Annotated in this window: 39 protein-coding genes (2 of these 39 only partly in view); 25 read left to right on the plus strand and 14 right to left on the minus strand. The window is 52.2% G+C overall.

All coding sequences use genetic code 11. The annotated features are described in order from the left end of the window. The 3 genes in view from H7F31_RS16230 to H7F31_RS16240 are tightly spaced (at most 30 nt apart) and all read left to right on the plus strand, a layout consistent with a single transcriptional unit that may run on beyond the window. Positions 1-611, plus strand: partial view of a sugar phosphate isomerase/epimerase family protein gene (locus H7F31_RS16230; protein WP_187105042.1) — the 3' portion only. The gene continues 385 nt to the left of window position 1, outside the view; only the last 611 of its 996 coding nucleotides appear in the window; its start codon lies off the left edge, out of view; the stop codon is at positions 609-611. A 19-nt stretch (positions 612-630) separates the two neighbouring features. After that, positions 631-3,828: an alpha-L-rhamnosidase gene (locus H7F31_RS16235; RefSeq protein ID WP_187105043.1), complete on the plus strand. Its 3,198-nt coding sequence runs from the start codon at positions 631-633 to the stop codon at positions 3,826-3,828. Positions 3,829-3,858: 30 nt separating this feature from the next. Continuing rightward, the gene (locus H7F31_RS16240; protein WP_187105044.1) at positions 3,859-5,937 is read left to right on the plus strand and encodes an alpha-L-rhamnosidase-related protein; all 2,079 of its coding nucleotides are present in this window, start codon (positions 3,859-3,861) and stop codon (positions 5,935-5,937) included. 105 nt (positions 5,938-6,042) lie between these two features. Here H7F31_RS16240 and H7F31_RS16245 read toward each other — a convergent pair whose 3' ends face one another. Continuing rightward, entirely contained in the window at positions 6,043-6,900 is an 858-nt protein-coding gene (locus H7F31_RS16245; RefSeq protein WP_261800445.1) for a helix-turn-helix domain-containing protein, read from the minus strand. Between the two features lie 167 nt (positions 6,901-7,067). On the opposite strand from H7F31_RS16245, the gene H7F31_RS16250 reads away from it, so the two are divergent. Further along, positions 7,068-8,819 carry a glycoside hydrolase family 35 protein gene (locus tag H7F31_RS16250; RefSeq protein ID WP_187105046.1) on the plus strand — a complete coding sequence of 584 codons (1,752 nt, stop codon included), beginning with the start codon at positions 7,068-7,070 and terminating at the stop codon, positions 8,817-8,819. A gap of 95 nt (positions 8,820-8,914) precedes the next feature. On the opposite strand, the gene H7F31_RS16255 is transcribed toward H7F31_RS16250, so the two are convergent. Together H7F31_RS16255 and H7F31_RS16260 are read right to left on the minus strand one after the other, a co-directional pair. Further along, a complete protein-coding gene (locus H7F31_RS16255) occupies positions 8,915-10,681 on the minus strand; it encodes a sensor histidine kinase (RefSeq protein WP_187105047.1) in 1,767 nt (588 codons plus the stop codon). Continuing rightward, on the minus strand, positions 10,678-12,105 hold the full coding sequence (locus H7F31_RS16260) for a response regulator transcription factor (protein WP_187105048.1): 1,428 nt from the start codon (positions 12,103-12,105) through the stop codon (positions 10,678-10,680). The genes H7F31_RS16255 and H7F31_RS16260 overlap by 4 nt, the downstream gene beginning before the upstream one ends. 278 nt (positions 12,106-12,383) lie before the next feature. Here H7F31_RS16260 and H7F31_RS16265 point away from each other — a divergent pair, with 278 nt between their 5' ends. The 4 genes from H7F31_RS16265 to H7F31_RS16280 all read left to right on the plus strand — a co-directional run bounded on the left by H7F31_RS16265 (position 12,384) and on the right by H7F31_RS16280 (position 17,599). Beyond that, positions 12,384-13,775, plus strand: a complete 1,392-nt coding sequence (locus tag H7F31_RS16265; protein WP_187105049.1) for a sulfatase family protein — start codon at positions 12,384-12,386, stop codon at positions 13,773-13,775. Between the two features lie 231 nt (positions 13,776-14,006). Further along, positions 14,007-14,948 carry an ABC transporter permease gene (locus H7F31_RS16270; protein ID WP_187105050.1) on the plus strand — a complete coding sequence of 314 codons (942 nt, stop codon included), beginning with the start codon at positions 14,007-14,009 and terminating at the stop codon, positions 14,946-14,948. Between the two features lie 44 nt (positions 14,949-14,992). Next, a complete protein-coding gene (locus H7F31_RS16275; protein WP_222622754.1) occupies positions 14,993-15,895 on the plus strand; it encodes a carbohydrate ABC transporter permease in 903 nt (300 codons plus the stop codon). A gap of 69 nt (positions 15,896-15,964) precedes the next feature. Then, positions 15,965-17,599, plus strand: coding sequence for an extracellular solute-binding protein (locus tag H7F31_RS16280; RefSeq protein ID WP_187105051.1), 1,635 nt, complete (start codon positions 15,965-15,967; stop codon positions 17,597-17,599). A 155-nt stretch (positions 17,600-17,754) separates the two neighbouring features. On the opposite strand, the gene H7F31_RS16285 is transcribed toward H7F31_RS16280, so the two are convergent. The 7 genes from H7F31_RS16285 to H7F31_RS16315 form a co-directional block, all read right to left on the minus strand. After that, the gene (locus H7F31_RS16285) at positions 17,755-19,173 is read right to left on the minus strand and encodes a sulfatase family protein (protein WP_187105052.1); all 1,419 of its coding nucleotides are present in this window, start codon (positions 19,171-19,173) and stop codon (positions 17,755-17,757) included. 13 nt (positions 19,174-19,186) lie between these two features. After that, complete coding sequence (locus H7F31_RS16290; protein ID WP_187105053.1) at positions 19,187-19,909, minus strand: response regulator; 723 nt, start codon at positions 19,907-19,909, stop codon at positions 19,187-19,189. Further along, positions 19,875-21,407, minus strand: a complete 1,533-nt coding sequence (locus H7F31_RS16295) for a sensor histidine kinase (RefSeq protein WP_187105054.1) — start codon at positions 21,405-21,407, stop codon at positions 19,875-19,877. Before H7F31_RS16295 ends, H7F31_RS16290 begins: the two co-directional genes overlap by 35 nt. Positions 21,408-21,479: 72 nt before the next feature. Then, positions 21,480-22,553 (minus strand): ABC transporter substrate-binding protein, encoded by a 1,074-nt coding sequence (locus H7F31_RS16300; RefSeq protein WP_187105055.1) that lies wholly within the window; start codon positions 22,551-22,553, stop codon positions 21,480-21,482. Positions 22,554-22,574: 21 nt separating this feature from the next. Beyond that, positions 22,575-23,399 (minus strand): ABC transporter ATP-binding protein, encoded by an 825-nt coding sequence (locus tag H7F31_RS16305; protein WP_261800446.1) that lies wholly within the window; start codon positions 23,397-23,399, stop codon positions 22,575-22,577. Further along, a complete protein-coding gene (locus H7F31_RS16310; RefSeq protein WP_187105056.1) occupies positions 23,375-24,169 on the minus strand; it encodes an ABC transporter permease in 795 nt (264 codons plus the stop codon). The genes H7F31_RS16305 and H7F31_RS16310 overlap by 25 nt, the downstream gene beginning before the upstream one ends. Positions 24,170-24,438: 269 nt before the next feature. Beyond that, entirely contained in the window at positions 24,439-25,908 is a 1,470-nt protein-coding gene (locus H7F31_RS16315; RefSeq protein ID WP_187105057.1) for an arylsulfatase, read from the minus strand. A 231-nt stretch (positions 25,909-26,139) separates the two neighbouring features. Here H7F31_RS16315 and H7F31_RS16320 point away from each other — a divergent pair, with 231 nt between their 5' ends. The 11 genes from H7F31_RS16320 to H7F31_RS16370 all read left to right on the plus strand — a co-directional run bounded on the left by H7F31_RS16320 (position 26,140) and on the right by H7F31_RS16370 (position 44,203). After that, positions 26,140-26,862, plus strand: coding sequence for a metallophosphoesterase (locus H7F31_RS16320; protein ID WP_187105058.1), 723 nt, complete (start codon positions 26,140-26,142; stop codon positions 26,860-26,862). Positions 26,863-26,874: 12 nt separating this feature from the next. Beyond that, the gene (locus tag H7F31_RS16325; protein ID WP_187105059.1) at positions 26,875-27,456 is read left to right on the plus strand and encodes a P-loop nucleotide/nucleoside kinase family protein; all 582 of its coding nucleotides are present in this window, start codon (positions 26,875-26,877) and stop codon (positions 27,454-27,456) included. Between the two features lie 695 nt (positions 27,457-28,151). Next, positions 28,152-30,422 (plus strand): AraC family transcriptional regulator, encoded by a 2,271-nt coding sequence (locus H7F31_RS16330; RefSeq protein WP_187105060.1) that lies wholly within the window; start codon positions 28,152-28,154, stop codon positions 30,420-30,422. A 253-nt stretch (positions 30,423-30,675) separates the two neighbouring features. Further along, a complete protein-coding gene (locus tag H7F31_RS16335; RefSeq protein ID WP_397374594.1) occupies positions 30,676-31,644 on the plus strand; it encodes an ABC transporter permease in 969 nt (322 codons plus the stop codon). Positions 31,645-31,690: 46 nt separating this feature from the next. Further along, complete coding sequence (locus tag H7F31_RS16340; protein ID WP_187105061.1) at positions 31,691-32,590, plus strand: carbohydrate ABC transporter permease; 900 nt, start codon at positions 31,691-31,693, stop codon at positions 32,588-32,590. Between the two features lie 53 nt (positions 32,591-32,643). Continuing rightward, positions 32,644-34,293, plus strand: a complete 1,650-nt coding sequence (locus H7F31_RS16345) for an extracellular solute-binding protein (protein WP_187105062.1) — start codon at positions 32,644-32,646, stop codon at positions 34,291-34,293. Between the two features lie 195 nt (positions 34,294-34,488). After that, positions 34,489-40,455 (plus strand): rhamnogalacturonan lyase family protein, encoded by a 5,967-nt coding sequence (locus H7F31_RS16350; protein WP_187105063.1) that lies wholly within the window; start codon positions 34,489-34,491, stop codon positions 40,453-40,455. A gap of 70 nt (positions 40,456-40,525) precedes the next feature. Beyond that, positions 40,526-41,524 (plus strand): S-layer homology domain-containing protein, encoded by a 999-nt coding sequence (locus tag H7F31_RS16355; protein ID WP_187105064.1) that lies wholly within the window; start codon positions 40,526-40,528, stop codon positions 41,522-41,524. A gap of 163 nt (positions 41,525-41,687) precedes the next feature. Next, on the plus strand, positions 41,688-41,834 hold the full coding sequence (locus H7F31_RS16360) for a hypothetical protein (protein WP_187105065.1): 147 nt from the start codon (positions 41,688-41,690) through the stop codon (positions 41,832-41,834). A gap of 399 nt (positions 41,835-42,233) precedes the next feature. Beyond that, on the plus strand, positions 42,234-43,646 hold the full coding sequence (gene melA, locus H7F31_RS16365; RefSeq protein ID WP_187105066.1) for an alpha-galactosidase: 1,413 nt from the start codon (positions 42,234-42,236) through the stop codon (positions 43,644-43,646). A 155-nt stretch (positions 43,647-43,801) separates the two neighbouring features. Beyond that, positions 43,802-44,203: a ribbon-helix-helix protein, CopG family gene (locus H7F31_RS16370; RefSeq protein WP_187105067.1), complete on the plus strand. Its 402-nt coding sequence runs from the start codon at positions 43,802-43,804 to the stop codon at positions 44,201-44,203. A gap of 135 nt (positions 44,204-44,338) precedes the next feature. Here the strand turns inward: H7F31_RS16370 and H7F31_RS16375 are convergent, their stop codons facing one another. Then, on the minus strand, positions 44,339-45,277 hold the full coding sequence (locus H7F31_RS16375; protein ID WP_187105068.1) for an ArsR/SmtB family transcription factor: 939 nt from the start codon (positions 45,275-45,277) through the stop codon (positions 44,339-44,341). A 187-nt stretch (positions 45,278-45,464) separates the two neighbouring features. On the opposite strand from H7F31_RS16375, the gene H7F31_RS16380 reads away from it, so the two are divergent. Continuing rightward, the gene (locus H7F31_RS16380; RefSeq protein WP_397374598.1) at positions 45,465-48,233 is read left to right on the plus strand and encodes a glycoside hydrolase family 2 protein; all 2,769 of its coding nucleotides are present in this window, start codon (positions 45,465-45,467) and stop codon (positions 48,231-48,233) included. Positions 48,234-49,268: 1,035 nt separating this feature from the next. Here the strand turns inward: H7F31_RS16380 and H7F31_RS16385 are convergent. Together H7F31_RS16385 and H7F31_RS16390 are read right to left on the minus strand one after the other, a co-directional pair. Then, entirely contained in the window at positions 49,269-49,892 is a 624-nt protein-coding gene (locus tag H7F31_RS16385) for a hypothetical protein (RefSeq protein ID WP_187105069.1), read from the minus strand. 190 nt (positions 49,893-50,082) lie between these two features. Further along, entirely contained in the window at positions 50,083-50,922 is an 840-nt protein-coding gene (locus H7F31_RS16390; RefSeq protein WP_187105070.1) for an AraC family transcriptional regulator, read from the minus strand. Positions 50,923-51,041: 119 nt separating this feature from the next. Between H7F31_RS16390 and H7F31_RS16395 the strand changes: the two genes are divergently transcribed. The 5 genes from H7F31_RS16395 to H7F31_RS16415 all read left to right on the plus strand — a co-directional run bounded on the left by H7F31_RS16395 (position 51,042) and on the right by H7F31_RS16415 (position 56,754). After that, positions 51,042-53,093, plus strand: a complete 2,052-nt coding sequence (locus H7F31_RS16395) for a beta-galactosidase (protein WP_187105071.1) — start codon at positions 51,042-51,044, stop codon at positions 53,091-53,093. Positions 53,094-53,137: 44 nt separating this feature from the next. Further along, entirely contained in the window at positions 53,138-54,181 is a 1,044-nt protein-coding gene (locus H7F31_RS16400; RefSeq protein ID WP_187105072.1) for a glycoside hydrolase family 88/105 protein, read from the plus strand. A 671-nt stretch (positions 54,182-54,852) separates the two neighbouring features. Beyond that, on the plus strand, positions 54,853-55,320 hold the full coding sequence (locus tag H7F31_RS16405; protein WP_187105073.1) for a coagulation factor 5/8 type-like protein: 468 nt from the start codon (positions 54,853-54,855) through the stop codon (positions 55,318-55,320). Between the two features lie 74 nt (positions 55,321-55,394). Next, positions 55,395-55,901, plus strand: a complete 507-nt coding sequence (locus tag H7F31_RS16410; RefSeq protein ID WP_261800448.1) for a UPF0158 family protein — start codon at positions 55,395-55,397, stop codon at positions 55,899-55,901. Positions 55,902-56,157: 256 nt separating this feature from the next. Then, on the plus strand, positions 56,158-56,754 hold the full coding sequence (locus tag H7F31_RS16415) for a hypothetical protein (protein WP_187105074.1): 597 nt from the start codon (positions 56,158-56,160) through the stop codon (positions 56,752-56,754). A gap of 107 nt (positions 56,755-56,861) precedes the next feature. Here the strand turns inward: H7F31_RS16415 and H7F31_RS16420 are convergent, their stop codons facing one another. Beyond that, positions 56,862-57,671, minus strand: partial view of a Gfo/Idh/MocA family protein gene (locus tag H7F31_RS16420; protein ID WP_187105075.1) — the 3' portion only. The gene runs 183 nt beyond the window's last position; 810 of the gene's 993 nt are visible here — the last part of the coding sequence; its start codon lies beyond the right edge, outside the window; the stop codon is at positions 56,862-56,864.

A 57,671-nucleotide genomic window follows, 5' to 3' on the forward strand; every position in this document is an offset into this window, starting at 1 on the left:
GCTACGATTATTTGTTTCAAGCGGATTACATGCAAGAGCGCGACTGGTTCGCCGAAGGATTGCGTGAAGTGTGCCGCTATCGCCCGGATGTAAGGATTAGTCTGGAATACAAGCCGAAGGAGCCTCGAACGCACAGCTACCTGAGCACGGCGGCCATGTCCGTCTTAATGGCCCAGGAGACCGGTACGGACAATATCGGAGTGACGATCGACTTCGGACACGCGCTTAACGCTTACGAGACGCCGGCCGAATCGGTAGCCTTGCTCAAGAGATACGGAAACAGGTTGTTTCATGTGCATATGAACGATAATTTCCGCCACTGGGACGACGATATGATCGTTGGCAGCGTGCATACGATCGAAACGCTGGAATTTTTCTACTGGCTTAAGCGGACGGGATATAACGGCTGGTTGTCCATCGATCAATACCCTTACCGGGAGGATGGGCTTGCGGCGGTGCGGGAAGGGGTTAACGCGATGGAGACTTTCGCCGCCCTTGTCGATTCCATGGACCAAGCCGAAGTCGAAGCGTTGATCAGGAACGGCCGTTCGCCGGAAATTACGGCTTATCTTCGCCGATTGCTGTTATCCGTTCCGAATGCGGCTCGATAAGGAGGAAGATTAACAGCGCATGCTTACAATTGAGGGATTAACAGTAGATTACGCCGACCGGCCGCTCGGGACGGATAACTTGCGTCCCGCGTTCGGCTGGCGGCTCGCAGCCGCTCGGCTTGAGGATGGCTCGGATGCGGAACGCGGAATCGAACAATCCGCTTACAGGCTCATCGTTGCGGAAGATTCGGAAGCGCTGGATCGCGTCGATGGTTTGATCTGGGACACGGGCACGGTGGAGAGCGGCTTGTCGCAGCATATTACGTACGGCGGTCCGCCGCTGCAAGCCCGTCGAATTTATTATTGGAAAGTCAAAGTATGGAACAAGTCGGAAGAGGACTGCGGGTGGAGCGGGGCAAGCCTGTTCGAGACGGGATATCTGTCCCAAGAAGAATGGACGGCGGACTGGATCGCCGATCCGGAGCGGGTTGCGCCCGAGCCCGAGCCGGATCGTCTGCGCGGCGCCGCAGTGCTGTGGGATCCAGTGGACCAAACGAATCAGGCAGATCAGGCGGATCGGGTAATGCCTGAGGAGTCGGCGAAACGATACTTTCGTCTCAGCGTGACGCTGCCGGAGGAAAAGCCTTTGTCGGCGAAGCTGGAAGTATTTGCGGCGGACGCGCTGCACATCTATGTGGAGGGCCAAGACGAAGGACTGTATTACCCTTACATGCAGTCGGTCACGTTGGACATCACGGCCTTGCTGGGTCCGGGCCGCCGGCTAATAGCCGGCTGCTCGGACGGGGAGCGGAAGGGATTCGTCGCCGTGCTCGTCGTATTGTATGCGGACGGACGAACCCTAACGTTTGGAACGGACGCGGGATGGAGGACGACGGACCGCGAAGAATCGAACTGGATGCTGCCCGAATACAACGACAGCGCGTGGAGGCCCGCATGTCCGATCGGCGTATTCGGGGAAGGCGACTGGGAGGTCTATAAGCGAATTTTGTACCCGGTAAACGCGGGATACGGACTTTGCCCGCAATTCGGCAGGACCTTCCATGTGGCTAAGCAGGTGAAACAAGCTCGCCTCTATGCGTCCGCATTGGGTGTGTACCGCGCGACATTAAACGATCGTCCGGTATCAACGGATGCGTTGGCTCCCGGCTGGACGGATTACCGTATCCGCATACCGTATCAAACGTACGATGTCACTTCATTATTGCAAGCAGGAGACAACCGGATCGAAGCCATCGTCGGCCCGGGCTGGTATGCCGGGCATCTCGGCATTTGCGGTCCGTATCATTACGGCCATTCCGTGGCGTTCCGCGCGGAGCTTCATGTTCTATTCGCCGACGGCACGACGGAAATTGTCCGAACGGACCCGAATTGGCGAGTAACGGACAGTCCTGTCGTGTCCTCGGATTTCTATATGGGAGAAACTTGCGATGCGCGTAACGGACTGCTGGAGTCTCCGTGGAGAAAAGCCGTCCGATCCGACCATGTGCCAAGCGGCCGCATGGCCGCGAGCGAAGGACCGCCCATACGTCCCATGCTTGAGATCAAGCCGCAATCGGTCAGGCGCGCGGACGAGTCGACCTTTCTCATCGACATGGGCCAAAATATAACCGGATGGATACGCCTGCGGTTAAAAGGAACGGAAGGCGCCCGCATTCGCATTCGCTACGCGGAACGTCTTGGAACGGATGGACGTTTGTACCGGGCTAACCTGAGAACGGCCAAACAAACGGATGTCTATATTTCCAGGGGGGACAGAGAAGAAAGCTATGAACCGTTGTTCACCTATCACGGATTTCAATATATCGAGATCGAAGGGTATCCGGGCGAGCTGGAGTTGTCCGCGATTACAGGCATCGTTGTTCACTCCGAGCTTCGCGACGCGGGCGAACTGACGACATCGCATCCGCTTGTTAATCGATTGATGGACAACATTCGCTGGAGTCAAAGAGGCAACTTCATCGGCATTCCGCTGGATTGTCCGCAGCGGGATGAGCGGCTTGGCTGGATGGGAGACGCTCATATGTTTGCGAGAACGGCGACATTTAACATGAACAGCGCGGCTTTTTACCGCAAGTGGCTGACGGATATTCGGGACGCGCAAGGAGCGGATGGCGCGTTCCCCGATGTCGCCCCGTTCGTAGAGCATTTCGGCAGAGGACATGTGTTTTTTGCCGACGGAGGCGTTATTCTTCCTTGGACAATGTACAAAGTATACGGCGATCGAAGATTTATCGAAGACAATTACGAGGCGATGCAGCGTTATATTGATTATCTGGTGCAAGACAGCGACGAGCGGCTCGTCAGACGGACGGAAAGCTTCGGCGACCATCTGGCTTACGGAGCGGAGACGCCGAGACCGTTAATGAATGTATTGTTGTTCGCATACAGCGTCTCCCTGATGGCCGACATGGCGCGAGTAGTCGGGGACGAGACGGGGGAAGCGCGATATAGGGCGTTGTTCGCCAGACTGCGAATGACATTCGAGACATTGCATGTGGATGCGGATGGGCGCATAGAGGGTGAATCTCAGACGGCTTATGTACTTGCATTGAAGATCGGCCTGCTGACAAACGAGGGCAGACAAGCCGCCATGCGCCACTTGCTCCGGGATATCGAAGAGCGCGGATGGCATTTGACGACCGGTTTCATGGGAGCCAGCTATGTATTGCCGGTACTGTCCGACAATGGCGAGCATGACGCGGCTTCTCGTTTGCTGCTTCAAGAATCGTTCCCCTCTTGGCTATATCCGGTATTGCAAGGAGCGACGACGATCTGGGAGCGATGGGACGGCTGGACGGAGGAAAAGGGATTTCAGGATCCGGAGATGAATTCGTTCAATCATTTCGCGCTTGGTTCCGTCGGCGAGTGGCTGTATCGCTATCTTGCGGGCATCCAGATTCCCGAAGGCGGATACGGGAGTCAAAGATTGATAATCAGCCCGCTCCCGACTCCCGGATTTCAATGGCTGCGGTGCAAACACGATACGTTGTACGGGATGATCGGAATTGAATGGGAAGCGGACGAACGCGGTTTAATGCTAGCCGCGACCATCCCTGCTAATACGACAGCGGAAATTGCGGTTCCTGCATCGCCCGGCATGACGATCCGGTTGGATGGCGAACATGTCGGCGAAGACGCGTTAAAAAGGGATGGAGACGGATGGAGCTTTGTTAGTCGGGACGAACAGACTGCCCGCTTTACGGCAGGCTCGGGCCGCTACGTCTTCCGTGTAAGCGGGCAAGCGGCGACAACATGATGGTTTAGCAATATTGAGGGGGAATTCGCAATGACCGAACATTCGCAATGGATATGGTATCCGGGCGATTATGAGATATGGCTTCATCAAAAGGCGTCCGTATTAAGGCAATATCGCGGGTATATTTGTCCGCCTTCGTGGCGATTGGATGCTGCCTATACGAGCGTGAAATTCCGCAGAAAGTACGAGCTGGCCGAACCCGCCGAGCTGATCTTGTCCGCTCAAGGGGAATTCGTGGCGTTGCTGGACGGCGATATGACGCCGATTCCGTATAAGCGCAACCCGATAACGTCGATCCGGTTGCCGGCGGGCGAGCATACTTTGTCTATCAACGTTTACAATGACCGGGAAATTCCTGCATTGTACGCAGCCGGTGCTGGCATCGACTCTGGAGACGGCTGGGAAGTGACGGCTCTTAACGGCTCATGGCTGCCTGCCGCCCATTGGAATTTTGACGAAATCGAACAACCGCCGCAAGCATTCCCGTTTTCATATCAAGAGTGCGATCCGGTGTCCGCCGAGCAACGGGATGGGGGAGAATTGCTCGACTTTGGCCGTGAAACGTTTGGCTATGTGGAATTTCATGACGTCAAGGGGAATGGCGGTATTCAACTGTATTACGGCGAATCGCGGGAAGAAGCGCTTGCCGGGCAGCTTGCGGAGACGTTCGATGTGCTCGATGTGGACGGCAGTGTTGCGCAAGTATGGCGAACGCCTGTTACCAGAGCTTTCCGATATATACACGTAAAAACCAACGATGACGTTGAATGGGGCAGTGTGAAACATCGCTACGAGTTTTTACCCATGGACCAGAGAGGCAGCTTCCGCTCATCCGATGGAAGATTAAACGACATCTGGGAGCTGTCCGCTCACACGTTGCAACTGAATATGCGAGAGTTTCTATACGATGGGATGAAGCGCGACCGATGGGTATGGAGCGGGGATGCCAACCTCGGCTTTCTGATCAACAATTATGTTTTTTTCGAGCAGGACGTAACCAAACGAACGCTTATCGCTTTGCGGGGCAAAAACCCGGTCGACATTCATATCAATACCATCATGGATTACACGTTCTACTGGTTCCTCAGTTGCTACGATTATTATTTGTATACAGGCGACTTGACCTTTATCCGCACCAACTATGCGAACATGCTGAGCTTGATGGAGTTTTGCCTGAATCGCCGCAACGATAAAGGGATGATGGAAGGTTATCCCGAGGATTGGGTATTCGTCGATTGGGCGGCGATGGAGCGTCGCGGAGCCCTAACCGCGGAACAACTGCTGCTTTGCAGAAGCATGGAGACGGTCGCTTATTTTGCCGGGGAGCTGGAAGACGATCGGAATGAACGGAAGTTTGCCGCCCTGGCCGGAGAGTTGAGGGAGCGTATCTTTCAAACGTTCTGGGACGAGGAGCGAGGCGCATTCCTGCATGGTGAATGGAACGAAGAGCTGCAACGGGAAATTCTCAAATATCCGAGCATGTTCGGCGTACGGTTCGGTTATTTGAATGCTGAGCAGCGGGAAACGGTTAAAACGGGTGTCCTGATGAACGAATCCGTTCAGAAGATCATCACGCCGTTTATGCGTTTCTTCGAGCTGGAAGCTTTATGCGAGCTTGGGGAAGAAGAACATGTGTTGAGCGAAATACGCAATTACTGGGGTGGGATGATCGATCTAGGTGCCACATCCTTTTGGGAGGAGTACGACCCGAACCTGCCGCCCGAGCTTCAGTACGACATGTACGGGGATAAGTACCGCAAGAGTCTGGCCCACGCTTGGGGCGCCGCTCCGATCTATTTGATCGGAAAGTACATTCTCGGCGTGCAGCCGGTCGAGGCTGGCTACAGCCAATACAAAGTTGAGCCGAAGCAAGGCGTTCTGGAATGGATGGAAGGAAAGGTGCCTACGCCGAGAGGAGATATTGCCCTCTATATGGATAGCGACCGAATTGTCGTGACGACCTGCTCGTCGGGTGTCGGTACGTTAGTATTCGGAAGTGAAGGGCTGCCCGAAGCTAGCGAAGGCAAGCTGACGCCGCTGGGAGACAACCGATACGAGCTTCTGCTGGAGAAGCCGGATTATACGTACGAAATTAAGCTGAACCATTAAAAGCCGAACCACTATAAGCCGAACAAATAAGCGGATAAAGCCGGCAATCCCTTGGGGATAGCCGGCTTTGTCTTTAACGATGCTAAAGTTCGCTCGAAGTATCCGTTAATGCTTAGGCCTGAACGCAGTTGGAGAAAGGCCGGTCCAGCGCCGGAACTGCCGGGAGAAGTGGCTGGCCGACTGAAATCCGAGCCGCTCGGCGATTTCGGAGATCGGCAAATACGATGCGACAAGCAATTCTTTGGCCAACATCAGTTTGCGTCGGCTAACATATTGCCGAGGCGATAAGCCATATGTTTTAATGAACAGCTTGGTGCATTGGCTGCGGCTCATGTTCAGTTCTTTCGCAACGCTTGCGATCGAGAGGTTATCGAAAAGGCCGTGCGAAAGCTTCTCCTCGATCGCATGAGCCGCATCGACGGCGAACGGAGTCACGGAGCCCGCATCTGTCTTGTTCTCTCCCTGTTCGCGAATGAGCGACAGCATCTCACGGATAATGAGCAGGATGTTCGCTTGCAGCAGCAGCTTGTCTTCCAGTTGAGTCCGTGTATTGTCGTCTTTCTCCGAGTCGCCACGCTCCTTCATTTCACGAAGCTCCATGACGTACCTGCTTAGTCTGCCCGATCGTGCGGCTTCATCGGCGGATACAAGACGGTAAGGGGCTGTGCCGAGCAGGCTGCGAATGTCCAGATCATCCAGGTCGAAATGAATATTAAAAAACTCGTAATCCATGGGGGAAACATTCGTCGTTTTGTGTCTCTCCCCGGCTTTAATGAGCAGCCAATCTCCCGGTCGAAGCGTAATCGTTTTTCGATTAATCTCTTGCTTGACCTCACCGCCGAGGCAGCAAAGAAGCTCGAATGAATGATGATGATGCCGGGGGTATTCCCAACCGGAAGGAAAGCTGCCGATTTGGAAGCCGGTTAACTGCAACGTAGAGGTCATGTTTGGAAATTCGATCATGTTTTGCATGGCGCCTCGCTTTTTTCGCTAGAGTGTTGCCATTATAGTATCACATTATGGTTAAGCAGGTTGTTGCAAATGGTATAGAAAATGCACCATTTGGCGATTGAGGATGAAGCCGCTAACTCGGATAATGGAGACAACATGATCTGTTTGGAGGGGTTTTTGTGGCTAAGCTTGAAGTAAAAGGCTCGCAATTTTTGCTGGATGGGGAAACGATCCGGATTTTATCCGGCGCCATTCATTATTTCCGTGTCGTTCCCGAGTATTGGGAGGATCGACTGTTAAAGCTTAAGGCTTGCGGTTTCAATACAGTGGAAACGTACATTCCGTGGAATTTGCACGAACCAATGGAAGGTGTATTCAACTTTGACGGATTGGCCGATGTCGAACGATTTATCGCTCTCGCAGGAGAACTCGGTTTGCATGTTATCGTAAGGCCAAGCCCGTACATTTGCGCGGAATGGGAATTCGGGGGTTTGCCTGCCTGGCTGCTGAGCGATCCGGATATTCGGCTGCGCTGCCTGGACGAACGTTACTTGCGGAAGGTAGACGCTTATTACGACGTCCTTATACCGAAGCTGGCACCGCTGCTTAACACAAACGGCGGACCGATTATTGCCATGCAGATCGAAAATGAATATGGGAGCTACGGCAATGATCAGGACTATTTGCTGTATCTAAAGAACGGACTTCAGGCAAGAGGAATCGATGTTCTGCTCTTTACCTCGGATGGTCCAACGGATCAAATGCTGCAGGGCGGAACGCTGCCTGGCGTTCTGGCCACTGTGAATTTTGGTTCCCGTCCCGAGGAGGAGTTCAAGAAATTCAGGGAATATCGCCCCGAGGAGCCGCTGTTCTGCATGGAATATTGGAATGGTTGGTTTGATCATTGGCTAAAGCCGCATCATACACGTGACGGGGAAGACGTTGCGGATGTGCTAGACCGGATGCTTGCCGCTGGCGCTTCCGTTAACTTCTATATGTTCCATGGCGGAACCAACTTCGGCTTTTATAATGGGGCGAACTATCAGGACAAATATGAGCCTACCGTTACTAGCTACGATTACGATGCGCCGTTGTCGGAATGCGGAGATATTACAGCAAAGTATAAGGCGGTTCGCGAGGTGATGCGCAAGCACGGGGCCGAGGTTCCGGAAGAGCTTCCGGAGCCGTCTCGCAAAAAAAACTACGGAACCGTGGCGATGAAGGAAGCGGCAAGCCTATTTGCCAATCTCGATACGCTGTCTGTCTCTGTACGTCGGCGTTGTCCCGAGCCGATGGAGAAGCTCGGTCAAAACTACGGTTTTATTGTGTACCGCACGCGGATATCGGGTCCCCGCAAGGCGCAGGAGCTCCGCTTGCAGGATGTGCACGACCGAGCGCAAGTATTCCTCGATGGCCGCTGGATCGGCACGGTCGAACGTTGGGCGCCGAAGCCGCTTGTCGTGGATATTCCAGAGCAAGGCGCAACGCTTGAGATTCTCGTCGAAAACATGGGGAGGATTAACTACGGGCCGCGTCTAAAGGATGCCAAGGGCATTACCGAAGGCGTGCGCCTCGACAATCAATTTCTGTTCGATTGGGAAATTTATCCCCTGCCGCTTGCCGATTTGAGCGCCTTGTCGTACGCGCCTTTCCAAACGCAGTCGAAGACTGCTGAGAATCCGATGTTCTTTAGAGGGGAGCTGCTCGTCGACGACATTGCGGATACATTTATACGCCTCGATGGTTGGACGAAAGGAGTCGTCTGGATCAATGGCTTCAATATTGGCCGCTATTGGGAGCAGGGTCCGCAAAAGACGTTGTATGTGCCGGGTCCGCTGCTTCGCCAAGGCGCCAACGAAATCGTTGTTTTGGAGCTGCATGGTACGGACAAGCCGGATATCGAATTGATAGATTTACCAGATCTCGGATAGAGATATACGGCGATATTACTGGCAGCCAGATAGGAGATTTGGCAGCGTGGCAACCCACTACGGCAGCATGGAAGAAGGCCGATGTTAACGGCGGTTCAGGCAGGCGGTAACGGCAGTCGTACTCTGACTACGGTGCCGCTTCCCAGCCAGCTGTTGATCTCGATGCCATAATTGTCCCCGTAATGGAGGCGAATCCGGTCGTTCACGTTTTTAATGCCGATATGTTCATTGGCGTTACGATCTCTGGAACGAAGAGTGCCTCGAAGTTGGGTCAGACGTTCAGGCTCCATGCCAACGCCGTTATCCGTCACGGTTATTTCCATATGATGGTCTTCATGAAGCTCCGCCAGAATAACAACTTTGCCGCCGCTGGCATGAGGCTCCAGGCCGTGAGTCATCGCATTCTCGACAAGAGGCTGGATGATCATCTTCGGTATAAGAACGCCTAGCAACTCATCCGAGGTATATTGCTCGAACTGGATTCTTCCCGGGAATCTTCCCTGATGAATCGTAATGTAGGAGCTGACGATCTTCAGTTCGTCCTCCAGCCTGACTTCATTAGCTCCCTTAATGCTGTAGCGCAGCATCCGGCTTAAGGCAGCGGTCATTTGGTAGATTTCTTGATTGCCCTTCACGATGGCAATGCCCTTGATCGCATCGAGCGTATTGCTGAGAAAATGGGGATTGATCTGACTCTGCAGGAACGACAGCTCCGCGCGCTGCCGCTCGATATCGGCTTGGTAGAGATCGCCTGTCGTCTCCAGCAACTGCTGCGTCAGATCATTAATCCGGTTCAGCATCGTGTTGAACTGCGTCGAGATCACCTCGATTTCGGCGTAGCCTTCCAGCTCTACCTTTGTATGCAATACCTCCAAATTGCCGCTCTTCAGCCGCTTCATGAACGCAATCAACTTTCCGAGCGGCCTTAAAATATTCATCATAAGAACCGAATACGGAATCGTGACGAGCGCGAGCATAACGATCAGCATCAGGTAGCTGGTCCTTTTTAGCCCCTCCAGTTCTTTAATAAGAATGCCGATCGGAACGGCCGATGTAATATCGCCGTTAATTTCCGGCAAGGCGAACGATTGAATCGCATAGGATTTCCCGTCGATCTTCTCGATGACAGCCCTTTCTCCATAATTGGAGTACAGGCCTAATTGTTTCTCGTCCAGATCGGGGGCGAATCCTCCTTCGTTCGTGAAAGCCAGCTCGCCGTTTGTCCTAAGATAGATGCTTGTGCCAGACAGCCTTGGGAACTTCTCGATCTCAGACTGAATGGATTCTGTGTCCAAGACGATCGTAATAAAGCCGATTTTTTCGCCATATCGGTAGGTGTCCCTCGATGCGAACAGATTCATGCCGAAGAGAAACATATCATTGATTAGCAATGGATCGTCATGGATGAATCCGCCGTAATGGACTCTGGCATCCCGTTCGCTAACTTCGTTCACCATCCCTTGCGCCATTCTGATTTTGCCGGTCAGAGAGGTGTGTTTGCCCATGGCGTTCACAATAATAATGTCGATAATATCAGGATTAGTGCTTTTGATAACGCCCATTAAGCTATTTACTTTTTGGGCCAGTTCATACGTTCGCAAATAATCGCTTTCCGCCAGAAATTCCTGCACGGTTGTATCGTAGCCGAGATTGATCATAATGCTCGAAATTTTGGCATAGTTGTCGGATACCCGGTGTTTCAGATTGGATACGAGCTCCATATTGTATTGCGTGTTCTGATTCACAATCACTTCGCTGGAATGCCGGAATGCCATAATGCTGATAAGCGGGATGACGGCAAGAAGAATCGCTCCGATCGCAAGCACCTGGGTCCGAATGGACAACTTATTAAACGCTTTCATCTTGCCTCCCTGTACTGTGTGGGCGTCATGCCGTTAAGTCTTTTGAAGATGCGGGTAAAGTAAAAGTAGTCGTTGAAGCCGCATTGCTCTCCAATTTGACTCACTGTCATATCCGTCTCAGCCAGTAGCTTGCAAGCATACTGGATTCGTTGACGGGACAGGTATTCCACAAAGTTCTCCCCGACCTCTTTCTTGAACAGCTGAGACAAGTAAGTTGGACTTAGATAAAACTTCTCGGACAAGCTTCGAATCGACATTTCCTGATTAAAATGATGGTGGATATAGGTAAGCACTTCCTTGATGCGATTATGACTTACGCCTGCAAGCCGAGAGGACAACTCGTCGGATAGAGACTGAAGCGTATGCTTAACCAGATAGTCAACCATTGCATTGGCATGCCCATAGTCGTAATAAAGCTGGTCATAACCTTCCAGAAATCTGGCGCGTTCCTTCACGCCTTCTCTTGTGAAGAGATACATGACGGTATTATAGATCAAATAGGCGTCCTTGATTGTTAACATATAGTTGTGAAACAACGGCTTGGCCGACTCCATGATGGAGACAAACCGAATCCGGTCCTTCTGTGCGAGTGCGCCAGCCAGCTCGGACAGCAGGTTGTCAATGGTCGAATCGGGGTTCTGGACCGGTCGATAGACGCCGCCATTCCCGGTTGAGAAGCTGCCGTAAGCCGCCACAGATGCCGCTTCAAGCGATGAATCCAGTTCGGTATGACTGGTTGTCGGAAGTCCAATGCCGATACTGTACTCGATCTCGTTGCCCGACAGATCCAATGAGCCGAGGAAACGCTCGGTCAGATGACTGTGGATGAGAATAGCTACCCTCCTCTTGTTCATGCGGAATCGAATATGCGGAATGGTCTCCAGATATCGCTCGGACATATAGCCTTGTATCACGATCGGCGTAATGGGCATGTCAGCGCTTACCGGCATGTCGACGGACAACAGTTTCTCAGCCAGCAAATGTTCGTTCCCCGAGCATATGACCTCGTACAGATCCTGGGCGTCGCTCTCTGGCTCAGGTTCCTTGCGCTGCTTTAGCGTCTCCGAAAGCTTGGCCAGCATACTCTCAATCTCCTCGATCTCGAAAGGCTTCAGACAATAGCCGAAGGTTCCGTAGTTCAGCGCCTTCTGGGCGTAAGCAAATTCCGCGTGCCCGCTCAGTACGGCGAATATGGTGTGCGGGGATATATCCTTGCCCCGCTTGATCAGCTCAAGGCCGTTAACAAGCGGCATCTTAATATCGGTCAGCACGAAGTCTGGCCGCAGCAGCTCGATCAACTCCAGCCCTTCCTTTCCGTTCTCCGCTGTCCCCGTAACTTGAAATCCGAATTTCTCCCAGCGTACGCCGGCTTTAATGCCTTCTACTATCCATCGTTCATCATCGACGATCACCGCTTTGAACACAGCAACGCCCCCTTATCAGCAATCGTACCCGAGCATCCTGGCGAAAGCGTATAGAAAAAAATAAGATAAATATGGACAAAATCAGGAATCGTTAAATCGTAAGCACTTTCATAATAAATAGCAGGTATAATAACGCTTTTATCTATACTGCACGATTCTAAATGTTCATTATAATATGGATGAATACATGATGGAAATATACAATCAGGCATTTCTGGGCTTGCGGGCATCTAACGAACATCCAGCTATTATCCATAAGCGAAGGAGAGCGAAACCATATGAGAATACTTTATCTGGATCTGGATTCACTTCGTCCCGACCATCTAGGCTGCTACGGCTATCATCGTCAAACGTCCCCTAACATTGATCGCATAGCGGAAGAGGGCGTGGTCTTCACTAACTATTATTGCTCCGACGCGCCATGCTTGCCGTCACGAACGGCGCTCATGTCAGGTCGATTCGGCATTCATACCGGCGTCGCAGGCCATGGAGGCACGGCTGCGGACATGCGGCGGGATGGACCGAGCCGAAGCTTCGAGGACCGGCTGAAGCGGGAGAGCCTTCCCTTCGTACTGCGGGAAGCGGGCTACAAGACGGCAACGATCAGCACGTTCGCCGACCGGCATTCCGCATGGACCTTCAATGCCGGCTTCCACGAGGTGCACAATATCGGGGAGAACGGCCTGGAGTCGGCGCATCAGGTGCTGCCGACCGCATTGAAGTGGCTGCAAGATAACGGACAGTCGGATCAATGGTTTCTGCATCTGAATTTCTGGGATCCTCATACGCCTTACCGGGTACCGGATCAATACGGCCATCCCTTCTCGGAGGATGCGCTGCCGGAATGGCTTACGGAGGAGGTGTTCCAGTCCCATCTGCAGAAGGAGGGACAGCATAGTATCGCGAATATGAACGCTCTGGCGAATTCGCATTACAACAAGTGGAGCAGGCATGATCGGCAGATCGAGTCCCATGAAGACATCCGCCAGATTATCGACAATTATGACTGCGCGATTCGTTACATGGATGAGCATATTGGACAAGTATTGTCGCAGCTGGATCAGCTCGGCGTCTTGGAGGAGACGGCGATTCTGATCAGCGCGGACCATGGAGAGAACTTGGGCGAGCTTGGCATCTATTCCGAGCATGGCACGGCCGATCAGGGAACCTGCCGCATCCCGATGATTTTCCGATGGCCTGGCGGTACGCGCGGCGTGAAGAACGAGGGATTGCATTACCATCTGGATCTGGCGCCGACGCTGGCCGATCTCGTTGGCGCGAAACATCCGGAGCGCTGGGATGGCATCAGCTATGCGGACGCCATATCCGGCACATCCCAATCCGGCAGAGACTATCTCGTACTGACGCAATGCGCCCATGTCTGTCAGCGAAGCGTTCGATTTCAAGATTGGCTCTACATTCGGTCCTATCACGACGGTTATCACGGATTTCCGAAGGAAATGCTGTTCCATCTGAAGGACGATCCTTATGAGCAGCGAAATCTGTCAGAGAAGCGGCGTGACGTATGCAAGGATGCCGTCTATTTGCTTAACGAATGGCATGACGACATGATGGCGTCCATGGATTGCGATACCGATCCGTTATGGACGGTCATGAAGGAAGGCGGACCGCTGCATGCCGAGGAATATCGAAGCTGGAAGGACCAATAGCGGAGCGGAAGGTCGGCGCATGAGCGCCGGCTTTTTTTTGTACGAGTATGGATTTATGTATGTCCCCTATGTCGGATTATGTGATTGAAAATGCTTGAAAGCACTTTCATAGCGGAGTCCACATAGAACGTTGGATATGTCCATACCCCGCGTTCACCGTCCCTTCTATACTGAAAAAGCGGAAAGGGTTTACCGGGTTTATAAAACTAGAATAGTAAGGAGTGACTTCTAATGCGCAGCGGGGCGAGCGTTGGAACAACGAAGAAGCAGCTTTGGAAGACGATGCTTCAGCACAAATACTTTTATCTGATGGTTATACCTGTCCTCGCATGGTACGCGCTGTTCGCCTACGCACCGATGTACGGCGTGACGCTGGCGTTTAAGACGTTCGATTACAGCGGCGGCATATTGGGCAGTCCCTGGATCGGCTTCGAGCATTTCCAGAAAATCTGGAGCGACGCTGATTTCCAGACGGCATTCAAAAATACGATCATCATCAGCTTAATGAAGATGCTTATCAACTTCCCGATGCCCATCGTGTTAGCCATTCTATTAAACGAATTTTCGAGGAATACAGCCAAACGATTTTTTCAGACGGTGCTTACGTTTCCTCACTTCATCTCCTGGGTCGTATTGGCGGGCATTATTACGAGCATTCTAAGCCGCGACGGCGTCTTCAACCAGATCATAATGGCTTTCGGATTCGATTCCATCGCTCCCTTGACCGATAAGGAGACCTTCAGGCCTCTCCTATATATCACGCATATGTGGCGGGAAGTCGGCTGGGATTCCATTATTTATTTGGCCGCGCTGGCAGGCATTAACCCCGAGCTGTACGAAGCGGCCGAGATGGACGGAGCGAACCGGTTCAAGCGTCTGCTGCATATCGCATGGCCGGGCATTAAAAGTACGGTCGCGATCCTGCTTATTCTTCATGTAGGCCAGCTGCTCACGCAAGGCGCGAGCTTCGAGCAAATCTTCAATCTGTACAGCTCGCCGGTCTATGAGGTAGCTGATGTCGTCGATACGTATATCTACAGGACATCCTTCCAGATTGGCGGGGATTTCGGCTACATGACGGCGGCAGGTCTTATCAAATCCGTTATCAGCTTGGTGCTTCTAGTCCTGGCCAATACGATTGTCAAGCGCATGGGCGAAGAAGGTCTTTATTAAAGAATTTGAACACGCAATTAAATTACAGCTTGGGGGGGTCGACAGTGAAGCTATCACATACGCATGAGCTGAAGAGGAAGAGGATGAGCCCATTTGACCTTACAGTTTACGTCCTGCTGGGACTGCTGTCTCTCATCACGTTTTTCCCATTCTACAACGTGATTATCATTTCTTTCGCGAAATTTGAGGTCATTAGCCAGCATAATCTTTATTTGCTGCCCTTATCCTTCGATCTAACGGCATACAAGGTCATCATGTCCGATGCGAAGTTCTGGTCCTCGGTGTTCAATACGGTTATCGTAACCGTCGTTGGCGTATTGTTCAGCATGACGATATCGGTTGCGGGCGCTTACGCGCTCTCCAAGAAAGGGATGCCGGGCAGGAACGGGATGCTGACGCTGATCCTGTTTACGATGTTTTTCAACGGAGGGCTCATTCCGTTCTACCTTATTGTCAAGGATCTGGGGCTAGTCAACAATATTCTCGTCATGATCATTCCTGCAGGTCTCAATACGTTTTACTTAATCATTATGAAAAACTACTTTGGCACGATTCCGGAAAGTCTCGAAGAATCAGCGAAGCTCGACGGAGCGAATGACTTGTACATTTTGCTCAAGATCATTCTGCCTATTTCGGCACCGTTCATCGCAACCTTCGGCTTGTTCTACGCGGTGGAGCGGTGGAACGAATGGTGGTATGCGCTTATCTTCATCAGCGCTTCGTCCAAGACGCCGCTGCAGATCTACTTGCGGGAAACGCTCATTACAAGCAACCAGTTGCTGAACACGCTGGCCCAACAAGCGGCAGATAGCAACTCTAGCAAGGTGTACACGCCGGCCTTGCAGATGGCTACGATCGTCATCTCAAGTTTGCCTATTCTCATGGTATATCCTTTCTTGCAGAAACATTTTGCCAAAGGAATACTGGTGGGCTCCATTAAAGGATAAGGGAATTCACATAGATGCTTGTCCTATCCTAAAAAAAGCTTCACAATAACGAAAAGGGAGGATTCAAGAATGAAAGGATTTAAAAAGGTTGGCATCATTCTAGCTTGTATGAGCATGTTCGCAGGAGTTCTCGCGGCTTGTAGCGGCAACGGGAACGAGAAGCCTGCTGCGAGCCAGAAGCCCGCGGCGACGAATGCGGAGACGGCGGGAGAGGATAATCCATACAAGGACCCGATGGAAATTTCCGTAGCTTTCTGGGATGTAGAAGCGGAGATGGCAAAGGTCAAAAATGATCCGATCGTCCAAGAAATTTTGGCAAAGTTCAACATTACCATTAAGCCGGTCAATACGACCTGGGATGACTACGGTCAGAAGATTCAAATGTGGGCAGCGTCTGGACAACTGCCGGATGTATTCGCCATCGACGCGATCGGTACGCAATACCAACGCAAGTGGGTGGATCAAGGCGTCGTCTCTCCACTGCCGGATCTAGCAAAGTTTCCGAATCTGGAGGCGTATTTCCAGACGTCGGACATTGCGGGACTTGCGGTTGACGGCGAGCATTACACGATTCCAAGAAGGATGTTTCCAAGCGTGGACTGGAGCGCGCTCGACCGCGTCGTCTACTATCGTTGGGATTTGGCGCAAGCCGCCGGCATTACGAAAGAGCCGGAAACCTGGGATGAGTTCCAGGCCATGCTGGACGCGATCGTGAAAGCAGATCCGGAAGGCGAGAAAACGACTGGGCTGACGGCGGCTCAAGTGAAGATGCTCGGCGGATTCTTCTGGCTGTACGGCAACCCGGTCGCCACAAGCGACGGCAGCGGCGCGGATTTCAAATGGATCAAGGAAGACGGAAAGTTCATTCCGGCCGTATTCTCCAAAAACGCATTGCCTGCCCTTCAGAACATGAAGGATATGTATGACAATAATCTGATTGACCCCGACATCGCCCTTACAAGTCCGGATATCGCATACGACAAGTTTGCTTCGGGTAAAGCGGCTGCGATGTTGTCCGGCGGCGGATTCATTAACTTGGACTTGAACATCAATACGAAACGTTGGGCTGCCAGCTACCCGGATAAGGATATCTCGGAAGTGGTTAAAGTGTTGAAACCGCTGGAAGGACCTGATGGAGAGCGACATCACGCCATCTTCAAAACGTATTGGTCCGAAAGCTACTTCAGCGGCAAGATTGCTCCGAAGAAGCTGGATCGTATCCTGGCTTTGTATGATTACGTGCTGTCCCCGGAAGGCAAAGCACTCATCACGTATGGCAAAGAGGGCGTAGACTACAAAGTCGAGGGCGACCAGAAGGTTATGTTGACGGATATCCCTCATGTCGAGAAATATCCGGCCACCGGCTTCCTGAGAGACTTGGTTGCATACGAAACATCGGATCGTTATGATATTAGCCATCCGGCTATTGCCGATGAAGGTCTTAGACAAGATGCGGTCGATTACATTGACTGGATTCTGGCCAACACGAAAGTGCCGGACTACGATATTCGCCTGACCTACATGTCAACTCCGACCAAGGACAGCTTTACGGTGTTCGATCATGATGATTTGTTGAATGTCATGTTGGCGAAGGAGCCGGTGGAGCAAGCGTGGCAGAAGATTGTTGATGGCTACAAGTCCAAGGGCCTTGACAAAATGATCGAAGAAGTAAATGCGAAGGCGAAAGAGGAAGGTATCGAATAATTTCAATCAGCAGGCCATTCAAGGAGGGATACCTTCATGAATGGCTTGTATTCAATTAAACTGCTGCTTGACCAGGAAATACTTAGCAATTAGAAATGGCGGTGCTGGAGAGGCTCTCCTGCACCGCCATTGTCGGTTGGTTCCTGATTCAGTCGTTAAATTTCTTCAACGGGTTCATCCTGCACAGCGAGCTGCAGGCTGCGGAGCTCCTGCTTGAGCGCCTTAACGATATCCGCGTATTCTTCGTGACGGTAAACATTATTCAGCTCGTACGGGTCCAGCTCCAGATCGAACAGCTCCCATTCCGGCGGGCGGCTCTCTTCGATCGAACCCGACGTTCCCAGCGCTTCGCCGTAATAATAAATGAGCTTATAGCGATCCGTCCGGATTCCGTAATGCGAATAGACATTATGATGCTCATCCAGATGCATCCAATACCGGTAGTACATCGAAGTACGCCAATTCCCCGGCGTTCCCGCTCCTTCCCAGATGGGGCGGAGGCTGCTGCCTTGCATCTCTTCGGGAACCGCAATGCCGGCGTAATCCAAGAATGTCGCCGGGAAGTCAATGTTGAGCGTCATGGCGTCCGTTCTCGATCCCGCTCGAATCTCGCGCGGATAGCGGACGATAAACGGCATCCGAAGTGATTCCTCATACATAAACCGTTTGTCGTACCAGCCATGATCGCCTAAGAAGAAACCTTGATCGGAGGTATAAATCACGATGGTATCTTCGGCTATGCCGTCCTCTTCCAGATAGTCGAGCAGGCGTCCGACGCTTTCGTCGATGGACGCGATGCAGCGCAAATAGTCCTTGATATACCGTTGGTATCTCCATTGCTTGGCCTCCAGGGGGGAGAGTCCGGCTGGAGGCGATCCCTTAAGATCAATCTTGTCATTCATATGACTGTCAATACGCATTTTTGCCTCGACTGCGGCTCTGGAGCGTGTGGAATAATCATCGTAGAAGGTTTCCGGTTCCGGAATATCCACATCCTCGTATAACGTTGCATATTTTGCCGCAGGTACCCAAGGTCGATGCGGGGCCTTATGATGGCACATGAGTAGAAAAGGGCGATCCTTGTCGCGCTTGTCCATCCAGTCCATGGAGAAGTCCGTAATCAGATCGGTAGCATAACCTTCGAATTGTTTCAGCTCGCCCATCTCGTAGAAGTGGGGATCGTTGTACTCTCCTTGTCCAGGGACGACGCTCCAATAATCGAAGCCTGTAGGGTCGGCATTGCCGCCGTGACCGAGATGCCACTTCCCGATCATCGCAGTCTGATAACCGCCTTCCTGAAGTAGCTTAGGGAACGTCATTTGTCTGCCATCCAGCTCGTCCTCGATGGACCTGACGCCGTTCAGATGATTGTATTTGCCCGTCAGGATGGCAGCCCGGCTGGGGGAGCAGATCGAATTCGTGCAGAAGCAATTGTCGAACAGGATGCCTTCGTTCGCGATCCGGTCGAGCTGGGGCGTCTTATTGATACGACTGCCATAGCAGCTCATGGCGTGTGAAGCGTGATCGTCCGACATAATAAATAGAATGTTTGGTTGACGTTTATTTTTCGTCATAGTCGTTTCACCTCTACTCGAATATAAAAGCGACATTCAATTCATGAATTAAACCTACAATTTCTCTGGTACGTTTCATCCCGAATTTTTTGAGCAGCGTATTGATCTGAGATTTGATCGTAACGGTCTCCACCATTCGAATCCTTGCGATATGCTCTACCTTGTTCTCCGCGAGCAAAAGCTTGATGATTTCCCGTTCGGCCTGCGTAAGCTGGGACAAGATGCCCATGAAGCGGATCAGCTTGCTCTCCGTCTGCTTTAGTCTTGAGAATTCGCTCTTCAGCTTGGAGGACATGGAGGAGGAACCATGCTGCTGCTCGGTATAAGCGGATTCAATGCATCGAATGATTTCGTCGTGTTCGGCCGACTTCACCAAGTAATCCCTTGCATTGCTTAATGTGTAAGCCTTGTAGATCGTTTCCTCGTCTTCGTGCACGGTCAAGAAGATGATCCCGATGTTCGGCCTCAGCAGTGACAATCGATTTGCGGCTTCAATGCCGTCCTGATGGGTCTCCATCTCGATATCCATCAACATAATATCCGGCTCTTGCCGTTGCGCAAGCTCGACAGCCTCGTTGCCGGTAGCGGCGGCGCCTACCCATTCCAGTCCAGGCTGGTTCTCGATCATCTCCGAGAAATCCTGTCTGAGAATATCGTGGTCTTCGGCTACGGCGACCTTAATGGGACGCAAAGGCCCGCGGTTACTCATTGGATCTGTAGATGGGTAAGTAAACATAGAATGTCGTACCCTCCCCGGGTTTGCTGTCGAACCGGACATATCCGAAGTGGACCTTCACTGTTTGCTGAACATATGATAAGCCCAGTCCCCAGTTCGTATCCGAATTTTTGCGGGTGTAGAACGGATCGAATATTTGGTGGCGCTGACTCTTGTCTATGCCGATCCCGTTATCTGTAATCTGCATAATGACATAATTACCGGCCGAATAACTGTTGAAGCTGACATAAGGTTCGCGTCCAACGCTATAATTGTCCTGTACCGCATCAAAGGCATTGGATAACAGATTATAGACAGCCTGCGCGAGGTAAGGGAGGTCGGCCAAAATCAGATGTTTTTTGAACGGTTTGGCATGGAGCAGGGCGCGCTGCTCGGGATCCAGCTTCGGCAGAATATGCTCATAGATCAAATGAATGCCCGTCGGACGGAGCCGTAGCCGATTCGTCTTGAAAGCGCCGTATAACTCGTCCATTCGCTGCAGAATCTGGTCATTGCCGGAAGCCAGCTTCTCTAAAATATCGTTCATCTGAACCAGATGCTGGGATGGAACGCCTTCATGATGATCGGCTTCGGTTGCTTCAGCCATTCGTTTCTTCAGATTGCGAATCAGCACGCGCTGGGCAAGAATTTGATTTTTAATCCCGTGGGTAAAGACGCGTACGCCCATATCGCTCTGGCGAATTTTTTTCTCTACTAGCATCTCCGGTTTGCCGATCTTACCAATCAGCTTATTATATCTCCATAGAGAGAGGGCGCCAAAGATCGTTATGATGAAACTTATGCCGATAAGCAAGTACCACTGAAAGACTGCAAACATGCTGTTGTAATAGAGTGAGCCCATATAAAAATAAGTGGTCGAAATGGCATGGCTGACTTGCAACGGGGAAAACACGCCGAACAGCAAAAAGATGACAGCCAGGTTGACGACAGTGACGAACACGATCATAAATTTGTTCCGAAGCCAGGGCGTCCTCATTCTGCCGAGCTCGCGGACGAGCATGGCCAGCAGCAGCAGCTCGTAAATCAAATACGCGGCCCGCACAATAAATGCCGTTCGACTATGGAAAGCGTCGGTTGCATGCTCCGTTAAACGTGCGTAAATGGCGGGTTCATAAAGCAGGTAGCTGGCAAGCGCGAACAGAAAGGCAACAGCGTAAGCGATCATTGTGCTTCTTGGACGCAAGAAGGAGCTGACGTTGAGGACGAATCCCGCCAAAAAAAATAAAAAGACGGCGCGTCCGATCGAAAGAAGACGACTCATCTCGTCGATTGTAATGGTAGAGTACTGAAAAAAACGATGAATATCCGGATGCAGAAAAAAAATAAATTCCATTCGATAGGGCAGCCCGCCGCTCTTGGCAAAATAATACATAAAGCCGACGATCAGCAAGACGCTGCCCGCGAAGCAACCCGTCAACCAGGTGGAAGAGGATTTCATGTTGGTTGATACAAGGAGTATGCCGGTTACGGTCATAACGGCTAGAATAAACAAAATCATGCAATCCAGCCCCTATAGAGAATAGTAACGACGAAGAGCCGCCGTTACTATTCTATCACAAGTAAAATGGAGTTATTCGACAACCTTAGCCATCAGGTCGAAGGTGACGTAACTTTCGACGGGCGCCCCTTTCTCAAGCTTATCGGTAGACAGGAACAGCTCTTGCTGTTGTTCATACCATTTTTTAGCAGTTCCATCCGCGAACAGCTGGCGGACCTCCGTACCGGTCATCCAAACGCCGCTTTCGACTTCTTCCTGAACCGACTCGATCGGCGTTGCATTTAATTCGGCAACGTACTCGACAACCTCGTCCAGATGCTCGGCGCGATAATCCATCGATTGGTGCAACCCCTTAAGAAAACGTACAACCTTGTCTTCGTTTTTGCTCAGGTAATCAGGAGTGACGATCCAACTGGACGGGAATACGAATTCGTCGCTGAAGCTGGCGCTGTTCGCGAGCACGGTAATGTTGTCTTTGCCGACTGTCTTCTTGATTTCTGTAGAGTAAGGGGCCCAGACAATAGTGGCATCCACCTTATCGGCTATAAACGCGGAGACGGCTCCGGCCATGTCCATATTGATCAGCTTCACGTCGTCGCGGGTCATGCCTTCCTTCTCCAAAGCCAGATCCAGCACGATTTCTCCCGAGGTGCCGAGCTGCGTCGCAATCGTCTTGCCCTTCAGATCCTTAGCCGTCGCGATTCCGGAATCCGTACGGACGATAAGCTCTTCCGCTTTGCTCAGCACATCCAGCGAGATGATCTTCACTTTGCCTTCCACCGCAAGGAAGTGGGCGCCGTGTCCGACATATCCCAGATCAATGTCTCCGGAGAGCATAGCGGCAACCTCTGTTGGTCCGCTCGTAAATTTAACGAGATCGATCTCCAGGTTCTGTTCTTTGAAGAAATCTTTTTTGATCCCGGTAATAATCGCTGAGGAACCGCCCATATTGGGATGATAGGCAATACGAAGCTTATCAGGCTTCGGGGCAGCGGTAGGCTTTGCGCTAGCAGTAGAGGTTCCAGCTTCGCTTGTATTCGGCGAAGCGTTTGAGCCGGCGTTTCCGTTATTGCCATTTGAATTGCCGCAAGCTGCTACAGCGAATGTAAGAACGATGGCCGTTGCAATCGTCAACCATTTTTTCATGTTCGATCCCCTCATTTTCGTTTATTTTTTGGCTTCCAGATATTCTTGGTAGACCAAGCCCCAAATCTCGTTTTTAAGATCGTTAAACTCCTTGGACATGCGAGTTTCCTGCGTTCGAGGATGTGGAAGGTCGATCGGGACAATCGATTTGATCCTCCCGGGTCTGGCGCTCATGACGACGACGCGGCTGGCGAGCAGAACGGCTTCTTCGACATCGTGAGTAATGAAGAAACAGGTTTTCTGCTCTTGCTCCCATGTGTTCAGCAATTCCACCTGCAGTTGTGTTCTGGTCTGCGCATCCAGTGCGCCGAAGGGCTCGTCAAGCAGCAGCAGCTGCGGATTGACGGCATAGGCGCGGGCAATTGCGACACGCTGCTTCATGCCGCCGGACAGTTCCTTCGGGTAAGCGTTCGCAAAATCCTTTAAGCCGACCGATTCGATATACTTTTCTGCAATAGACTGTCGTTCGACTTTCCCGATCCTCTTGAGCTTGAGACCGAATTCTACGTTTTGTCTCACTGTGAGCCATGGAAACAGCGCATACTGCTGGAAGACGACACCTCGTTCGCTGCTGGGACCATGAATAGATTTGCCGTCAATGCGGACTTCGCCGCTGGTAGGTACGTCCAGCCCGGCCAAAATATTCAATAATGTAGTTTTGCCGCAACCGGAAGGACCGACGACGCATATGAATTCGTTGTTAGAGATCGTTAAGCTTGTGTCATTCAGCGCGACGACTTCTCCTCGCGAGGTCGGAAACACTTTCCGGATCGCATCGATCTCAACTTTGGCTGAGCCCGAGCTTGTTTGTTCAGGCATCCTTAGACGCTGCGCACTTCCTGCCATCCCGCCAGCCTCCTCTCCAGGAATAATAAAGCTTTATCAAGTAGAAATCCAATGATTCCAATCATTACAATCCCCATAATCAGAACTTCCATCCGGAAATACAAGCTTGCTTCCTGAATCATCTGGCCGAGTCCGACTTGAGCTCCGGTCAGTTCTGCGGCGATCAGCGTTGTTAGGGAAGCGCTTAATCCAAGTCGTAGCGCGACTAGAATAAACGGGAAGGAGGCCGGAATAATGACGTGGAAGAAGATGTCGCGATCTCTTGCGCCAAGCACGCGCGATGCCTTGATCAATGTTACGTCTACATTCCGTACGCCTTGGTAGATCGAGACGACCATGACAAGAAAGGCGGCAACGAATATAACGGTAATTTTGGCGCCTTCACCAACTCCTTGCGCTACAACGACGAGCGGAATGTAAGCGATAGGGGGAATCGTTCTTAAGAATTGGATCCACGGCTCCACCAGCATCCTGCATGTCCGATACCATCCCATCAGGAAGGCGACCGGTATGGCGATAACCAGCGCCAGCAAGAACCCTCCCAATACGCGGAACAAGCTTGCGTATATATGTTCCAGCAGTCTGCCGCTCGCCGCTTCTTTGATAAAGGCGTCGAACGTATCGGCTGGTCCGGCGAATACGGCGCCAGCCTTCGTCATCGATATCAGCTGCCAGACGAGAATTCCGAGCAGAAGGGAGATGACTAAAAATATTTTTCCATCCAAACGGTTAAGCATCTGTCCGAGTCTAGTTGCGGGTTTGTTGTCCATGCCACTCCACCTTTTGATATGTTGTTGGGTCTTTCTAGCTAAATTGTACGTGAGACATCAAATGTTAATAAAGTATGAACTTTTTTATAACCTAGCAATAACTCTCGTCGAGTGCTATCGTTCACAAAAAAACGCCAATACCGTCGGGGGTATTGGCGTTTCCCTATTATTCATACAGAATCAGCAGCACTATGGTGCTGCCTGGAAACCGGTAACGGGATAAAGCGAAGCCCGTTAACACGGCAACGACGAAGCATTACACGGTTACGTCATTTTAATGCGTGGCTTAGAACATCTCGGGGCGACTGACCGACAAGGAGCCTTTCGCCGTCGGTATAACCTTCCTCGCGACCTGTCAATTCCTCGACAACCCGGTTGCGCCAGACGGCAATTTCATCCGCATATTCGTCTTCCCCAATCAAATTTTGCAGTTCGTTCGGATCTTGCTCCAAATCAAAAAATTGTTCGTCTCCCGATTGGGAGTACCAAATATACTTCCGTTTCCCATCGGTCGTGTAGTGGTAAGACATTGCCCCATGGGCATGCTCGCCGTGTATATATTCACGCCATTGCGCTTCCTGCTTATCTCCGCTTATTTTGCCCAGCGGCAGCACGCTGCTTCCATCCACGCTGTCAGGAATCGCAAGATCGGCAATATCCAGCAAAGTAGGCATAATATCGCGCATCTCGACGACTTGCGTTACTTTCTTGCCGCCTTCGAGTCCCAGCCTTCCGGTAGGATCGCAGAGGATAAACGGCACTTTGGCGCTTCCTTCATAGGCTAACCGCTTCTGGTACAAATTGTGGTCGCCCATCAGATCGCCGTGATCGGACGTGAACATAATGACGGTATTATCGCTGACTCCGAATTCGAACAACGCATTAAGCAGCCTTCCGATTTGATTGTCGATATGGGTAATGAGCGCGTAATAAGCCGCAAGCGCATCTTGGCGCATGCGTTCATGCACAAGGCCTCTTCCGGTCGTCGGATTAAAGCCGGCTCCGTCCGGATCCTTATCTTCTGCCCAATCTCCAATCGGAGGTTTCGGCAATTCCATGTTTTTGTACAGATTCAGATAAGCCTCCGGCGGATCAAGAGGCGAATGCGGACGAACAAAGGAGGTCCACAAGAAAAACGGCTTGCCGGGATCCCTTCTTCGCAAAAAGTCGATCGACCTCGTCACGGCCCAATTGGTCGGATGGTATTTCTCTTCCAGATGCCATGGTCTGGAAACAACGGATGCGTTGCAGTCCAGTCCATGATCCATAATATCCTGATCATAGCCTGCGCGCTCTCGCAGCCAAGGCAAATAGTCGTCGGTATAGTCCCACCATTCCAGGGCGGAGGAACGCGCGCGATTACGATTGTAGTGCATATAGCCGTCATGCAGCTCGATATGATGGAACCCGCACAGATTGCGAGTAGGGTAGACATGCATTTTCCCGATGCATTGCGTATGATATCCCGCCTGGGCCAGCTCGCCAGGAAGGGTGTGCTCGTAATTCCAGACAACCTTGTCCTGATAACCGACCCGCCCATGGCTCCGTTGGCTCATGCCCGTCAGAATAGAGGCTCTGGCGGGAACGCATGACGGTGTCGCGGAGTAAGCGCTCGTAAAGGTAACGCCCCTCTTTGCCAGATGGTCCAGATTCGGAGTCTGAATGACCGGGTGATTCAAATAATGAAGACAATCATATCTCATCTGGTCGACGGTAATCAATAATAGATTCGGTTTCATGGCGTGCTCCTTTTTCCATGTTATTCACATCGTAAAAATTATACCTTTTTGCACAGCCTGATTGCTGCAAATTATTCTGTTTTTTCATTCCAACGTTCATATTGTTCGAAACTTGTTCAGAATAAGCGGGCAGGATTAAACCGATATGTTGTCGAAATGGTTGCGAACGAATTGACTATTTGGGATCTAAGTTGGAACAGCACTACTGGTGAAGGGCAGGGATAAATCGGTATGAGAAGAACCATCGTCATATCTGATATACATGGCTATTATGAGACGTTCCTGGCGCTTCTGAATCAAATTCAGTATAACGCGATTCATGACCGGCTTGTGCTGCTTGGAGACTATGTGGATGGCGGGCCGTCCTCGCTTAAGGTCGTCCAGCACGTCAAGGCGTTGGCCAATCTGAACGGGGTGAAGGTCATTGGCGGCAATCACGACGATATGTTCCTGAATTGGCTGGATAACCAGGATTATATCCTTTCGCCCTATACGACAGCCCGCAACGGCGGCACCCAAACCATACGTTCCTTCTGTCCATGGTATATAGACGAAGACGACGATGAGAAAGCGCGAGTCTTCATAAAGCGGAATTATGCATCGGAGATCCATTTTCTCAGAAATTTGAAATTTTTCTTAGAAGACGAACATCATATCTACGTACACGCGGGCATTAACCCCCAGATCAGGCATTGGCGTCAAACGTCCACGAAGGACTTTCGGTGGATAAGAGGGGTGTTCCATGCTTATGACGGAATTCTGCCTATCTCCAAAAAAATCGTGTTCGGTCATGAAGTGACGGCGAGGCTTCATGGGGAGAAGATGTTCCATCCCTGGTTCGGGAAACAAATGATCGGCATCGACGGCGGCATTAAATTCGGCTACCAGCTTAACGCCCTGATCATTAGCGATGCATTGGACTACACGTACGCAAGCCTAAAAAGCGTGGATTAAGGAGGAGACTGGATGCGCAAGCTTGTTTTTTTCCTGGGCGGGGCGGGAGCGGGCAAGACGACAGTGGCGAAGGAGTTGGCAAAAAGAAGCCGTACCGCGCTGTTCGACATGGATACGTTGCTCCGTCCAGCCGCCGAAGCCATCATGACGTTGTCGGGACTCGACCCGAACGATCGCGATTCCGAGCTCTACAAATCAAGATGCAGGGACCTGGGCTACCGCCTGACGATGGATGCCGCGCTTGAGAACGTGGAGCTTGGCAACGATGCGTTTGTCATCGGACCGTTCACCAAAGAGACGGAGGATCCTGCATGGCTGGCAAACGAGCTGTCGCGGATAGGCGCTACGTTGAACGACGTGGAAGTGAAGGTCATTTTTGTCTGCCTCCCCGACGACAGCCATTATCGGGCACGCATTCTGCAAAGAGGATCCATGCTCGATGCTTGGAAGCTGGACAATTGGGAAGCTTTCAGCAAGTCGCTCGTTCCGCGAGCCGTGCAATGGCCGCTGTCAGAGTCGTCGGTCCTTTATTTCGATAACTCCGAAGAATTGACGGAACAGAAGCTGGCGTTGGCGGAGCGTTTTATCGGTTAGGTCATTTTTATGAAACTGCGCTGCCTCTAGAAGGTGGTTTTTTGTACGATTTTTTCGACATAAACCTAAGCCAACAAGCGGGAAGAGCGCCGAAATTCTTACTAATCATTTACAGGTTTCTTCGCCTTGTCGCAAACAAAGTCGTGTGTGAGGCCGTCGATTCATTGTTTGCAAAACGGGAAATGAAGCTGCAATCCATCATCGCCAATCTGTTAACGGAAATGTGGGCCCTTATATGGACCGTTTGGCGTGATATTAGAATCTTACGGAACTCTGCGACGTTATTCGTAAGAAATTCAGGCAAATCGCAGACTTTTGCCTAACATAAGGGCTGTCAGTTCCATTCGATTTGCGAAGTGCCGCTTTTTGCCGAAATAACGTCTTTCAGTTCCGTTACAGTTGCTCCCGGTTAGAGGTTGGCGTCGGATAACGATCCAGTCTCATGAAGGGTAGTGGAAGGTTATTTTGCATGCCTGTATTCGCAAAAAACAGCGATATTATTATATGATTGGGCACTAATCTTATATTGTCCGAATCAAAGCAAAGGTTGTAAGATAATGGTAGCTGTGAATCGAGGGAGATCGAAAGAGAGTAGGATAGAGAGCGTTCGTTTTTCAAAAGAGAAAGGATTATACGCACAAATGTAAGCGTTTACCTTACCGGGCATTGGCAAAAAATTTCATGGGGGGGTTTATATGAAACGTACACCTATGATGTTGCAGCTCATTGTCATCTTATTTTGCATTATGGCCGTGCCGACGGCGATCTTGACCTGGTACAGCGGGGAACAGATTTTGCGAAATTCCGAGCAGGCCATAGCGGAGTCGACACTGGAGGGGCTGGACGCCAGCCGCAAGCTGAACGAAAACGCGCTGAACAACCTGGCCCAGAACACGGTGCGGCTGACGGCCACCCACATTTTCGATCGCATTCGGCCGTACGAGACGTTCGAGGAACTGAACTCCAGCTTCGATACGGTCACCAACGCGAGAGCCGTGCTGCAGCAATTGCTGAACCTGAACCGGAATGGCGAAGGCGTGCACTCTTCCTTCTTCCACCTGGGGGATGCCGACTACGTCGTCTCGACGGACAAGGGGATCAAGATGTTGGAGTCGTTCGAATCCATCGACTGGCTGGAGGACGCGCTGGAAGGGCAGAGGGGAATCAGCGGCGTGTGGTATCCGCGGAAACTGGATTCGGGCGAATATGTCATCTCGTACGTGCTTCCGCTTAATCGGCTGTCGACGACGACGAGGGGAACGATCGTCGTTAACATGAAGGAGAACCAGATCGACAACGTATTTCGCTCCTCCGGCACCGCTCAGCGCGGTTACATGCTGTTGAACGGGGATGGTACGGTCATCACGCACAGCGACAAGGGCATGCTGCTTCGAAATGTCGGCGAGAATACGGTAGTATCAGGTATTCTCGCGCAGAACGAGAGGGAAGGTTATGTCATCCGAGGAAACGCCGGCGAGCGGATGTTGTATACGTGGTCCAAGTCGAGCCGGTACGGCTGGACCAGCCTGAACATTCACTCCGTCGAAGAATTGATGGTCAGCTCGCATGGGATGCAGCGCAATATTATGCTGCTGACCGGCGTCATCATATTGGCGGGTACCGTATTCAGCGTCTTGCTGGCTACCTGGGTATCCAAGCCGGCGAGAGAGCTGGTCCGTTCAATGCGGTCGCGCGACGACGTCGTGGTCAAGGGGCGGAACGAACTGGCGTTTCTGGATGCCGCTTTCAAGCGGATGAGAGAAGAGGAGGCAGGGCTTAACGAGCTGTTGCAGATGCGAGAGCAGGATGCCCGTAGCATGGCGGTGCAGCGTTTGATCCGGGGAGAGCCGACGCTGCAGGCTGCGGAGTTGTTCCCATCCCCTTATTATCTGGCGGCTGTCGTCTCCATCGACCGGTATCGGGTGTACGTCGGCAAGACGAATCCCGAGACGAGGAGCTACCACCGCTATCTGCTGACAACGCACTGCGACAGCCTGTTCCAGGAAGGCATTCGGGCACGCAGCGTCTATCGGGGAGACGGCTGCTTTGTCATCGTGATCAACTACGGCGAATCGGAGCGAAACAGCGTCAGCGCGGACATCAATGACGCGCTCTCCGCGATCCGCGACAAGGCGGCCGAGCTGCTGGATCATTCCGTCACGATCGGGGTGAGCAGTCCAGCGGAGGAGAGCCGCGAAGTGATGGACCGCGTCGCGGAGGCGTCGGAGGCCATCAAGCAGCGCATGCTTGTCGGAAGCGGAAGCATCCAGTATTGGCAGGAGGAGAGCGGACGCGACAAAAAGTATATTTACCCTTCCAACAGCGAGAGGCGCATGCTCAATTATTTGGACCAGGGAGACCTTGACAGCATCGCGAAGGAATTAAAAGCGATCGGCGACGAGATTCGCTCCGCCGAATACGTCTCCTACGATAATATTCTTTTCGTTTATCATCAATTGACGGGCGTCACGATCAAACATTTGAGAGAGAACAACGTCAGCACGGCCAAAATTTTTGCGGGAAGAGGCAACATTTACGCGGCGCTCGCCTCCATCGACACGCTTGACGAGCTCGAAGAGTACGTCTACGATTTTTGCAGGGAAATCGTGCAGTATCTGGCGCGCACGCCGGGAGAAACCAATCAGCACGGCGAGCGGATCATTAACTATCTCCAGGAACGCTATCGCGAGGATATCGTCTTCCAGGAGATGGCGAAGGAGATCGGCATCAGCTATTCCTATATGCGCAAAATCGTCTACGAGATGACGGGCCAGAGCCTGATCGACTACCTCAATCAGCTCCGCATCGAAAAGGCGAAGGAACTGCTGCTGGATCCCGGGCTTACGATCGCGGGCATCGCCGCCGAGGTCGGTTATTATAACGTGCAGAGCTTCAACCGATTTTTCCGCAAGTTCGAGGGTATGCCGCCGAGCGGCTACAAGGCTTCGAAGTGCCGGACGTCATAAAACCCATCCGAAGCTGCCTCCTTAAGCCGTCTTGGCCAGGGAAGGCAGCTTAACTTTTGCTCATGGCCTATCAGAATTGATCATAAGCCACCCCAAGAAGCGCGCAGAATCAAGGGAAAGATCAAAAGTGAAGGGCGATAATCAAACCTCATGATTTACCGCCGCAAAATGTAAGCGCTATGATTAGAGCAATCCCGAAGCGGACCACAGTCGGAATGCGACCGGATAAGTCGGGTCAAAAGGAGGTGAAACTTTGAAAGCTGGAGGAACTGCGGAGGTGGAACCAACAACCGCTTCCATACGGTATGCAGGCATAAAAAGGGGTCTTTTCTATTATCTTCGCCGGGATTGGCAGCTCTATGCGCTATTGCTGATTCCGCTGTCGTTCGTCCTTCTCTTCAAGTATGCGCCGATGTCGGGACTGATGCTGGCATTTAAAGAGTACAAAATCGCAAAAGGGTTTTGGGGAAGCGAGTGGGTCGGGCTCGAAGTGTTCCAGGAGCTGTTCGCCAAGCCCGAGTTTTTCAAGGCCGTGCGCAACACCCTGCTGCTCAACGTGCTGGATTTGCTCTTTAGCTTCACGATGCCGATCGTGCTTGCGTTATTGCTCAACGAGATTAGGGGCACGCTTTTTAAGCGCGTGAACCAGACGTTGCTCTACTTGCCGCACTTCCTGTCCTGGGTCATTATCGGCGCCATCGCCTACCAGCTGCTCGGAGAAGGCAGCGGCATGATCAATAATCTGATTGAGCAGATGGGCGGGGACCGGATTCCGTTCTTGCAGAAGGATACCAACTGGCTGTTCAGTTATCTGGCGATCGGCGTGTGGTACAGCATGGGCTGGGGCACGATTATTTATCTCGCGGCTATTACCGGCGTCAATCCCGAGCTTTACGAAGCGGCGACGATGGACGGAGCGGGGCGGCTGCGCAAAATGTGGAACGTGACGATTCCATCTATCCGCATGACGATCATCACGCTTCTTATCTTGAGTCTCGGCAACGTCATGGGCGGCTCGTTCGAGAGAATCATCGGTCTGGCGAACAAAGCGACGACCGAGTTCACCACAACGATCCCGGTGTTGGTCTACCGCTGGGGCATCGAAAGCGGCGACTTCAGCCGCGCGACGGCGCTTGGCTTGTTCCAGGCGGTCATCGGACTTATCCTCGTCGTCATCGCCGACCGGATCGCCAAGAAGCTGGGCGAAGACGGACTGTTCTAACAAGAGGTTGTTCTAGAAAGAAGTTGTTCAAGAAAGGAGGATTAGCATGAAAGCAAGGGGGAAACCGCCCGCGGCATCCCGGCGCCATCGCATCGACGTCTGGGAATGGCTGATTCGCCTTTTCGTGCTGATGGCATCGCTGGCTTGCCTGCTGCCGTTCGTTCACGTTGTTGCCAAGTCGCTTAGCGACGATGCCTATGTCATCGCCCAGAAGGTATTTCTCGTTCCGCAAGGCTTTACGCTGGAGGCATACGGCAAAATTTTTGCGGATGCAAGCATTTTGCATTCGCTATATGTAAGCGTTCTCGTGACCGTCTTGTTTACGATACTCGGCATGATCGTCACGATCTGCGCGGCTTACCCGCTGTCCCGTCCTCAGTTGAAGGGACGCGCGGTGCTGACCTTCCTTTGCGTGTTCACCCTGCTGTTCAGCGGGGGCATCATACCCGACTACATGCTGATCAACAGTCTGGGGATGCTGGACACGATATGGTCGCTCGTTCTTCCGCTGTCGTTCAGCGCCTTTAATCTCTTGATTCTAAGGAGCTCCATCGCCAGCAACATTCCCGTCAGCTTGGAGGAATCGGCGAGAATCGACGGCGCGGGACACTTCCGTATTCTGTTTAGCGTCGTGCTGCCGCTCTCCAAGCCGATTTTGGCGACCTTGTCCCTTTTCTACGCGGTGGGACGCTGGAACGCCTATCAGGATGCCTTGTTCTACATCAAGTACAATATCGATCTGCGTCCCTTGCAGCTGAAGCTGTATTATCTCGTTATCCAAGCGAGCGAGAGCTTCCAATTGGAGGCGACGACCGTGCAGCTCAGCAATCCGGAAGTGCTTAAGGCGTCCGTCGTGGTGTTCGCGACGCTGCCGATAGTATGCGTGTATCCGTTTATCCAGAAATATTTTGTGCAAGGCGTCATGCTGGGGTCCGTCAAGGGTTAAAAGGTTAACCTGCCGTGCCTAGTTCGCGAATACGACAATATGGGGGTATAACGATGAGCAAAAGAAGAGTGCTGGCCATGTCCATGGCCGTCATCATGAGCACGGGGCTGCTGGCCGCCTGCTCCAACAATAACAACGGAGGCGGCGCGGCGACGAGCAGTCCGGCTCCGACCGCGACAAGCGGCAGCACGGAGCAGCCAAGCGAAGGTTTCCCGGATTATTCGAAAGGCTTCCCGCAGAAGGTTAATCTGGAAATCCCGGTCTACGAGCGTGCCTTCGAAGGCTGGAACGTTACCGACAATTACTACACGCGCTGGGTTCAGAAGGAATTCGGAGACAAATACAACATTAACGTCAAGTTCGTGCCGATTACGCGCAACAACGAAGTAACGGATTTCGAGCAGCTTCTGGCCGCTCAAAAGGCGCCTGATATCATATTCCATTACGATATGCCGCAGGCGCTTGCGTATTACGGCGAAGACGTTATGCAGGAGCTCGACTGGGAGGAGATCGCCAACTATGCGCCTACTTATTGGGGCAATTTGAGCGAGACCATCCAGCAATACGGCGCTGTAGACGGCAAAAATACATTTTTCTTCGCGGCCCGTCCGGATACGGACAACTACGTCTCCCTTATCCGCAAAGACTGGGTAGAAAAGGTCGGCATGAAGGTGGAGGATCTGACATCGCTGGAGAAATATAACGACATGCTCGCGAAGTGGAAGGAAGCAGGACTCGGCGTGCTTGGCGGCTCGCTCACGCGCAACAACTACAATTATAGCTATGCTTTCCGCGACTGGCCGATTGATCCGAAATACCGCGCTCTCTACTCCGACCTCGCCGCAGCGGACTTGACGACGAAGGATTCCGAGGAATGGCTGCGCAATCTCAACTACCAATTCAACAATGGCCTCATTGACAAGGAATTTTATCTTCGCGATGACGACAACAAGATCAAGTCCGAGTTCGTAGCAGGCAGAACAGGCACGTACGGGCTTTATCTCGCCAGCAATACCGACGTTTTCGAAGCGACGTTAAAAAACAATCCTGGCGCCGAATTCGCCGTCGTGCCGCCGTTCGCGGGCATTCCGGAAGGCGGAGTGCCGCAAGCCCGGGCATACTGGCCGTTCGGTTTCATTATGGGCATCAACTACTTGTCTACGCCGGAGGAGCGGGCGGCGGTCTGGATGTACCTCGAATGGATGAGCCAACCGGAGAATCTGTTCTTGTTCCAAAACGGCGTGGAAGGCCAGAACTACACGCTCGACGCGGATGGTCTGCCGGTGAAGACGCCGGACTTCAAGGGCGAGTCCGTGCTTTCGCAGAATAACAACAAGGACTACTGGGCGCTCGTGACGGAAACGCCGGTTTACGGGACTCCGGAGCTGACGCGCAAGGCGAACCTGCGGAACTGGGCGCCGGCAGGCTACGAATATCTGGCCGAGGATCTGCTCAGATACCGCGACGAGACGGCGCAATACCGGACGCCTGATGCCTTGTTCACCGTCGTGCTGGAGAAGGTGAACGAATACAAGGCCGATCTGAACGCGCTCTTTCAAGAGCTGTATCTGAATATCGTACTCGCGCCGGAAGCCGAATTCGACGCGAAATACGAGGCGGCCAAGAAACGTTACCTCGAAGCCGGCTACCAGGAAATTTTGGACGAAAAACAGAAAGCGATCGACGCCGGTCAATTCCGGTAAGAACCGGCTTGGCCGGCCGGAGAGCCCTGCCTTGGGCAAGGCTCTCCGGCGAACGCCAGGCAAGATGCGCGAAAGAATGGCCGGCTCCTCTCCGGAGCCGGTATATCGACATCATGACGGATACATAATGTATCATTTTTTTGATGATGCTGATTGAGCTAGTAGGCAACGGAAAAACATTAAGGAGTTGAGTTCATGTCAAAGGGTATGAAACGCGCCTCTCTCCCGAGGTCGCTGACAGCCTTGCTGCTGTCTTGCATGATGGTTTTCTCGCTGACCGCCCTGCCTGCTCCCGCGCAGGCTTCGTCGGCCGTCGAAGCTCCGGCGCGTCAGGGCGATTATTTGGACCGAGGGTTAGTTGCCGTGCTGGTCGAAGGCGGCGTCTTCCTGAGCTGGCGTTACCTGGTTACGGATCCGGAGGACATCGCCTTCAACGTCTATAAGAACGGCTACAAGGTAAATGCTTCCCCGATTCTCGACGTAACGAACTACGTGGACGCCACGGGCGCGGATAGCTCCCACTATCAAATTTCGACCGTCCTCGGCGGCAAAGAAGAGATGCAGGCGGGGACGGTGCCGGTATGGCACAACGAATATTTGCCGATCCCGCTCGACAAGCCGGCAGACGGCCGGACGAAGGACGGCGGCAGCTATTCCTACATCGCCAGCGATGCCTCCGTCGGCGACCTGGACGGCGACGGCGAATACGAAATCGTTCACTTATGGAATCCGACGAACCAGAAGGATAATTCCCACGCCGGCTATACGGGCAACGTCTACATGGACGCCGTCAAGCTGGACGGAAGCAGGCTGTGGCGGATTGACCTTGGCGTCAATATCCGGGCAGGCGCGCATTATTCGCCGTTTATGGTCTATGACCTGGATGGAGACGGCAAAGCGGAAGTCGTCGTAAAAACGGCGGATGGCACGAAGGACGGCCAAGGAACCATTATCGGCGACGGCTCCAAGGATTATCGCAATGAAGGCGGATATATTCTGTCCGGTCCCGAATACCTCACTTTGTTCGACGGTGAGAGCGGAGCAGCCGTATCCACAGTCGATTACGACCCGCCGAGAGGCAATGTCAGCGATTGGGGCGACAACTACGGCAACCGCGTGGACCGGTTTCTCGCTGCAATCGCCTACCTGGACGGTTCGACGCCTAGCGTCGTAATGACCCGGGGTTATTATACGCGAACCGTGCTGGCCGCCTATGACTATGTCGGAGGCGAGCTGGTAAAGCGGTGGACCTTCGACTCGAAGGAAGCCGGCAGCCAGTACGAAGGGCAAGGCAATCATGGCATTAGCGTGCTGGATGTCGATTCCGACGGCAAGGACGAAGTTATTTATGGCGCATTGGTTCTTGATGACGACGGAACCGTCTTGTACAGCACGGGGCTTGGCCATGGCGACGCCATGCATGCCGGCAAGCTGGATCCCGGCCGCGACGGCTATCAAATTATGAGCGTGCATGAGCATACTTCCTCGCCGTACGGCATCGAGATGAGGGATGCCGCCACGGGCGAAATTTTGTGGGGTCAGTATACGGGCAAAGACACCGGCCGCGGCATGTCTGCGGACATTGATCCGACTTATCCCGGCTACGAATCGTGGGGCTCCGGCATTACGGACGGGCAAGTTATGCCCGAGACAAGCGGCTATTCGGCATCCGGCGAAGCGATCTACGCGCCAAACGAAACGCCGAAGAGCGTCAACTTCGGGATCTGGTGGGACGGCGACCTGGGTCGCGAGCTGTTCGATCACGTATGGGACAACAGCGCCGCCAAGGGCATTCCCGTCATCTACAAGTGGGACTACGAGAACAAGAAGCTGAACGAGATTTTCCGGGCGACTGGCGCGCTTACGAACAACCATACCAAGGGCAATCCCGCGCTGCAGGCCGACATTCTCGGCGACTGGCGCGAGGAGCTGCTGCTGCCGAACGGAGGCAGCACGGAATACAGACTGTACACGACGACGATTCCGACGGCTTACCGGGTCCCCGCGCTGATGCAGGATCCTGTCTACCGTTTAGGCGTGGCCTGGCAGAATGTAGGCTACAACCAGCCTCCGCATACCAGCTTCTATCTGGGGTACGGCGCGACGGACTTTCCGCAGGCGGAGCTGGCGCTCGCAGGAGGCCCCGAGGCGCTAACGCGCATCCGGCACTTTGACTTCGGCGCTTCGACAAGCCCGGATGCCATCGGCGTGGGGAATACAACCTATGCCCCGGGTACGGGATACGGATTCGCTAGCGGCGGCGGGATCGGGGTAGAAGCCGGCCATGTGGCCTTGCCGGAGAACGCCAAGTTCATCGTCGACCTGCCGAACGCGAATTACAAGGTGACGCTTAAGCTGGGCTCGGCGGACCGCGCCGGAAACGTCGGCGTGAAGTCCGAATTCGTGCAGAAGCTGGCGGCGACGAACGTGGCCGAGGGCGAATCGCTGGTCTACTCCTTCGACATCGCGTTGGTAGACGGCCAGTTGGACTTCGACTTTACCGGAACGGCGATCGACGTCCAGGAGATTGCGATTGACCAGTACCCGGCCAAGACAGCCGGGGCCGCGACTACCGTCTATATGGCAGGCGATTCCACGATGCAGTCGTACAGCGCGATGCAGGCTCCGCAAGAGGGCTGGGGGCAGCAATTCGGTCGCTACTTCGCAAGCGGCGTCGTGGTCGACAACCGTTCCATCGGCGGCAGAAGCAGCAAATCTTTTATGGTTGACGGTCGATTGGATACGGTATTGCGCGCGATCAAGCCGGGGGATTACTTCTTCATCTCTTTCGGTCATAACGATGCCAGCGCCGGCATTCCGGACCGTTACGCTTCTCCTGCGGATTATAAAACATACTTGGGCCGATATATCGATGGCGCCAAGCAGCGCGGGGCGAATCCTGTCCTTCTGACGCCTGTAGGACGCAGAGACTTTAATACGATCACCCAGGAGTTTAATGTAAGCTTCCCGGAATACGTGAATGCGGCCAAGGAAGTGGCGGCGGAGAAACAAGTTCCGCTCATTGATCTTAGCGCGTTAAGCATAGCGCGTTATAACCAGATCGGACTTGCGGCATCGGAGAAGCTGTTCCTGTATGCTTATCCGGGTCAATATCCGAAATATCCGAACGGCGTAAACGATAATACGCATTTTAGTGGCTACGGAGCTACCGTCATAGCGGGGCTGGCGGCGAAAGCAGTCAAGGAGCAGGAGCTCGGCGGACTCGCGCCGTTTGTCATCGATCCGGATGTTGTCGAGCCGGAGCCCGAACCCGAAAACCAGGTCTACAGCGAGGACTTCGAGGGCGATCCAGGCGCGATTCAATACGCGATGGTTAACGCTACCGGCATTGGAGGAACGATGACGGGCACCGTCGTGGAGCAGAACGGCAACAAGGTGCTTAACGTCGTCGGCTCCGGATCGGGACATCGTTCCAAAGTGTTCCGCTTGTTCGACGCCGTCGGCGGCGACATGGTTGACGTGAATTTCGACTGGCATACTGGCAACGTAGGGGCTTTCCCTTCGGAAGGACATCTTACGCTGCAGGACGCCAATGAGAATATGATTCTCACTCTGTACACAACAAGCAGTTCGAACTCGACGATCGGTTATTTCGCCGGCCAGTACCCGGCGGATTACGGAACCGGCACTACCGCCATTCCGGAGGGCGGCGCCTTCACGACCATTGCGAAAAACCAGTGGGTGAACGTAAACGCCAAGATCAACTTCGCAGACAAAACGATCGATCTGACGCTGACCAGCCTGGCGAACGGCAGCACACAGACGATTGGCGATATTGCGATGAGCGCCGGAACCGCCTATACGGACAGCGTAAGGGCGATGCGTTTTCTGGGGACGAGGAAAGGCGGCGGCGGCACTTTAAGCTGGACGACTGGGATCGACAATGTCCGGATCGAAGGGATAAAGCTTCCTCCGGCGGCAGGAGATCAGACCGCGCTAATCGCGCTGCACGAGGAAGTTAAGGCGCTGGATCTGTCAGCTTACACGGAAGCTTCAATATCGGTCTTGAACAAAGCGCTGGCAGCAGTCGAAACCATTATCGGCACGGAAGCGACGCAAGCGCAAGTCGATCATATCTTTAACATGCTGGCGGTAGCCAAGGCATCTCTGACGACTCAGCCTGCGTTGCCCGTGAACGATTACCGGTTCGACTTTGGCCCGGGCGCCGCGGCGGAAGGCTACTCGCAAGTCGACGCCAAGTGGGCCTATGTGGAAGGCAACGGCTACGGTTTTGCCGATACGGCTCTGACTCAAAACGAGAACCGAAATACAGGCAATGCGTTATCGGAAGATTTCGTCCGCTTGAACGGCACCTCTTTCCTTGTAGAGATGGAGCCTGCCAACTACCGAGTGACCATGACCATGGGCGACTCGGCGGAGTCCACCCATGCAGGAATTACGGTAGAACAAATGGGCAAAGTGCCTGACGCAACGATACCGGCAGGCGAGCATCGGGAAATCATCTATGACATCGCGCTTATCGATGGCATATTCAACTTCGAATTCTCGGGCAACACGCCAAAGATCAACGCCTTGAAGATCGAACGTCTGCCCGACAACGACGCCGGCGACAAGCCGGTCATCTATTTGGCAAGCGACTCTACCGTGGCCAATTACGCGGAAGGTTACCGTCCGCAGGCGGGATGGGGCGAGACGCTGGGAGGTTATTTCGATTCCGGCAAAGTAATCATCGACAACCGGGCCATCGGCGGGCTAAGCAGCAAGACGTTTCTGGTCGGCGGACATCTCAATGAGCTGCTGCTGGACATCCGCGAGGGAGATTATCTGTTTATGCAGTGGTCCCATAACGATTCGACGCCTTCGCGTCCGGAGCGTTATCTCACGCCGGAACAGTTCAAAGAGTATCTGAAAACGTATATCGACGGCGCGGAGCAACGTGGCGCGATTCCGGTATTGGTCACGCCTGTAAACAGGCGCGATTACACAGGCGATACGCTGAACAAGAGCTTCCCCGAGTACGTACAGGCGATGAAAGAGGTTGCGCAAGAAACCGGCACGTTGCTGGTTGATCTGAACCAAGCTAGCTGGGAGCACTTCCAGGAGCTTGGCCCGGAAGGGACTAAAGGAATTTTCTTGTGGGTAGACGGCAAGGAAGACAATACGCATTTGCAAATGAACGGCGCCATGGTCGTATCCAAGCTGGTGGCAGGGCTGGTGAAGGAGCTAAACATCCCGCTCTCCGCATTCGTGACATTGGAGGATACCGAGGTTCCGCCCGGCGAAGTCTGGGCCAAGGCGTATCTGATGGGACCATCCAGCGCTTATGCCGGTCAATCGGTTGATTTCAAGATCGGCGTATCCGAAGTGGAAGCAGGCTTCACCGCCATGGACGTTATCGTCCAATACGATCCGGCGAAAGTGTCGTTTGAGACGATAGCAGGAGAAGATGGCGAGCTCGCCCTGGCAGATGGCGCCATCTCGCAAAGCCGCGAGCATGTGCATATTCTTGCGACGGCCGTCCGACCGGAAGAAGGACTGATTCGCGTCATTCTGTTGAGCGGCGGAGAATCGCATGCCGTCTCGGAGGGCGGAGAGTTGTTCATCCTTCGAGGGAAGGTAAAGCCAGGCCTCGCGGCCGGCAATGTCAGCACCTCTGTGACGAAGTTCGAAGTATCCCGCAATGGCTCGGCCGGAGTAGCCGATATCGCCGAGGCATACCACTCGTTTAGCATCGGGCAGGAGCCTCCGATCGATTCTGACAAGTCGGCTTTGATCGCAGCAATCGCGGCTGCGCAGAATCATCTCTCGAAAGCGGTGGAAGGCACAAAAATCGGGCAATACGAAGTCGGCGCGAAAACGTTGCTTCAAGGAGCCATCGATGCGGCTTCTGCGGTTCGCGGCAATGCGTGGGCGACGCAAGGTCATGTCGATGCGGCAACCGGCGCCCTTAACGACGCGGTGCAGCAGTTCCAAGCGAAGTTTATCAGCCTGGTGGACGGTCAGACGCAAATTACGATTCGCGATCTGTCCATGATCGCCAAGTACTTCGGAGTGACCTCCGAAGACGACAACTGGAGCGAGATCGAGAAGGCGGATCTGCTGGGCGAAGGCAAGATCAACATTCGCGTACTGGCAGCCGTGGCGCAGATGATTCTGTCGGGATGGAGTGCGGAAGAGTAATTTATGTAAAGGAAAGAGGGGGAGGGGATGCAGGCCCATCCTCTTCCTACATGGGAAGGAAGAGACAGCGATGAAGCTCAAATGGACGAAATCGGGGATTGTCCTCTTAACGGCGCTAATGTTGTTGTCGCTTTGGTCTCCCGGGTTGGCGGGAGCGGCTGACGATCCTGTAATAAGCATGAAGGCAAGCAGCCGGGAGTCCAAGGTGACGGTCGAAGTAACGGGAAGCAGGCTGAAGGACCTGTACGCCTACCAGTTCAGTCTCGAATACGACCCCAAGCTGGTGCGTTTCGTCGGGGCTGCAAGTCCGATAACCGGCTTTACAGTAGATCCCATCGTCAAGGGCGGGAACATTCTGTTCGCTCATTCCAAGGTTGGCAAGGTAAAAGGAACGGAGGGCGAGGCTGCGCTGGCTACCTTCACGTTCGAGCGGATAGCTGGAGGAGGAGCGAGCTTTACTCTGCAAGACATTAAGCTTGTTGATTCCGGGCTGGAGATGGCCGAGCTGGAAGCAAAGGTAAGGCTGGTCTCGGCTTGGGCGCAGTTCAAGGACATTGCCAGACACTGGGCGGAGAAGTCCATTCTGCAAGCGACCGAGCTGGGCTGGGTAGCCGGTTACAGCGACGGTACATTCCGCCCGCAGAAGCAAGTAACGCGAGCGGAGTTCGTTACGATGCTTGCGCGAGCCTTGGAGCTCGACATTCCGGATGTGCCGGAGCTCGCTTTTGCGGACATAGACGGAATTCCGGTATGGGCGCGGGGATATATATCCGCTGCTGTAGAAGCGGGAATGATCCAAGGCTATGGGGATGGCACTTTCGGGGCCGGCAAGCTTATCTCGCGCGCCGAAATGGCGGCTATCATCGTCAGATCCCAGGGCATCGTGCCCGAGGAAGATGCGCGTCCGAACTTTACCGATACAGGCGATGCTCCTGTCTGGGCACAACCTTACATCGCCGTTGCGGCAGAACGCGGATGGATCAAGGGCGTCGGGGACAATCGGTTCGCGCCGCTCAAAAATGCGACCCGCGCCGAATCGGCGCATTTGATTCTAGCTATTTTTAACTAGAGAGGATTCCGCTACAATCACGTGGAAGAGGCTGTGCTTAGGCGCATCCTCTTTTTTAGCGTCCTGATCGCGACGGCTTGTTTACGGCGCTCCCAGAGCAGATTAGTTTTTGCGCCGTTTACGCTAATGTAACGGCTAACTGCTTAGCGCGAAGTGGAGGCGAATGGTGGTGCTGGAATGGGGGGCTGATGCTGGTGTTGGTGCTGTTGTTGTTGTTGCTGTTGCGGATGCTAATGCTGGTTCAGGTGCTGGTGTGCGACGCTTTTTACAAACAGTACAACAATTGGGCGAAAATACACAATTAAGATGAGGTAAAAGCCATTCATTCGTACATTTGTACATATATACACAAATTTTGGCTCGGAGAGGTCCCGAATGACGATGTGAAGCGAGAATTTGTGTATTTTCGTACAATTCCCTAGGCAGAGGGCCCCATTTGATTAAGAAATTGGGGAGAAATGCACAAATGTGCAGAAAGAGAAAGAGAGCCGTTTTCGGCCCATGGCACGAGCAAGCCCGTCAACAGGTTTCTCCATGGGAGATGGCGAACCTCATAAATTTGTTTAGATAACGAAGCTACCGACACTCTTCTCCGAATATCCTATACGCGGAGCTTAACCGAATATGCAGGTTGGCATTATTGCCTCCCAGCTCTATCATAGGCATGCTATACTGATCCAAGACATTTACAAAGGAGGCAGATATGAAGATGAGAAGAGTTGCAATTATCGGGGCGGGCAGCGTCGTTTTCTGCAAAACGCTAATCATGGATATCATGGCAACGGAAGGGCTGGAGGAAACGGAATTCGTGCTAATGGCACCATCAACGACTAATACTTCGCGCGTAAAAAATTATCTTGATCGCGTAGTCGCGGATAATGGACTTCGCTCTAAGATAACGATCACGACCGACCGCAGGGAAGCGCTGGCCGGCGCCAATTACGTGATCTGCTCCTTCCAGATCGGGGGCCTCGGAGCGTTCGAGCTCGATTATAAAATCCCGCTGAAATACGGCGTCGATCAATGTATAGGCGATACGCTCGGTCCTGGCGGCGTATTCCGCGCGCTGCGCAGCATACCCGTCATGCTGGACGTGGCAAAGGACATGGAGGAGCTATGTCCGAAAGCTATTCTCCTCAATTACGTCAATCCCATGGCGATGATCTGCTGGGCGCTCGGAGAGACGAACATCCAATACGTCGGCTTGTGCCACGGCGTTCAGACGACGCTTGACCTGATCGCAGGTTATACGGGCGTTCCTAAGGAAGAGATCGACTTCACCACAGGCGGCATCAATCATATGGGCTGGTTCTTGAAAATCGAGCATAGGGGAGAAGATCTATACCCCTTGTTGCGAGAGAAGTTCGAGCTGCCGGAGTATTACGTCAACGAGAAGGTACGCGGCGAGGTGTTCCGTCACTTCGGCTACTTCATGACGGAATCGACGGGGCACTTGTCGGAGTACGTGCCTTGGTTCCGCCATAGCGCGAAGGCGCTGGAGCTGTATTGCGATGAGCCGGCGTTTGGAGGCGAGTCCGGCGCGGCGTATAAGTGGAGCGCTTACGTGGCTGATAAATTCCAGCGGACGGATACGCTCGCGGAAGAGTCGACGGACCTTCCGCCAAGAAGCATCGAATATTGCGCTTATATTATCGAAGCGCTGGAGACAGGCAAGCCGTTCAAGTTCAGCGGCAACCTTCGCAACAATGGCATGATCGCAAACCTGCCGGAGGATTGCTGCGCAGAAGGTCCGGTTTTTGCCGACCGTACAGGCATCCACCGCACGATCGTCGGCGAGCTGCCTCCGCAATGCGCGGCGCTTAACATGACGAACATTAATGTACAGCGGCTAACCGTGTTAGCAGCGAAGAGCGGAGATCCCGAGACGGTCGTGCAGGCTATCGCAATGGATCCGCTTACGTCTTCCGTGCTCACGTTAAAGGAAATCCGCGAGATGGTGACGGAGATGCTGGACGCGGAGAGCGAATGGCTGCCCCAATTCGGGAACAGGCGCCCTCGCCCGACTCCGACGATTCGTATTCCGGAGGATGTCGAAAAGGCGGAAGTGCCGATCGATCCCGCGCTGGCGATTTTCTCGCGATTCGGTGAGTTGGCGAAGTAACCGGCATTATGCCGAAACAGAGCAAGCAATCATAACATTCAAAAACAAGAGCCAATTCTGAACTTCAGGATTGGTTCTTTTGTAATTACAATGTATTGACAAAGTAATTACACCGCTTTTACAATAAACATAACAAACAAAGGAGGGAACGCGCCATGGATGCAAATCTGCAAATTCGCATAACAAAGGATCTCAAAGAAACCTTCCAACAAATCGCGAAGGAAAACAATAAGGATACTTCGTCTCTTGTACGCGACTGGATCTCGAACTACATTGCCGAACATCGACGGACGGACGAGGAGCTTGCGGCTGATCTGTACAGAGCGGGTTATGGATTGCAGCAATCGCTGGGCGGGAGAGAGAACGTCGACAAAGAGTTCGCAAAACAATTGCAGGAGCTTTCCTTAACGGATCAAAGGGAATTTACGCAGCGGATTCTAGCTGTCTACATCGAACATGATCTAACGATTCCGGCGTGCGTGTCCCGTACGTACAAGGGTTACGCCTTCTCTCAAATGTTTTTGCTTGGGTTGATTGGAGACAAGCCGAAGGATTGAGAAGACCTCAAACGTCTGATTTGTCCGCGAATCCAGCCAACCGTCTGCCAATCGCCAGCAGGTCATACAAAAAGTCGCCCAATTGGCGACTTTTTTGCATGGAATCAACCATCCTTATAAGACTACACCCAAGCTTTATTCCGCCGGAGCCGTATATCGGACGAACGAAAGCACGATATCCTGGGGATGATCGCCGAACATGGAGCCGAACAGGTTCATCCCGCGCTGGTTCACCGCGCTGTCGCTGACCTCGAGCCTTACGATAATGGGCTCGTTGTATTGCAGGTCAAGCGTGGCCAGCGTCGTATCCGTCAGTCTTTCGCCGTTAACAAATCCGCCGTTCCCTGTCACGCTCCATTCTGTCAATCGGCCGTATTCCGTTCCGCTTCTCCACCGATCAGAGGTTAATTTACCTTTGCGATCGCCGAAATCGCTGGGGCTAATCCATGTTCCCACTGTTTTGCCGTTAATCAACAAAGTGATATCTGAACGGCAGTCCATTGCGAAAGACGGCGCCTCCGAGCAAAGCTCCGCGCTTAGCTTCAATTCGTCAATCGCCACGCCAGGCGGCATGGGATTGGGGAAATAGTATTCGACAAATCCGGTTCCCGAAAACCATAGCAAAGCAGCCTCTATCCGATCGGGCATATAAAACACGCGCGGATCATCCGTCGAGCCGATAAGGGTGCCTTCCTTGTTGGCCATTCCGCAAGTCGGCTGCACGGAGCAACTGGAATACATGCCGATCGGCATATGGATTTCTTCGGCCTTGTGCAAACCGTCTCCAGGCTTCTCGGGAAGCTCAAGCAGAATCGAGCGGCCGGAGACGGAGCATAACTTTTCGCGGTTGGAGCCTTGCGAGGTAACGACCAGCCCCGCTTGCTCCAGAATTTGAATATTAATGGATACGGTCGGCTGAGCGACGCCTAAAGTTTGGGCCAGTTGCGTCACGCTCATCTGATCGGATCCTATGGCTTCGAGAATGCGAACGCGCAAATCCCCGGATAATGCCTTCGCAACATCCGTAATCCTCGAGGCGGGAAACCGCAGAACCTCCTGCCTTATATCTACCATATCGCTCTCCCCTCCCTACAACCGTTTATCTCATGTGATCTCGGCTCTTCTAAAAGATTGTACAAGGATAATAAACGATTGCGCATGATTTTTGCAAGTATTATATTATTGCAATGTATATTGTGAATATGCTATATTGATGCTGATATGATTGACGAAAGCGCCTCCAATAAACCAATGAAAGGTTGTGTGCCGTTTGTCTACGTCACTAGCAACTACGAAAAATGCAGCTATGCCTCGCCCGGAATATCCGCGTCCCGACTGGCAGCGCCAAGACTGGTTGAATTTGAACGGAACCTGGCATTTTCAATTCGATCGTGAAAATGCGGGCAAGACCGAGCAGTGGTATGGCTGGTCTGCCGATCCCTATGCATCGACGATCACGGTGCCTTTCTCCTGGGCAAGTCCGCTCTCCGGCATTGGCAGCGAGGAGAAGGGAATTGGCTGGTATTGCCGAGACGTAAGCTGGTCGCCGGCCCATGTCAACGACCGTGTGGTTCTTCGTTTCGGCGCGGTGGATTATACCTGCGATGTATGGGTCAACGAGTCGCTGGTCGGCTCGCACGAAGGAGGATACGGCACCTTCGAATTCGATGTAACGGATGTATGGAAGCGGGATGCGGCAAACCGGATCGTCGTACGGGCGGAGGATAACGACCGCGATTATCAAGCGCGGGGGAAGCAGGGCTACGGAGAGATACGAGGAATCTGGCAGCCGGTCTGGCTGGAGGCCCGTCCGTCGGACTTTATTCATCAAGCCAGGTTCGTAACGGGGATTGACGGAACCATCGAGGTGGCGGCAACTGTCCATGCCCGGCAAGCCGGTCCTGCGACGTTATCGTTTTCATTTGCCGAAGGCGAAGTCCGGCATGTCATCCCCTTGCAATTGGTCGAAGGCGCAAACGATATTGTAACCTCCTTCAACGTCGATCAACCAAGATTGTGGTCTCCGGAAGAACCGAATCTGTACGAGGGCGAGATTGTGCTGGAGGCTGGTTCCGGCGGTCGTGATATCGTAAGCACGTACTTCGGCATTCGGGAGATCGGTACGGCGCTTGTCGGCGAGCGGCAATACCGCTGGATCACGCTCAACGGCAAGCCCATCTATTTAAACGGGACTTTGGATCAATCATACCACCCGACGGGTTATTTTACGTATCCCACCGACGAAGAGATGGAGAACGAGATTTATATGATGAAGCGTCTCGGTCTTAATTTCGTACGCATTCATATTAAGCCGGAGGAGCCGCGCAAGCTGTACTGGGCCGACAAGCTCGGTATTCTCGTGATGGAGGATATGCCTTGCTTCTGGGGGAATCCGGATGAGAGTGCTCGCGTATCCTATGTGGGCGAAGCGAGGGAAGTTATCGAGCGGGATTACAATCACCCTTCGATCTTCTCCTGGGTTATGTTTAACGAAACATGGGGGCTCAAGACAAATAGCGATCAAGTCGGTCTGTCCAGCGATCAACTGCATCCAAGCAACTACCTGCCGGAGACGCAAAACTGGGTTCGGGAAATCTACCAATGGGCAAAAAAGCTTGACCCAACCCGCATTATCGAGGACAATTCGGCGACGCTCTTTGACCATGTGGAGTCGGATATTAATACTTGGCACTTCTATATTAATGGTTACAAGGAATTGCGAGAACATCTTCAGGACGTTGTGGATAAGACATTCCCCGGTTCCCCTTTCAATTATATTGGCGGCAATGTGCAGACCGACGCGCCCTTAATGAACAGCGAATGCGGTAATGTGTGGGGAATCGAAGGAGGAGCAGGTGACAGCGACCTAGCTTGGCATTATCGATATATGATGAATGAATTCCGCAGGCACGACAAGCTTTGCGGCTTCGTATTTACGGAATTCCGGGATGTGACCAACGAATTCAACGGCTACTACCGGCTGGACGGAACGGACAAAAAATTCGGCTACGAATGGTTCGTGCCAGGCATGACGATCGCCGACCTGCATGCCCCGGATTTCATCGTCATCGATGCGCCGCCTTGCCAAACCGTCAATGCCGGAGCAACCGTCGCAATTCCTTTGCTTCGCTCCAGTTACTCCGATCGGTATTTCGGACAGGAGCTGCAGTTGAATTGGGAGCTCTGGTACGATCAATTGGGAACCAGAGTCGTTGCGGATCAAGGAAAAATGTTGCTGGAATGGAACGGCTACGGCGTGTCTCCACTGCAATCGTTGCAGCTCACTCTTCCTAAACAGGATGCGGTTGCGGTGCTTGCCCTCCGGCTTCAAACCGCGAGCGGTGAGACCGTCATGCGCAACTTTACAACGTTCGACGTTCGGAGCGGCAGATCTGACGGGCAATCGTACGGCTTGGATGGCGGGATTGTAAAAGTACCGGTTCCTGCATTTACAGAGCATGACTGGGCTTATCAATGGAACGCGATTCAAGGACAGAAGGCAAACGGCGGTCCGACAGGACGTTTCATCTATAACGTTCAATTGCCCGACTGTAACGAGCAGTCCGTCATCGGCCACATGGAGATCCTGTTCGAGGCCAGTGCCAAACGATTGCTGACACGGAATATCGAAGGTGGGGAATACAAACGCCCCGACCTATCCTTTATGCTTGGCGCGGATGCCAAAACGGAGAGCAACCCCAATACGTATTACATGACAGATGAGGTAAGGCACGACTCGACTGTCAACGTAATCATAGACGGAGTGAAAGTAGACAGCATCTACTTGCCTGACGATCCTGCGGACAGCAGGGGCGTGTTGTCGTGGCATTATCAGTCGGAATCGAACAAGCTGGACGAAGCAGGGTCGTATGGTTATTTGTGCAGGATAGAAGTGCCGAGCGCCCTGGCCGCGCAACTGAACCGGAGCCGCAGCTTTACTTTGGAGCTGGAGGCGAAGGAAGGCGGGCTTGCGCTGTACGGCAGGAATGCCGGTCGTTATCCGATCGATATTCTGGTAACTTATCGTTAAACGCAGCAGGACTGCCCCGAGGCCATTATTATGCCTTGTGGGCAGTTTTGTTTTTTAGGCCGAGCGGCTTTGGCCGGCCAAACGCATCCCTCGGAACGATATCCCCTCTACTCAGGTAAATCCGTTAGCCATGCTGGTACCCGAGTTGAAGCCGTCGTCCTCAATTCCCTTGGAACGGTATCCCCTTTATTCAGGGAAACTCCCAAACGTTGCTGATACCCGAGTTGAAGTAGTCATCCTAGCTTTCCTTTGAATGGTAGCCCACCTACTCTACTCAGGGAAAGTCCCCTAACAGGTGCCCGAATTAAAGCGAGCGTCCGCATTTCCCTTTGACGATATCCCATCTACTCAGGAAATTCTTCTAACTATGCTGGTACCCGAGTTGAAACAGTCGTCCTCAATTCCCTTGGAACGCTATCCCCTTTATTCAGACTAGATTGTGTATTAACTTGTCCTGAATAGAGGGGATATTGATCAAAGGTGGAGCGCCGATAGTTAGCTCTTGAACGAATCAACTGAGTAATGGAGATAAGGATCCAAACATGCGATGCAATGTTTGTTGGAGGGACACGACTGAGAAAGTGGTCATGCATGCAGGTAGGTGGGCGATGAGGAATGTTTTTCGGTGCGGACATACATGACTGTATTGATATCTGCGAATCACTATATTGCATGATTATCTGATGAGACTGTCGATCCAATGTGTGCAAAGCTGGAGTTGGAGCTACAATTGAACATCGCCACCCTGCAAACGGAAGTGAGAGCTCTTATTTTGATCGTTTGGCGTGATTTTAAAATCTAACGGAACCCTGCGACTTTATTCGTGAGAAATCTAGGCAAAACGCGAACTTTGGCCCATCATAAGGGCCGTCAGTTCCATTAGAATTGCGAAACGGTGCTTTTTGCTGAAATAACGCCTTTTATTTCCTTTAAGTAGAAGCAGCTCCAGTTCATTTCTTAACGAACAGTTGCCAGCAGTTTCACCTATGCACTGTTAATCGACAGCTTCCTGACGTCTGTAAGATTGCTCAACCGTTACATTTTTACATCGGAGAGAGGGGCGATATAAATAGGCTGCAAATCTTTGAATGAATAAACCTCTATTCTTGAGCTTCCATCCTCATTTTCAAAACCGGCTTGTATACCTTTAAGATATTCGCGTTTGACATTACCCACGCCGTTTAAGCTGGATGACCAATTGCTCCCCAATACCTCATTAACATCAATATACGATATCTTTCCATCTACAAGATCGTATATTCTTGCAGACATGAGCGGCCCCGGCATAAGAACGACTAGCTCTGTTATGCCATCCTCATCCAAATCAATTTCATCGATATTTCTTGCGTATAGCTCAAGTAGTATTTCTTCTTCACCTGCTTCGTCTGTATACAAATAGGTGAAATGGGCCCCTTTTGGCGAACTTTCGTTAGTTTCCTTTAACACGCCCGTTTGTCCTAGAATGTTATCGCGATTTAAATCCTGACTCGGCATGTCATTAATCCCTTTTGCAACCTCAGACTTGACGATGTCTTTCTCATTCCGACTATTATGAGTCATTTCAACGGCCTGTTCTTGAGCGTCATTTTGTACCGTACAGGCTGTGACACTAACAAGGACGATGATTACAGTCATGAGCGTACAAAAAGGTCTGTTCAATGAAGAAGTCTCCCTCCTATAGAAAAAAATTCCACCCGCAATACTAATAACGTGTGGAAGCCGATAATGTTGCGGTGGCGGATTTTATTTCTGGCCAACAAAGGGGTGCAGCTTTGTTGGCTGCTTTAAAGCAGCGTTGGAGACTAATCTTGCTCACGTCACCGGACAAGTTTCGTAGAGCCAGCTTTGCTCAAGTCACCGGCCAAGTGCCATATAGCCTGCGGTACGTTTCCGGCGTCATGCCTTCCTTCCTGCGAAACGTCGCCACGAAGTGGCTTGCGTCTCGGAAGCCGACAGCTTCCCCGATTCTGCGAATGGTCCAGTCCGTTCGGGAGGGCAGCCATTCCTTCGCTTTACGAATCCGCAATTGAATCAGATAAGCATACGCCGTCTGGCCGAACAGCTCCCGGAACTTCTCGTTCAGCTGCCGCTCGCCGATATCCAGCATGGCTGCCATCTCCGTCAATCCGATGCCGGGATCCGGGAATTCCGTCTCGAGCCAGTCCAGCAGCAGCTGGATTCGCTCCAGCCGCTTTGTGATGGATGGACGGTTATCGGTACGCGCATCCGTCTTGAGCAGCGTGAGAAATCGGTACAGATCCGAAGACAGTTGCAAGCCGGAGGGATCGCCCCCAGTTTCGGCGAGGACCAGCATATCCGCCAAAAACTGCGAGATCCGGTCGTCGCCGTCATCCCATTGAAAACGTTCCGCGCTGCTCCATCCAAACGATTGAATGAAGCTTGCCGCCATGCTTCCATGAAAGGTGACGAACCCCGAATGCCAGGCCCCGTTTTTCGCTTCGTACCGATGTGGCGTTCCGGGAGTCATCAGCACGCCGGTGCGCCGCGTCATTTTCCACGTATGACCGTTCACCGAAAGCTCTCCTTCTCCCTCAATCGTCAGCAGCCAGTGGAAATAGGGATAGCCGTTCGGCCTGTCAATGGCCTCTTGCTCGGGGCTAGCTCCAATAGATTCAATCTGCAGAGGCAGCAATTCCGCCGGAGATGCGGGAACGATGCGTCGTTTCATGATCAAACCTCCATATTCTTATATGAATATTCGATTTTTTTATATGGGATCATAAATATGAAAGTTTTACAATGGAGATGTATACTGCGGTTTTATCATATATTTCGAGGAGTGACAAGATGATCAGCGCGAAAAAACCGAAAATTTGGTATGGCGGCGATTATAATCCCGATCAATGGGAAAAAGAAGTTTGGGACGAGGACTTGCGTCTGTTCAAACTTGCAGGCATAGATGTTGCGACTCTTAACGTATTCGCTTGGGCGAAAAATCAGCCCGATGAAGATACTTACGATTTCGGCTGGCTAGATGAAATGATGGACAAACTCCATGCGGATGGAGTAGGCGTCTGCCTCGCAACGAGCACAGCCGCACATCCCGCGTGGATGGCGCGCAAATATCCTGATGTGCTGCAAGTCGACTTCAACGGCAACAAGCGGAAGTTCGGCGGACGCCATAACTCTTGCCCGAACAGTCCGACCTTCCGCAAATATTCGGCTCGCATGGCGGAGAAGCTGGCGGAGCGCTACAAGGATCATCCCGCACTTCTGATTTGGCATATCAACAACGAATACGGCGGCGCCGGAAATTGTTATTGCGATAACTGCGAAGCGGCTTTCCGCGAATGGGCGAAGGCGCGCTACGGCACGCTTGAATCATTAAATCGCGCTTGGAATACAGGCTTCTGGGGTCATACTTTCCATGATTGGGAAGACATTGTCTTGCCTAGCGGACGCAGCGAGGAATGGCAAGGGGCGAACGGACGGACGGAAACGAATTTCCAAGGCATCTCGCTGGATTATATCCGCTTCCATTCCGACAGCCTGCTGGATTGTTACAAGCTGGAGTACGAAGCCGTCAAGAAACATACGCCGGATATCCCCGTCACGACCAACCTGATGGGTGCGTTCAAAAAGCTCGATTATCACAAATGGGCGAAGCATATGGACGTGGTGTCATGGGACAACTATCCACGGTTTGATACGCCGCATAGCTACACGGGCATGATGCATGATCTCATGCGCGGACTAAAGGACGGCCAGCCTTTTATGCTTATGGAGCAGACGCCAAGCCAGCAGAACTGGCAGCCTTACAACTCGCTAAAGCGTCCGGGCGTCATGCGCCTGTGGAGCTACCAAGCGGTAGCGAGAGGCGCGGATACGATTTTGTTCTTCCAGCTTCGCCGTTCCATCGGCGCCTGCGAGAAGTATCATGGTGCCGTCATCGAACATGTCGGACATGAGCATACACGCGTATTCCGCGAATGCGCGCAGCTTGGCGCGGAGCTTGGGGAGCTCGGCGAAACTTTGCTGGATGCCCGCGTGGAAGCGAAGGTCGCCATTCTGTTCGATTGGGAGAACTGGTGGGCGGTCGAGATGTCCAGCGGTCCGACGATCGCGCTGCGTTATGTAGATGAAGCGCATAAATTCTACGATGCGCTGTACCGCGCCGGAATCGCAGTGGATGTCGTCAGCGTGGAAGCCGATTTGAGCGGATACGATCTGGTCATTGCCCCCGTCATGTACATGGTGAAGCAAGGCGTTGCCGCCAAGCTGGAGCAATATACGCATAATGGCGGCGCGTTAATCACGACCTTTTTCAGCGGCATTGTCGATGAAAACGACCGGGTGAAGACGGGAGGTTACCCAGGCGAATTGAGAAAGCCGCTGGGCATCTGGGCCGAAGAGATCGACGCGTTGCTGCCAAGTCAGAGCAACCGGATAATACCAGCAGACGGCGCTGCTGGCTTGAAGCAGGAATACGAATGCGCTATGATCTGCGACCTCATTCACTCCGAAGGTGCGGAGGTGAAGGCTGTCTATGGCGATGACTTCTATGCAGGGATGCCGGCGCTTACGGTCAACAAGTTCGGAGCGGGCGAAGCCTGGTATATGGCAACAAGCCCCGAGGCTTTGTTCCTGCAGGATTGGTTGACCCAGTTGTGCGCAGACCGCGGTATCGCGCCGCTTATCCCGTCCGTTCCGGATGGGGTGGAGACGACGGTACGTTCCAAAGAAGGGCAGTCCTATCTGTTTGTGCTGAACCATAACGCTGATGCGGCTCAAGTGAATCTGGGCGATCGTTCCGGCGTCGAGCTGTTGTCTGGTCGCGAGCTGAGCGGCTCGGCCGAGCTTGGCGGAAGAGATGTCTGGATCATAAAGCTCCAAGGATAACGGACGTCATGTGGCAATGTTATTATTTGAGGGGGATGACGGAGATGAGAATTAACGCCAAAGAAAGCGAATTAAAGCCAATCGCCGCAAAGGTCGCGGAGTATACGTTTAATATGGACCTCACTTGGGATTGGCCGGGCGGCGTCGCCTACTATGGCGTCAGCCGTCTCTACGAGGTGACGGGCGACCAGGCTTATCTGGACCGGATGATCGCTTGGGTGGACGAATACATCGAAGCGGGTCTTCCCGTCTGGACGGTCAATTCTTGCGCGATCGGACATATGCTGCTCACGCTATACGAGCAGACGAAGGACGAACGATACTTGGAGCTTATTAACAGCAAGCTGGATTACCTGGAGAACAAGGCGCTTCGTTTCGGCGACCGGGTCTTACAGCACACCGTATCGGCCAACAACGATTTTCCAGAGCAATGTTGGGCAGACACGTTGTTTATGGCGGCGTACTTTATGCTGCGCGCGGGAATCATGTTCGACAAAAAACATCTGGTAGACGACGCGCTGCACCAGTTCTATTGGCACATCAACTACTTGCAGGACGAGAACGACGCCCTCTGGTATCACGGGTACAACAATATCAAGCAGGACCATATGTCCGGCATCTATTGGGCACGCGCGAATGCTTGGGCGGCCTACACGATGTCCAGAGCGGCGAAAATATTGCCGGAGGCTTATCTCTATCCTCCGATGATGCATATCTGGAGCGCGCTCCGCGATCAGCTGGCGGCAATCAAGAAGCTGCAGAAGGATGACGGTCTCTGGGGCACCGTTTTAGACTATCCGGAAGCTTACGGCGAAGTATCGGCTACGGCGGGAATTGCGGCGGCAATGATTACTCAAGGCAATACGTTGCATGGCAAATACGTTCAGAAGGCGCTGGAAGGCGTTCTCGACAACATCTCTGACAACGGCCGCGTTCGCAATGTATCCGGCGGCACCGCCGTCATGAACGACATTGCCGGCTACCTCGGCATCGACCGCAAGTGGGCCCAGGGCTGGGGGCAAGGCCTCGCCCTTGCGTTTCTGGCTTTGACGATCGAGAAGGTGAAGCGGGAGTCGGCGGAGAACTGACGATCGATTGTTACGGAAGAAGAGTTGTTCGACAGTAGCTCTGTTGCTTGAAACGGGGCCCTTGATGGAGAATTTGTGTGAAACTAGAAATGGCGGTGCGGGAGATTATCCTGCACCGCCATTGTCGTTAACCATAGACGTTAAAAACGTCTATGGAGAGTTTTAGATGCCTTTTTAAGCAGGGATACCTGGAATTAAGCTGCGTTAAGCTGTGCAATCTCCCTTGAGACAGCCCCTATTTCTTCGTTCGCCCGGTTTCTTAGCTTCTTCGATTCGATCTCGATGCTCGTTAATGACAATCTTGGTTGCGACCGGAGCAGCAGCTCAAACTAACGCCATCACCCGTCGCAGACCGAATCAAATTGCCAGCAATACATGCAACAGATGATCGATATGGTCCGAATTGGGGATATTCAATGACCGTAACTAGGTCCAATCGTACCTCCAAAAGTTTCTCCAACATAAAAGAACATTCACTTTATCAGAAACCAGAACAGCAACGTTTGAACGAATACCGGTTCAAGATCGAATGAAAGTTTAGGGAAATGAAACAATCGATCGGTGGTAGACTGAATGCAAGTATTAAGCTAACGAGCAGAGTAGTTGAAATATGTGGTAATATAATTTCTGTAAGACCAGTAAATTAACACGGGCTAACCCAGGTGATTTGTATGAGTTTGACACACGAGTTTTTCCTTCTTAGCGGCGATTTTGATATGAATGACAGATATGAATGGTACCGAGCTAATCGTTATACATGGGCCGAGAAGTCTGTAGTGTCAGATGAGATTATTCAATACTTATCGGACTTTTTGAATTGGTTGCCTTCATATAACCCCGAAACAAAAGAAAGCCACAAAGGGTTAAATTACTATGGATTAACCGTTATTAACAAGCCCGGAGCAGAGAAGCTTATAAGGATATTAGATAAATGGCTTAAACTAATCGAAGAGGCACCTGACACATTCAGTTTAAGAGGAGATACCGTTTGGAAAGAAAAAGAAAATGAAAATGGACACTGGGAACAATCGAAAAATTGGTTGAAGCGAGAAACTTTGCAGATTGAAATAGAATCCTTAATTGATTTAGCAGTCAAAGCTTCAGACAATAACCAATTGATTGTTCATTTCGGCATATAAGTACACCTATCAGGTGGAAAACTATGAGCTCATAGGCGAAACAAATTTACCCTTAACAAAGGGAGGCAGGGAATTTGTCGAACATTGACAATGAGAAACAGGCTCTTGAAAAATCGAAAGCGGTGAAACTAGATGATCTGATTAATGAGATTGAATTTCAGATGGTTGAAACTGTTACATATATAAACACCCAGACAGGCGAAGTTATAACATTATCTAAAGAAGATATGAGAGCTGCAGAAGATGAAGAGCCACTTGAAAAATATCCAGATTGGCAAAGAGAGAACATTGAACAAGCAATAAAAATTATCGAAGATGAAGACGAGGTTTACCTCTATTTTACATTAAGAAACGAGTACCATGAGTATGAAATAATAGAGGAATTTATCGGAACATTAAGCGAAGATGAGGTTCGAGAAGATTTATTTGGAGCTATTCAAGGAAGAGGGGCATTTAGAAGATTTAAAGACGGAATCAGCGAACATGACATAGAAAAACAATGGTATGAATTCAAAGAAAAAAAGATAAAGGAATTAGTTATTGAATGGTGTAAAGTGATGGATCTTGAAATGAAGGAATGAAGTATTATTGCTAGCGAGAAAGAGTGTTTTCTTATGGGAATTGGGATCCAGGAGTAGTTTGCCATCGCGGCGACTGTAAAGAAAAAATATTGAGTGAACTGAAGAACAACAGCTCAACAAGTCATTACGGCAGACAGCCTTCATGAGTGGATGTGGTTGTGCGTGGAAGAAGTGGCAGAATTACGCAACAATCCTAGGCTTGACTTCGTCTATTTGCATGTGTAAATTCCACCATTCATTCCAATGAGGTGATCACATGTGGAAAAGAACCGTAATGGCCCTGCTGAGTTTTTTGATCTTATTCGGTATGTGGTTCGTGATCGAACCTGTAACTGTCAACGCATGCTCTTGTGCCGAACTCCCAAGTATTGAAGAGCAGCTGGAACGGAAAACCGCAATTTTTACGGGTAAAATATTGAGTGTGACTAAACCTGTTAAAGGGAAGATCTGGTCTTCCGCTGATCCTGTAAAAGTTCTGTTTGAAGTTAAAACGGTATGGAAAGGAGAACTGGGTTCTCAAACGACTGTTCACACAGCATTGAGTTCTGAAAGTTGTGGATATGAGGGTTTCGAAGTGAATAAAGAATACATCGTTTTTACTTACGGTGACCCAGATCGCCTTGAAACCGGTCTTTGTGAAGGAAACAAGACTCTTGCATCCGCAAAAGAAGAACTGAAGGCATTGGGAACAGGATATGAACCCTCCAAAATAATACCCCATGAAATTCCGTTGGAAATATCTTCAATCAATATGGAAGCAGACAATGGGTACATTACAATTGTTTTTGTTTCTGTAATTATTCTAATAACTTTTATCTTGCTGATCCTATTTTTAAGAAGACGTCGCCGATGATACAAAACGTCAGCGAACGAGATGAGCGGTCAGGGAGAATGCCGTGTACTAACAACATGGAGCCATGCAGCTTGTGCATGGCTCCATGTTGTTAGTACGTAAGTCGATTAGACTCGAAGCTTAACAGGCTGGCCCGTTTCGATTGATTGATAACCGGCCAAAGCGACAGCTGCCGAACGCATTCCGTCTTCGCCGCTGATCGGGACTTGTTCCCCTTGCTTAATGGCTTGAACAAACGCCTTCACCAGATAAAGATCCATATTGTCGCCCCAATAGTTCCATTGGCCGGTGCCGGCTTCCTGGCTATATAGTTCGTTTACTTGTCCGAGGGAATCTACGGATATCACACCGTTGGTGCCGATTATTTCCATCGTGACATCGCCCCATGTCGGGAACGGAGCCCTCCTGGACCAGCTGGTATCCACGACGCCGAACGTCCCGTTCTCGAATTTAACGTGAATCATGCCGGCATCGTCGACGCCTAACTTTTCATCGAACAGGGTGGCTGCATAAGCGTAAACTTCCTCGGGTTCGGAGCCTGTGATCCAGCACATCAAGTCCATGACATGAACCGTATGATCGAGGAGAGCGCCGCCGCCGGATAATGTCGGATCGACGAACCAGCCGCTAGGTGCCGTGCCGCGGTTGGTTCCCTTAATGGCAACGATCTCCCCGATTTCGCCGCGTTCCACCGCTTCTTTAGCTTGTATCACGGCTGGCAGGTATCGACATGGAAAGGCGGTCATTAATTGGACGTTATTATTGTTGCAGGCTTCGATCATGGCGTTCATCTCGTCGGCGCCCACACCAAGAGGCTTCTCGCATAATACGTGAATGCCCTTATTTGCCGCTGCAATCGTTAATTCCGCATGGAAAACATTTTCCGAGCAGATGACAACGGCGTCCATCGATTGCTC

The sequence above is a fragment of the Paenibacillus sp. PAMC21692 genome, from assembly GCF_014303795.1.
GTDB classification, from domain to species: Bacteria; Bacillota; Bacilli; order Paenibacillales; family Paenibacillaceae; genus Pristimantibacillus; species Pristimantibacillus agaridevorans.

Bases quoted from the DNA above. Each gene is read 5' to 3' on its own strand.
- H7F31_RS16285 (WP_187105052.1), bottom strand. From the start codon at position 19,173: ATGACGAAAAATAAACGTCAACCAAACATTCTATTTATTATGTCGGAC.
- H7F31_RS16310 (WP_187105056.1), bottom strand. From the start codon at position 24,169: ATGGACAACAAACCCGCAACTAGACTCGGACAGATGCTTAACCGTTTG.
- H7F31_RS16245 (WP_261800445.1), bottom strand. From the start codon at position 6,900: ATGATCGAATTTCCAAACATGACCTCTACGTTGCAGTTAACCGGCTTC.
- H7F31_RS16400 (WP_187105072.1), top strand. From the start codon at position 53,138: ATGAGAATTAACGCCAAAGAAAGCGAATTAAAGCCAATCGCCGCAAAG.
- melA (WP_187105066.1), top strand. From the start codon at position 42,234: ATGAGAAGAGTTGCAATTATCGGGGCGGGCAGCGTCGTTTTCTGCAAA.
- H7F31_RS16405 (WP_187105073.1), top strand. From the start codon at position 54,853: ATGAGTTTGACACACGAGTTTTTCCTTCTTAGCGGCGATTTTGATATG.
- H7F31_RS16375 (WP_187105068.1), bottom strand. From the start codon at position 45,277: ATGGTAGATATAAGGCAGGAGGTTCTGCGGTTTCCCGCCTCGAGGATT.
- H7F31_RS16300 (WP_187105055.1), bottom strand. From the start codon at position 22,553: ATGAAAAAATGGTTGACGATTGCAACGGCCATCGTTCTTACATTCGCT.
- H7F31_RS16320 (WP_187105058.1), top strand. From the start codon at position 26,140: ATGAGAAGAACCATCGTCATATCTGATATACATGGCTATTATGAGACG.
- H7F31_RS16255 (WP_187105047.1), bottom strand. From the start codon at position 10,681: ATGAAAGCGTTTAATAAGTTGTCCATTCGGACCCAGGTGCTTGCGATC.
- H7F31_RS16240 (WP_187105044.1), top strand. From the start codon at position 3,859: ATGACCGAACATTCGCAATGGATATGGTATCCGGGCGATTATGAGATA.
- H7F31_RS16360 (WP_187105065.1), top strand. From the start codon at position 41,688: ATGGTGGTGCTGGAATGGGGGGCTGATGCTGGTGTTGGTGCTGTTGTT.
- H7F31_RS16315 (WP_187105057.1), bottom strand. From the start codon at position 25,908: ATGAAACCGAATCTATTATTGATTACCGTCGACCAGATGAGATATGAT.
- H7F31_RS16370 (WP_187105067.1), top strand. From the start codon at position 43,802: ATGGATGCAAATCTGCAAATTCGCATAACAAAGGATCTCAAAGAAACC.
- H7F31_RS16295 (WP_187105054.1), bottom strand. From the start codon at position 21,407: ATGATTTTGTTTATTCTAGCCGTTATGACCGTAACCGGCATACTCCTT.
- H7F31_RS16305 (WP_261800446.1), bottom strand. From the start codon at position 23,399: ATGGCAGGAAGTGCGCAGCGTCTAAGGATGCCTGAACAAACAAGCTCG.
- H7F31_RS16395 (WP_187105071.1), top strand. From the start codon at position 51,042: ATGATCAGCGCGAAAAAACCGAAAATTTGGTATGGCGGCGATTATAAT.
- H7F31_RS16355 (WP_187105064.1), top strand. From the start codon at position 40,526: ATGAAGCTCAAATGGACGAAATCGGGGATTGTCCTCTTAACGGCGCTA.
- H7F31_RS16235 (WP_187105043.1), top strand. From the start codon at position 631: ATGCTTACAATTGAGGGATTAACAGTAGATTACGCCGACCGGCCGCTC.
- H7F31_RS16325 (WP_187105059.1), top strand. From the start codon at position 26,875: ATGCGCAAGCTTGTTTTTTTCCTGGGCGGGGCGGGAGCGGGCAAGACG.
- H7F31_RS16270 (WP_187105050.1), top strand. From the start codon at position 14,007: ATGCGCAGCGGGGCGAGCGTTGGAACAACGAAGAAGCAGCTTTGGAAG.
- H7F31_RS16340 (WP_187105061.1), top strand. From the start codon at position 31,691: ATGAAAGCAAGGGGGAAACCGCCCGCGGCATCCCGGCGCCATCGCATC.
- H7F31_RS16415 (WP_187105074.1), top strand. From the start codon at position 56,158: ATGTGGAAAAGAACCGTAATGGCCCTGCTGAGTTTTTTGATCTTATTC.
- H7F31_RS16265 (WP_187105049.1), top strand. From the start codon at position 12,384: ATGAGAATACTTTATCTGGATCTGGATTCACTTCGTCCCGACCATCTA.
- H7F31_RS16290 (WP_187105053.1), bottom strand. From the start codon at position 19,909: ATGTTTACTTACCCATCTACAGATCCAATGAGTAACCGCGGGCCTTTG.
- H7F31_RS16390 (WP_187105070.1), bottom strand. From the start codon at position 50,922: ATGAAACGACGCATCGTTCCCGCATCTCCGGCGGAATTGCTGCCTCTG.
- H7F31_RS16345 (WP_187105062.1), top strand. From the start codon at position 32,644: ATGAGCAAAAGAAGAGTGCTGGCCATGTCCATGGCCGTCATCATGAGC.
- H7F31_RS16350 (WP_187105063.1), top strand. From the start codon at position 34,489: ATGTCAAAGGGTATGAAACGCGCCTCTCTCCCGAGGTCGCTGACAGCC.
- H7F31_RS16280 (WP_187105051.1), top strand. From the start codon at position 15,965: ATGAAAGGATTTAAAAAGGTTGGCATCATTCTAGCTTGTATGAGCATG.
- H7F31_RS16330 (WP_187105060.1), top strand. From the start codon at position 28,152: ATGAAACGTACACCTATGATGTTGCAGCTCATTGTCATCTTATTTTGC.